At 39.4% G+C, this 57,671-nt stretch carries 46 protein-coding genes (1 of these 46 running past the window's edge); 14 read left to right on the top strand and 32 right to left on the bottom strand.

Annotation, left to right across the window (positions count from 1 at the left end):
• The 3 genes from JCM15074_RS13800 to JCM15074_RS13790 form a co-directional block, all read left to right on the top strand.
• Positions 1 to 3, top strand: partial view of a DUF3010 family protein gene (locus JCM15074_RS13800; protein WP_025821728.1) — the 3' end only. The gene continues 435 nt to the left of window position 1, outside the view; 3 of the gene's 438 nt are visible here — the last part of the coding sequence; the start codon falls outside the window, past its left edge; its stop codon occupies positions 1 to 3.
• A 74-nt stretch (positions 4 to 77) separates the two neighbouring features.
• The gene (locus JCM15074_RS13795) at positions 78 to 581 is read left to right on the top strand and encodes a M48 metallopeptidase family protein (RefSeq protein WP_025821727.1); all 504 of its coding nucleotides are present in this window, start codon (positions 78 to 80) and stop codon (positions 579 to 581) included.
• 114 nt (positions 582 to 695) lie between these two features.
• Positions 696 to 1,157: a hypothetical protein gene (locus tag JCM15074_RS13790; protein ID WP_025821726.1), complete on the top strand. Its 462-nt coding sequence runs from the start codon at positions 696 to 698 to the stop codon at positions 1,155 to 1,157.
• Positions 1,158 to 1,207: 50 nt separating this feature from the next.
• On the opposite strand, the gene mepM is transcribed toward JCM15074_RS13790, so the two are convergent.
• The 22 genes from mepM to JCM15074_RS13675 form a co-directional block, all read right to left on the bottom strand.
• Positions 1,208 to 2,500, bottom strand: coding sequence for a murein DD-endopeptidase MepM (mepM, locus tag JCM15074_RS13785; protein ID WP_025821725.1), 1,293 nt, complete (start codon positions 2,498 to 2,500; stop codon positions 1,208 to 1,210).
• Between the two features lie 402 nt (positions 2,501 to 2,902).
• Positions 2,903 to 6,595 (bottom strand): AAA family ATPase, encoded by a 3,693-nt coding sequence (locus JCM15074_RS13780; protein WP_025821724.1) that lies wholly within the window; start codon positions 6,593 to 6,595, stop codon positions 2,903 to 2,905.
• The gene (gene sbcD, locus JCM15074_RS13775) at positions 6,592 to 7,818 is read right to left on the bottom strand and encodes an exonuclease subunit SbcD (protein WP_025821723.1); all 1,227 of its coding nucleotides are present in this window, start codon (positions 7,816 to 7,818) and stop codon (positions 6,592 to 6,594) included. Before sbcD ends, JCM15074_RS13780 begins: the two co-directional genes overlap by 4 nt.
• Positions 7,819 to 7,906: 88 nt before the next feature.
• A complete protein-coding gene (locus JCM15074_RS13770; protein ID WP_025821722.1) occupies positions 7,907 to 8,671 on the bottom strand; it encodes a TSUP family transporter in 765 nt (254 codons plus the stop codon).
• Between the two features lie 143 nt (positions 8,672 to 8,814).
• On the bottom strand, positions 8,815 to 10,188 hold the full coding sequence (locus JCM15074_RS13765) for an 8-oxoguanine deaminase (RefSeq protein ID WP_025821721.1): 1,374 nt from the start codon (positions 10,186 to 10,188) through the stop codon (positions 8,815 to 8,817).
• A gap of 434 nt (positions 10,189 to 10,622) precedes the next feature.
• On the bottom strand, positions 10,623 to 12,584 hold the full coding sequence (locus tag JCM15074_RS13755) for an NERD domain-containing protein kinase family protein (RefSeq protein WP_025821720.1): 1,962 nt from the start codon (positions 12,582 to 12,584) through the stop codon (positions 10,623 to 10,625).
• A 90-nt stretch (positions 12,585 to 12,674) separates the two neighbouring features.
• Positions 12,675 to 13,061 (bottom strand): ribonuclease E inhibitor RraB, encoded by a 387-nt coding sequence (locus tag JCM15074_RS13750; RefSeq protein ID WP_025821719.1) that lies wholly within the window; start codon positions 13,059 to 13,061, stop codon positions 12,675 to 12,677.
• A 15-nt stretch (positions 13,062 to 13,076) separates the two neighbouring features.
• Positions 13,077 to 13,307, bottom strand: a complete 231-nt coding sequence (locus JCM15074_RS13745; RefSeq protein ID WP_025821718.1) for an RNA-binding S4 domain-containing protein — start codon at positions 13,305 to 13,307, stop codon at positions 13,077 to 13,079.
• Positions 13,308 to 13,495: 188 nt separating this feature from the next.
• The gene (locus JCM15074_RS13740) at positions 13,496 to 14,035 is read right to left on the bottom strand and encodes a GNAT family N-acetyltransferase (RefSeq protein WP_025821717.1); all 540 of its coding nucleotides are present in this window, start codon (positions 14,033 to 14,035) and stop codon (positions 13,496 to 13,498) included.
• Between the two features lie 77 nt (positions 14,036 to 14,112).
• The gene (locus JCM15074_RS13735; RefSeq protein WP_025821716.1) at positions 14,113 to 14,391 is read right to left on the bottom strand and encodes a peptidylprolyl isomerase; all 279 of its coding nucleotides are present in this window, start codon (positions 14,389 to 14,391) and stop codon (positions 14,113 to 14,115) included.
• A 115-nt stretch (positions 14,392 to 14,506) separates the two neighbouring features.
• A complete protein-coding gene (locus JCM15074_RS13730) occupies positions 14,507 to 16,324 on the bottom strand; it encodes a DUF885 domain-containing protein (RefSeq protein WP_025821715.1) in 1,818 nt (605 codons plus the stop codon).
• A 134-nt stretch (positions 16,325 to 16,458) separates the two neighbouring features.
• A complete protein-coding gene (locus tag JCM15074_RS13725; protein WP_025821714.1) occupies positions 16,459 to 17,709 on the bottom strand; it encodes a tetratricopeptide repeat protein in 1,251 nt (416 codons plus the stop codon).
• A gap of 2 nt (positions 17,710 to 17,711) precedes the next feature.
• On the bottom strand, positions 17,712 to 18,332 hold the full coding sequence (locus JCM15074_RS13720) for an energy transducer TonB (protein ID WP_025821713.1): 621 nt from the start codon (positions 18,330 to 18,332) through the stop codon (positions 17,712 to 17,714).
• Between the two features lies 1 nt (position 18,333).
• On the bottom strand, positions 18,334 to 18,738 hold the full coding sequence (locus JCM15074_RS13715; protein ID WP_025821712.1) for an ExbD/TolR family protein: 405 nt from the start codon (positions 18,736 to 18,738) through the stop codon (positions 18,334 to 18,336).
• A 12-nt stretch (positions 18,739 to 18,750) separates the two neighbouring features.
• Positions 18,751 to 19,278 (bottom strand): MotA/TolQ/ExbB proton channel family protein, encoded by a 528-nt coding sequence (locus tag JCM15074_RS13710; RefSeq protein ID WP_084267015.1) that lies wholly within the window; start codon positions 19,276 to 19,278, stop codon positions 18,751 to 18,753.
• Positions 19,278 to 20,633, bottom strand: coding sequence for a MotA/TolQ/ExbB proton channel family protein (locus JCM15074_RS13705; RefSeq protein ID WP_025821710.1), 1,356 nt, complete (start codon positions 20,631 to 20,633; stop codon positions 19,278 to 19,280). Before JCM15074_RS13705 ends, JCM15074_RS13710 begins: the two co-directional genes overlap by 1 nt.
• A complete protein-coding gene (locus JCM15074_RS13700) occupies positions 20,633 to 21,415 on the bottom strand; it encodes a DUF3450 domain-containing protein (protein WP_025821709.1) in 783 nt (260 codons plus the stop codon). Before JCM15074_RS13700 ends, JCM15074_RS13705 begins: the two co-directional genes overlap by 1 nt.
• A 475-nt stretch (positions 21,416 to 21,890) precedes the next feature.
• Positions 21,891 to 24,671: a TonB-dependent receptor gene (locus tag JCM15074_RS13695; RefSeq protein WP_025821708.1), complete on the bottom strand. Its 2,781-nt coding sequence runs from the start codon at positions 24,669 to 24,671 to the stop codon at positions 21,891 to 21,893.
• A gap of 355 nt (positions 24,672 to 25,026) precedes the next feature.
• Entirely contained in the window at positions 25,027 to 26,220 is a 1,194-nt protein-coding gene (locus tag JCM15074_RS13690) for a porin (RefSeq protein ID WP_025821707.1), read from the bottom strand.
• 241 nt (positions 26,221 to 26,461) lie between these two features.
• Positions 26,462 to 27,625, bottom strand: coding sequence for a porin (locus tag JCM15074_RS13685; RefSeq protein WP_025821706.1), 1,164 nt, complete (start codon positions 27,623 to 27,625; stop codon positions 26,462 to 26,464).
• A 102-nt stretch (positions 27,626 to 27,727) separates the two neighbouring features.
• Positions 27,728 to 30,097, bottom strand: coding sequence for a DNA polymerase II (locus tag JCM15074_RS13680; RefSeq protein WP_025821705.1), 2,370 nt, complete (start codon positions 30,095 to 30,097; stop codon positions 27,728 to 27,730).
• A gap of 22 nt (positions 30,098 to 30,119) precedes the next feature.
• On the bottom strand, positions 30,120 to 30,731 hold the full coding sequence (locus JCM15074_RS13675) for a MarC family protein (protein WP_025821704.1): 612 nt from the start codon (positions 30,729 to 30,731) through the stop codon (positions 30,120 to 30,122).
• A gap of 150 nt (positions 30,732 to 30,881) precedes the next feature.
• Here JCM15074_RS13675 and dinG point away from each other — a divergent pair, with 150 nt between their 5' ends.
• The 4 genes from dinG to JCM15074_RS13655 are packed head-to-tail and all read left to right on the top strand — an operon-like array spanning position 30,882 to position 35,100.
• Entirely contained in the window at positions 30,882 to 32,957 is a 2,076-nt protein-coding gene (gene dinG / locus JCM15074_RS13670) for an ATP-dependent DNA helicase DinG (protein WP_025821703.1), read from the top strand.
• 8 nt (positions 32,958 to 32,965) lie between these two features.
• Positions 32,966 to 33,736 carry a sulfite exporter TauE/SafE family protein gene (locus JCM15074_RS13665; protein ID WP_025821702.1) on the top strand — a complete coding sequence of 257 codons (771 nt, stop codon included), beginning with the start codon at positions 32,966 to 32,968 and terminating at the stop codon, positions 33,734 to 33,736.
• A complete protein-coding gene (locus JCM15074_RS13660; RefSeq protein ID WP_025821701.1) occupies positions 33,733 to 34,395 on the top strand; it encodes a primosomal replication protein in 663 nt (220 codons plus the stop codon). The genes JCM15074_RS13665 and JCM15074_RS13660 overlap by 4 nt, the downstream gene beginning before the upstream one ends.
• Before the next feature lie 9 nt (positions 34,396 to 34,404).
• Positions 34,405 to 35,100 (top strand): DUF2057 domain-containing protein, encoded by a 696-nt coding sequence (locus JCM15074_RS13655; protein ID WP_025821700.1) that lies wholly within the window; start codon positions 34,405 to 34,407, stop codon positions 35,098 to 35,100.
• 65 nt (positions 35,101 to 35,165) lie between these two features.
• On the opposite strand, the gene JCM15074_RS13650 is transcribed toward JCM15074_RS13655, so the two are convergent.
• On the bottom strand, positions 35,166 to 36,773 hold the full coding sequence (locus tag JCM15074_RS13650) for a BCCT family transporter (RefSeq protein WP_025821699.1): 1,608 nt from the start codon (positions 36,771 to 36,773) through the stop codon (positions 35,166 to 35,168).
• 415 nt (positions 36,774 to 37,188) lie between these two features.
• Positions 37,189 to 38,448, bottom strand: a complete 1,260-nt coding sequence (gene gbca, locus JCM15074_RS13645) for a glycine betaine monooxygenase oxygenase subunit (RefSeq protein ID WP_025821698.1) — start codon at positions 38,446 to 38,448, stop codon at positions 37,189 to 37,191.
• A gap of 323 nt (positions 38,449 to 38,771) precedes the next feature.
• Here gbca and gbcB point away from each other — a divergent pair, with 323 nt between their 5' ends.
• From gbcB to JCM15074_RS13620, 5 genes are read left to right on the top strand one after another with little or no spacing between them, the layout of a single operon-like run.
• Positions 38,772 to 39,866 (top strand): glycine betaine monooxygenase reductase subunit, encoded by a 1,095-nt coding sequence (gbcB, locus tag JCM15074_RS13640; RefSeq protein ID WP_025821697.1) that lies wholly within the window; start codon positions 38,772 to 38,774, stop codon positions 39,864 to 39,866.
• A 48-nt stretch (positions 39,867 to 39,914) separates the two neighbouring features.
• On the top strand, positions 39,915 to 41,165 hold the full coding sequence (locus JCM15074_RS13635; RefSeq protein WP_025821696.1) for a sarcosine oxidase subunit beta family protein: 1,251 nt from the start codon (positions 39,915 to 39,917) through the stop codon (positions 41,163 to 41,165).
• Between the two features lie 24 nt (positions 41,166 to 41,189).
• Complete coding sequence (locus JCM15074_RS13630; RefSeq protein WP_025821695.1) at positions 41,190 to 41,507, top strand: sarcosine oxidase subunit delta; 318 nt, start codon at positions 41,190 to 41,192, stop codon at positions 41,505 to 41,507.
• The gene (locus JCM15074_RS13625; protein WP_025821694.1) at positions 41,497 to 44,505 is read left to right on the top strand and encodes a sarcosine oxidase subunit alpha; all 3,009 of its coding nucleotides are present in this window, start codon (positions 41,497 to 41,499) and stop codon (positions 44,503 to 44,505) included. Before JCM15074_RS13630 ends, JCM15074_RS13625 begins: the two co-directional genes overlap by 11 nt.
• Complete coding sequence (locus JCM15074_RS13620) at positions 44,495 to 45,124, top strand: sarcosine oxidase subunit gamma (protein WP_025821693.1); 630 nt, start codon at positions 44,495 to 44,497, stop codon at positions 45,122 to 45,124. The genes JCM15074_RS13625 and JCM15074_RS13620 overlap by 11 nt, the downstream gene beginning before the upstream one ends.
• On the opposite strand, the gene JCM15074_RS13615 is transcribed toward JCM15074_RS13620, so the two are convergent.
• From JCM15074_RS13615 to gbdR, 8 genes are all read right to left on the bottom strand, one after another.
• Positions 45,116 to 45,913: an adenine nucleotide alpha hydrolase family protein gene (locus JCM15074_RS13615; protein WP_234400237.1), complete on the bottom strand. Its 798-nt coding sequence runs from the start codon at positions 45,911 to 45,913 to the stop codon at positions 45,116 to 45,118. The two genes, JCM15074_RS13620 and JCM15074_RS13615, sit on opposite strands and share 9 nt — an antisense overlap.
• The gene (locus JCM15074_RS13610) at positions 45,900 to 47,129 is read right to left on the bottom strand and encodes an electron transfer flavoprotein subunit alpha/FixB family protein (protein ID WP_025821691.1); all 1,230 of its coding nucleotides are present in this window, start codon (positions 47,127 to 47,129) and stop codon (positions 45,900 to 45,902) included. Before JCM15074_RS13610 ends, JCM15074_RS13615 begins: the two co-directional genes overlap by 14 nt.
• Positions 47,126 to 49,042 carry a (Fe-S)-binding protein gene (locus JCM15074_RS13605; protein ID WP_025821690.1) on the bottom strand — a complete coding sequence of 639 codons (1,917 nt, stop codon included), beginning with the start codon at positions 49,040 to 49,042 and terminating at the stop codon, positions 47,126 to 47,128. The genes JCM15074_RS13610 and JCM15074_RS13605 overlap by 4 nt, the downstream gene beginning before the upstream one ends.
• 63 nt (positions 49,043 to 49,105) lie before the next feature.
• Positions 49,106 to 51,166: an NADH:flavin oxidoreductase gene (locus JCM15074_RS13600; protein ID WP_025821689.1), complete on the bottom strand. Its 2,061-nt coding sequence runs from the start codon at positions 51,164 to 51,166 to the stop codon at positions 49,106 to 49,108.
• A gap of 65 nt (positions 51,167 to 51,231) precedes the next feature.
• Positions 51,232 to 51,372 (bottom strand): hypothetical protein, encoded by a 141-nt coding sequence (locus tag JCM15074_RS25655; protein WP_234400236.1) that lies wholly within the window; start codon positions 51,370 to 51,372, stop codon positions 51,232 to 51,234.
• Between the two features lie 53 nt (positions 51,373 to 51,425).
• A complete protein-coding gene (locus tag JCM15074_RS25650) occupies positions 51,426 to 51,770 on the bottom strand; it encodes a DUF5943 domain-containing protein (protein ID WP_234400235.1) in 345 nt (114 codons plus the stop codon).
• Between the two features lie 2 nt (positions 51,771 to 51,772).
• Positions 51,773 to 52,783 carry a dipeptidase gene (locus JCM15074_RS13590; protein WP_051536901.1) on the bottom strand — a complete coding sequence of 337 codons (1,011 nt, stop codon included), beginning with the start codon at positions 52,781 to 52,783 and terminating at the stop codon, positions 51,773 to 51,775.
• Between the two features lie 332 nt (positions 52,784 to 53,115).
• Entirely contained in the window at positions 53,116 to 54,135 is a 1,020-nt protein-coding gene (gene gbdR, locus JCM15074_RS22220) for a choline metabolism transcriptional regulator GbdR (protein WP_084267014.1), read from the bottom strand.
• A gap of 514 nt (positions 54,136 to 54,649) precedes the next feature.
• On the opposite strand from gbdR, the gene JCM15074_RS13580 reads away from it, so the two are divergent.
• Together JCM15074_RS13580 and JCM15074_RS13575 are read left to right on the top strand one after the other, a co-directional pair.
• A complete protein-coding gene (locus JCM15074_RS13580; protein ID WP_025821687.1) occupies positions 54,650 to 56,425 on the top strand; it encodes a GSCFA domain-containing protein in 1,776 nt (591 codons plus the stop codon).
• A 599-nt stretch (positions 56,426 to 57,024) separates the two neighbouring features.
• On the top strand, positions 57,025 to 57,273 hold the full coding sequence (locus JCM15074_RS13575; protein ID WP_025821686.1) for a type II toxin-antitoxin system Phd/YefM family antitoxin: 249 nt from the start codon (positions 57,025 to 57,027) through the stop codon (positions 57,271 to 57,273).
• Positions 57,274 to 57,671: the final 398 nt, after the last annotated feature.

The following is a 57,671-nucleotide window of genomic DNA, read 5'->3' as shown; positions in this document are numbered from 1 at the left end:
TAATATCAATTACATAATTATTAGACTTAATGAGATAAAGCCAGAACTAAACTGTTCTGGCTTTTTTACAGGCCAATATGACACAGTTAACTTATTTAAATCACTACCCTGACTCAATCAAACAACAAGTTTTACAACTTATTGAGCAAAATAAACTTGGAGCGACACTAAAACGCCGTTATCCGCAAATTCATCAACTTGGTACTGACAAAGCCCTGTATCAATATACCCAAGCGATAAAACAACAATATCTCAAGCAAGCGGCCCCACTTTCAAAAGTTATTTTTGATGACAAGATTTCATTAACGCACCAAGCACTTGGGTTGCACTCATATCGCCCTCAGGTACAGGGAGCTAAAACCAAAACCAAGAATGAAATTCGGATATCCGCTCGATTAAAACGCGTGCCAGAACCACTTCTGCGTATGGTTGTTGTGCATGAGATTGCCCATTTAAAAGAGAAAGATCACAATAAGTCTTTCTATAAACTGTGTTGTCATATGGAGCCGGATTACCATCAACTTGAATTTGATCTTAGACTGTTACTCACTGCCATCAGCATTAACGATAATCCTTATTGAGCTGAGTTAAACGGATTAAGTAAATTGTGAGCCACCACAAATTACACAGAAATATCATTGACTGATAATTATTTTCATTTACAATCTCGTTAAAGCCTTCTTAGTGAGCTAGTGATGACGATGGCAACCCTAACAGAATTATCAATCAAGCAGTCAAAATACCAATATAAGCTGGAAAAGTATCAGCACAAACTTAGCCTATTACCTACCAAATATGATAATCCTTTAAAGATCTTAAAAAAGACCTTTAAATATCGATATAAAATTCAAAAACAGCTAACTAAACTCGCACTTTTGAAACGGCAAATGGTCGAACATAACTCGGCATTGATAACAGCCAAGAACATAGTTCAGCAGCCAGTAACGGCAGTATTATCAGAACCACAGCAGCATAAATTTTACCACCTTGATGCCATTGATATTAAGGTGGCTCAAACCGAGATCGAAGCAGAAAGTTGTCAGCAAGGACAATGCAATATCAATCGACCATGTCGAGCTAAACCTTGCAAAAATTGCCCTGCTCTACAAGGATTAGCCTGTCGCTGCGCCATTAAGAGAGCACAACGAATGCAATAAAAAACCGCCAAGCGGCGGTTTTTATGGTTAACACTCGTATGAGTTAATCATTAACTCAGTGTCATCATCAATTTTCGAGACTTAACCAATTGCGCAAATTGAGTTCGCTCTGCATGGTTTAAACCATTTTCCATTGGGATTTTAGCAGTCATAGGGTTAACTGGATGACCATTAATCAAAAACTCATAATGCAGATGTGGACCAGTTGTTCGGCCGGTATTACCTGAAAGCGCAATCACTTGACCACGGCTAACATGTTGCCCTTTCTTAACTAATATCTTTGATAAATGTAAGAAACGAGTTCGATACTTGCCACCGTTATTAATCACCACATAAGTACCGGCATATTTATGATGCGGTACCACTAAAGAAACAATACCATCACCAGTAGCCAATACTTGAGTCCCAATTGGCACAGCAAAATCAACCCCATTATGAGGAGCAATTTTGCCGGTCACAGGATGTAATCGATGTGGGTTAAACTTAGAGCTAATACGGTACATATGAGCCAATGGTAAACGTTGGAAAGCCCGAGTTAGGCTGTGTCCATGTTCATCATAAAAATTACCATCAGTAAATCGATAGGCACTATATACTTGCTTACCAGAAGCAATTTCAATGCCTAAAATATGACTTTCACCGGTTGCTTCACCTTCAACATATTGCTTTGAAAGCACCACAGAGAATTTATCACCCGCACGTAAGTCGCGACTAAAATTAATCTTCTCTTTTAATAATGATTCAATATGTTGTATTTGCGCAGCTGACAACCCCGCCTTTTCAGCTGACAGGTAAAATGAGCCATGAATATCTCCAGTGACAACATGTTGTTGCCAGATACCTTTGATTTCTTGAATTTTAACGTCGTAACTACCATCACTTGCTCGAGTGAAAATAGCCTGTTTAGCGGCGCTAAAACGTAATTTAAGTTTATTAAGCTGACCTTGATCGTTAACCCAAAATTCAATGCGATTACCCGGCATAAGGGTATCTAGCACTAACACATTTAAATCAGCTTCTAAGACCTTATACATCGTCTGTTGATCAACACCAGCTTCAGCAAATAACTTACTTAATGTGTCGCCATTCTCAACGATTTGATCAAAACTGGGGCCAGCATTCATGGTTAACGATTGCGGTAAGGGATCCGCTGCGGGAGCAGTAAGATGAGATAAGTCAATCGCAACAGGAATACGCTTATCTAATTCAAAATCTTGACGAGGCCACAATAGCGCGATGCCAACAACACACCCACCAATCATTAGCAGCTTTTTTTGTTTGGCGGTTAGCTCTTGATAACGCAACTGCGACATTTTTAACCACTTGGTTTTACCAAATTGCAATTTTTTATTCACCCTTTAACACAATTAATGATAAATACAACTTTATGAATGAAAAAATTCAGAACAATATGCTGCAGACGTCACGTTATACCAAAAAATTAAAGGATGAAAAAGCACTAATATTATGATTTAACAAATAACTCGTGCTCTATTGATCTATGTAGGTGTATATCCCTAAACGACTTAAGTTGAATAACTCAGTGGTAATTTAACCTGCTCTTGACAAGGTATTGATTACAGTTAATGGTTTAAAATCAATAACCAGTATAAAACAGGTTAACCTGCATCAAAGAATGCCTTCAGCAAGCCCATTTCTTTGTTATATCTATTTAAAGGGAATGCGATTCCTGAATAGATGCGCTTAGAATTGAACTTGCTTGAGTGCGTCTAAAAATAGTCATTTCAGCTTGTTTGAGTATAAACAAATTGATTATCTAACTTACTCATACCAAGACCATTCATCTTAGTCACTTTAATTTGATTAGGAATACGTTCCTTCATCGCCTCAATGTGGCTAATCACACCAATGGTTTTACCTGTAGCATGTAAATTGTCTAAGGCATCTAATGCCATATCTAATGTTTCACTATCTAAAGTGCCAAAACCTTCGTCTAAAAATAGCGAATCAATGCTGGTTTTATGACTCACCAAATCAGACAGCGCTAACGCTAACGCCAAGCTCACCAAGAAGCTCTCCCCACCGGATAACGTTTTAGTATCGCGCACCGCATCAGCTTGCCAAAGATCCAATACCTCTAACGCTAAATTATCAGAGTCCTTACGTGCCAACTGGTAACGGCCATGTAATCTTGCCAACTGATTATTGGCTAAGAAGACTAAATGCTCCAAGGTCAATCCTTGAGCAAATTTACGGAACTTATCGCCACTTTTAGCACCAATTAAGCTATTAAGATAACTGGTATCATCATAGTGTTGTTGGGCTTGCTCAATTTGAGTCAATAACGTTAACTGCTGTTGCCTATATTGTAGATCCAACTTAAAACGCTCCTCCAATTGAGTACGCTTAACCGTTAAATCTGTTGCAATCGTTTCAAGCTGCTGCAATTGAGCCATCACTTGAGTCAATGAAGACTGCTGGTATAGCTCGCTGTGTTTATCAGCGCGTAATTGTGTTAATTCATTATCAACCATCGCAAGCTTAGTCTCTAACGCTTGTTGCTGCTGTTGTAATGATTGTTTTAACGCTAATAGCTGATGTTTTACTGCTTCATCTAATAAGGCAGCTTTAAAAGCTTGTTCATCACTAAATGGGCTATCTTCTATCGCTTGCAGCCATGTTGTTAGTAACCGCTCAATTAACTGACCTTGTTCGGCTATTGAACTATTAATATGATTCAATGCACCTTGTAACTGTGCCAATTCGGCAGTGATTTGATTAACACGACGCTCTATTTCTATCTGTTGCTGGCGACGTGCAATCAATCTCTGTTGACTGGCCTCTAGTTCAGTATCAACTACTTTATCGGCAAATAGAGCATGTCTCTCATCTTGAGCTTGCTGTTGCAAAGTCTGTAATTCGAGGACTTGCTGTTGATGTTCAACAAAAAACTGCTGCAACTCATCAAGTCGTAGCTCACAATGTTTCTGATCGGCTTGTAACTGGGTCAATTGCGGCTCGGTTGTGGCTAATAATTGTTTTGCCTGCTGCCATGCCAGTAATTTGGTTTCTAATTGCGCTAACCACGGCAATAACTTATCCACATTAGGTAAGGTTAAACCGTGGCTTTGCATTATCGTTTGATAATGCAGTAATTGTTGTTGTTGTTGGTCACAAATCCTCTCAATAACAGAGCTGCACTCACTCAATTGCTGCACTAATTGCAGCAAGTTAGCTTCGATGGTACTTGCCTTATATTTTATCTGTTGGATCTGCTCGGTTTGCTGATATTGTTGGCGCTCTACGACTAATAATTGCTGCGTAATTTCATTCACAGAATCAAGCTGCTGCACTAATGATTGCTTAATTTGATTATTTTGGTCCAAATATTGTTGTAAAGCGGCATTATCATCAATATCCAGCTTAACCGCTAATGTTTGGCAAGTTTGCTGCCAATGCAATATCAGCTCCTGACATTGCTTATCAACAGCATCAATTCGAGAGACTAAATCATCGATATAAGTCTGTTCATTTTCACATTGTAATTTAGCAGCTTTACCTTGATCGGTAATTTGAGCAACTTGCATCTCCAAGTCAGCTAACTCAAGTTGTGCTACAGATTGGTCTAAATCTGAGTATTGTGTCACCAATGGATGCGAGGTTGAGCCACATAATGGACAAGCTTGATCCGCTTGCAGTTGCGCACGCAGCAGGGCCAAGTCCATAATTTGGCTTTGTTGTTCAACAATAATCTTCTGCTTGTCGAGCAATGGTTTTATCGATTTGTATTGCGTCAGCAATTGTTGTCGTTGCTCACCAAATTGCGCTAACGTTTGCTGATGTTGATTCAAGCTTTGGTTAAGCTGACTTAGTTGTTGTTGGAATTCAGCATAATATTTATGTTGCTGGCTTAACTCATAACGCTGTTGTTCGCTATGCTGTATTTGCTGCAATTGTTGCTGTAGTTGCCCCTGTGTATGCTCACCCAATAGCTGCTGCTGTTGTTGCTGTAATTGCTCAAACTTATCTCGTTCAATAACAAAAATATGTTCCGCATTGCTCACTTGCTGCAATATCTGTGTCTGTTCAGCTTGTAGATTTTGTTGAGTCACTAACAGTTGCTGGTTTTTTGTTTGCTCTTGGATTAACTGTTGTTGCTCTGACTGCATAAAAACAAATGCTTGCTTCCAGCCACTTAATTCAGCCGTAAGTACCTCACCTAATGCAAAATCAGTCACGGTTAACTCTGCTGATTGTCGCTTAGTACTTAATTCAACTAATTGCTGCTGTAATGACTGGTGCTCTGCTTGCGCCGCTAACTGTGATTTTTTAAGTTTATTACCCGTTAACGTTAATGTTTCACCTTGCTGGAGATATTGCTTAATTTGAGTATCTAATGGTGCGACTTTTTTAGCCGTTACCTTTAAATTGGCATCATCGAGCTCTGCTTGTTCAACATCAACTTGTGCTTGTTGTAAAGCTGATGTTTGCTGACTTAATTGCTCATTATGAGCATTTATTGTCGTTTGTTGTTGCTGTAACTGCTGCTGCAACTTGGTCGCTTGTGCCTGCTCTTCTTGTAAACGCTCATATGCTGATCGTAATTGTTCTGCAGGCTCACTTAATGCAATCTGGTCTAACTCAGCCTGATGAACATGTTGGCGTTCAGTTAATTGTTGTTGTTCAACTTCAATTTGCGCTTTGGACGTTTGCCATTTTTGAAATTGCTGCCACCAATGTTGCTGTAATTCGAGTTGTTGCTTTTGCTGTTTATGCTCAGAAAGTTGTTGATTAATCTCAACAGTTTGCGTTTCTATCTGTTGCAACTGCTCATCGGTTAACAGATCAAAGCCAGCATTTTGCTGCTGCAGTCGCTGCAATTGCTCTTGCGCTTCTTTATTTACTTCAAACACACGGGTTGAAATTAAGCCATAAATTTCAGTCCCAGTCAGTTGCTCTAGCAATTCAGCACGTTCACTGGCGTCAGCATTTAAAAATGCAGCAAACTGCCCTTGTGATAGCATCATCGACTTGGTGAACCTATCGAAGTCTAAACCTGTTATTTGCTCAATTAACTGCGCTTTGCTTTTAACTTGTGATGCTAATATTTCACCATCATTTACTTTGGCAAGTTCAACCTGTGCATCTTGTAAATTACCATCGCTCTTACCGCGAGAACGTCGCTGACTCCAATAGGCACGATAAGCCACGCCTTTGACTTCAAATTCAACCTCTGCAACACAATCTGCTTGGCCACGAGTCATTAACTCGTTACTGGTTTTAGAGATATTGCTTAATCGTGGTGTACGATGATAAAGCGCCAAACAGATAGCATCTAAAATACTGGTTTTACCAGCACCGGTTGGGCCAGTAATTGCGAATAAGCCATTTTGTTCAAATTGACCAGTGGTAAAATCAATCTTCCACTCACCTTGCAAAGAGTTAATATTCTTTAAACGAACCGATAAAATTTTCATTCTGCCTCCTTGCTTTGTACATCATTGACGACTTGACTGAATAGTTGTTGCAACCGCCCTAAACGTTGCTGCTCTGGCTCTCCTTCAAAATGCTCACTGGCGAGACGTCGATCAAATACCTGCTGCACATCAAGTTCCGCAAGCGTTTCTTTATGTTGTTGTTCAATCGCTTTAGTTTGCGAGTTACGTTGCCGCGTCAACTGCAACACTTCAATGGGCCTATCATCAATTAACTGTATAATTCGTTGCTGCAAGTCAGTGAGATAATCTTGGGCTTGCACTTGTACACTCAGCCAGATGGTTTGCTCACCGCTTATGTCGATATTATCAAGTTCAGTCTTAATAGAGGCTAAATCGCCTTTGATATAATACAGAGGTTGAAAAGTTGGGATTTCGATTTCACTAATTACGGTTTGAGCTGCATCAAACTCAACCAACATCAGTTGCTTCTGCTGCTTTAATTCATCAAAACTCAACGGAATAGGTGAACCGCTATAACGGATATGTTCTGTTTTAGCGACTTTTTGCATCCGATGGATATGACCTAGCGCGATATAATCTGCTGCAGGAAAATGATGAGCATTAAACGCATCTAAGCTACCAATATAGATATCACGCACTGAGTCTGATGTTGATGCGCCCACTGTCGTTAAATGGCCTGTCATGATAATAGGCAAGGCTGGAGAATATTGAGCTGCTAACGTTTGTGCCTGTTCAAACAAGGTTTGATAATGAGTCGCGATGGCATCACCTAAACGCTGCTGCTTTTGTTGCTCGCTCTGCCCAGCTTCACTTAGCACCATATCTCTTGGTCGTAAAAAAGGCACCGCGCAAATTACCGCCCCCGCCTTACCCGTGCGATCATCAACGCAAAATACTTGTTTATCAAGGTTATCCGATGCTGCTGCAACTACATGAGTATTTAGACACGCGAGCAATGACTCTGATTCATTTAGTGTTGCAACTGAGTCGTGATTACCTGCAACAATAACTAACCGACAATTAACGTGCTGTAATGCCACAATGAATTGGTTATACAAGGTGCGAGCATAGCTAGGAGGTGTACCTGTATCAAAAATATCACCAGCCACAATCAGTAAATCGATTTGTTGCTTAGCAATAATCTCAATTAACCAATCTAAAAAAGCTTGATGCTCGGCTCTTCGGCTCTTACCAAAGAATGATTGACCCAGATGCCAATCTGAAGTGTGTAAAATGCGCATTAACAGCAAGTTCTCGTCTTAAGTCTTCGCCATAGTATGAAGCAAACAACTATAAAACAAAATCTTGCAGCTAATGCATGAAGACTATTTAACCAAAATAATCAAATAATAACTTGGCGCTCATCATAATCGACATAGTCACAACCAAAGGCTTAATCACCTTAGTCCCCTTACTCACCACCACTTTTGAGCCTAAAGTTGCGCCAATCGCTTGCCCAACTAGCATCAAGCCCCCTAACACCCAAACGACTTTACCGCCTAGAGCAAAGAAAATTAGTGATGAGATATTGGTGGAAAAATTCAGTACTTTGGCATGCGCAGTGGCTTTCGCTAAACCAAAACCCGCTAATGAGACAAATGCTAAAGCGAAAAAACTGCCTGTGCCCGGTCCAAAGAAACCATCATACACGCCAACACCTAATGCAGCGGTAAAAGCAAACACAGTTGGCGTTAATAGTTGCTGACGATCATCATCTGACATATTTTTTGAAAATAAAAAGTAGCCACCAATAACCAACATCAGTATCGGCAAGATACCACGCAAAATTTCAGCATTAATCTGCTGCACTGCAATCGTGCCTAACGCAGAGCCAACAAAGGCACACGCAATTGCTAATTTAAGATCCTTTAATTTCACCAGGCCTTTACGAATAAAATAAAAACTTGCAAAAAAACTACCACCACAAGCCTGTAATTTATTGGTTGCAAGCGCTGTTGCAGGGGACAAACCTGCCCACATCAAAGCAGGAATCGTTAATAAACCACCACCACCAGCAATAGCATCAATAAAGCCCGCTAACATAGCGACTGCAAATAAAAGTGCGGCTAATTCAAAAGTTAGTTCAAACGTCATATTATTTTATAGGGAACAAATGGAGTTAGATGATGTGAGCGAGTATACCTCACTTTAGACTGGCATTAATCAAGCAAATGATATTTATAAAAGCACTAACAAAGGGTTATTGCCCTTTGTTAGTATTTAATTACCTTGTCTAGCTAGAGTGATTGCGCTAGACGCATTGCACATTGGCTATGTCTAAACTGTAACTCAACCAAGTCCATTACCGGATTAACAATTTCAGCATTTTTTACACGCCATTGACCTGCAACCATCACCGCATCCGCTTTATAGGCTCCACATAATATTAATGCTGCTAACGCATCATGCGCGCCGGAGAAGCGACACTCATCTAACTTGAACATCGCAATATCGGCTTGCATGCCCACGGCTAGAGACCCAATATCATTGCGTCCCAATACTGCGGCAGATCCCGCAGTTGCCCACCTTAATGCATCAATATGCCCCATTTCATTAGCTGGATAATGTAATCGGTTCAACAATAATGCTTGGCGTACTTCTTGAATCATATTTGAACCATCATTTGAAGCTGATCCATCAACAGCCAAACCAACTTTAGCTCCTGCACGTTCTAATGCTAATGTTTGGCATAAGCCTGAAGATAAAATCATGTTCGAAGATGGACAATGAGCAATACCCACTTTGGCTTGGCCTAAGCGGTTAATTTCTTGCTCAGTAAAATGAATACCATGGGCTAACCATACTTTATCGTGCAACCACCCCACAGACTCAAGATAATCCAAAGGTCTTAAACCAAACCGTTGCAAACAGAATTCATTTTCATCATGGGTTTCAGCCAAATGGGTGTGTAACATCACATCATGTTGTTTAGCCATTTTAGCCGCAGCAACCATCAGCTCTGATGTAACTGAAAAGGGTGAACATGGTGCTAAAGCAACTTGAATCATCGCGCCATGGTCACGTTGATGATATTGCTTAATGACCCGCTCACAGTCATCTAAGATTTGTTGATCAGTTTGTACTGCTTGCTGGGGCGGTAAACCACCGTCTTTTTCACCAAGACTCATGGAACCACGAGTTAACATCACCCTTGCTCCCATTTTATTGGCGGCATCAACCTGAATATCCATCGCTTCAGTTAGCGCTTGCGGATACAGATAATGATGATCTGCCACAGTCGTACAACCTGATAATAATAACTCAGATAAACCAAGTGTCGTGGCCGCATGCAGCATATCAGGCTGAAGCCGTGCCCAAACAGGGTACAATGCTTGTAACCATGGAAATAACGGTTTGTTTAATGCCGCCGGAAATGCGCGAGTTAATGTTTGATAAAGATGATGGTGAGTATTAATAAGGCCGGGAGTGACAACCAGCGACGATGCATCAAAAGTGTTATCTACTGCGTGTTGAGGCTTAGCGCCATTCGCAACCAGTTCAACAATTTGACCATTTTCAACGACGATACCACCACGGGCGTCAAGACCATTGGCAGTAAAGATAGCAAGAGGATTTTTTATCCATAAACGTTGCGATAATAATTGAGACATAAAAGCTCCTGTAAGTCATCCATTGATTCACAGGTACACGAGCCAGCACACCTATTAGCCACTCATGCACCGCTATGACTGCAAAACAGTCGTCGAGCATAGCAGTGACCTAAGGTGTTAATCTGCTTGTTTGATTATAAAAACATCTTGAAAAAAAAATGTGTCAATGGACACATTTTCTGCACTAAAAATAATCAGCTGATAAAAGAGCGTAAATCGCGTAGCAAAAATAAATGCTCCCGAATAAAGCCCCCTAACTATCAAATAATTGTAAAACCATCAGTTAGCTCAGGTTGTACAAATTTGAAAAACAAAACTGCAAGGGTTAATACAGATAGCATTGCAAATGTTGGCATACTCTTCTTTGTATACCCAAACGACCTAAGCTTGATATTTAAGGTCGTTTGGCTATATCACCTACACACATAATGTCATTAATCATCAAACCCAAATAGTGCCAAATATTGGCTGTTCGGCGCTAACATATATTCAAATTTTAGTACTTTTTTACATAGTTGATAAACCGTCTCACCCAATAGTTCTCTATCAAGTAATTCAAGTCGCACGAGTAAACTTGATGTATGCAATTGCTCAGCCGTTTGATGCTCACTTAGTACATCAACAAAACTCGCTACTAACCCATAGAGATCTTTTTCAGCATCACCTTCAATTTCCCAATAGATAGGATCAGCATATTGCTGTGCATAATGTAATGAGGCAATATCCATCCCTAAACCAAAGTTAACTAAAATCGAAACCTCACTATTGCATATTATATTTTTAGGGCAAATAGCACCGTGGTAGATATCCATTTGATGAATATATTGTAACGCCGTCAATAACTGCTTAAACCACAACTTGGGTTGACCAAGTTCAATAGTCGTTAACTCATCTAAAGAAAGCCCCTTAATCCAATTTCGTACAATAAAAAGATCTTGAGTTTGAGGTAACTGACCAAATGCCAATACGCGTTCAATATGTGGGTGATAAATATGAGACAGACTGCGATATAAGTTACTGAGTTTAGGCCAATGCTCAACCACATTTTTGTAGAGTCCAATGCCGCATTGATATTGACCTTGAATATGTTTAGCTAACCATAGTTCACTATCATCAGAGCAAATGATCTGTTGCTCTAATAAATAATGGTGATCAACAACTGCCCCCGTTTTAATCTCGATAGCAGTGGGTTCAACGTCACATACACCGGATTCAAGTAGCGCAGATAAATCACACCTTAAGGCATCTAAATCAATAGTACTGCCCTTTTCTGCTAACCGATACCATTGATAAATCCGAGGCTGTTGAGTTTGTTCAGCCAAATGTTTGAAGCGATAGGCATACTTAGCAATATCATTATCGATACTAATATTATTTTTAATATCAATATATTCAACATCGCCATTAGTTGACACAAAAATACAATTACTCGACCAACCACCAATACTATAACCACGTCGATGTATTTGCTGTAATCCCGTTACCGAGCGGCGCAATATTTCAAGGATCTGATATGTCGTTAGCGTTTCAGACTCAAGTGCATTTAGTGGCATGCCTCTTGGCATTCTAATCGGCAATACCAACTGCTCCCCATCCTGAATCAACGGCGCACAATATGGTACAGTGCAGCAACCAGATAATTCCTGTAAAATTTTAAACTCATTGCGTAGTGCTTGTTCATGGTGTTGTAACTGTTCAGGATCATCAAATTGCATTGGGATCAGAATTTTGAGCAGCCAAGGAGCAGTCCATTCACCCGGACTATACTCTGCTTGCCACACCTCTAAACCATGATGCATAAACAAACATTTGAGTTTAATAAAATCTTGAATGCGGTTATTGCGTTGCTCAACTAACGCCACTTGGCCAATGGTATCTAGTACTAATTCTTTTTGTTGATGCGTAACCTGATGCGCAATTGGCGCGGTCAGTCCCCACTCATTAGTTAATGCATTAATAATTTGTTTTGGAGTATAGATACTTAATGAACCGTCATCTTTTTCTAGTTCAATTTGTTCACCTTTACGGCCAGTCACGAATACCATTCCCTGACACCAAGGCGCATAAACACCAACAGGAATTTGATGCTTAACCTTACCAGCCAGCACTCGTGCCACATAATTCGCTTTTGATAAACTGTTATCAACATCGCGGCCATCTAATGACCAAGCATGTAAACCTGCATTTAAGTGGCCAATGTAGCCTTTAACATCCACTACATAAACGCCCCACTCACCCACAACCAAGGCATCTACTTCCATTGCTTGGCCTGATTTGGTCGGAATTTCAATATTGGTCAATAAAAAATAATCTTCGGGCAGCTCGTCAGCAAGCACACCAAATGCCCATCGTTCGGCTTCATTAACAGGGGTACCAAAACTAATATGTTTAGCCATACATCTCTCCTTGTGTATAACTCGATGGTAATCTGAGCGGCACAAAAAAACCACCCGTAGGTGGTTTTATATCGCTAATTTGCAATTAGCTTAGTGGTGGCAGTGATCGCCACACTCGTGGTCATGATCTTCACCAAGGTCATCGCCTTCTTGGTGCTGCATCACGCCCCAACCATCACTCATTCCGCCAAACTCTTCAGCGAATAGGTGTAATTCAGTTTCTTGCTCAACAACAGCGGCATATTCTGGGATCATCTTTAATGTAACAATCATTTCCCACTTGCCTAAATCATCATTCAGATTCAGTTCAGCTTCACAGTCTAGCTCTGATGCTAAAATTTCTGCTAATGCCGACTCAGCGTCACGTTGGTCATCAAAAACAATAAAGAAATCAATATCTAATTCTTTTGATAAATCAATGCCTGACTCAGCCATTGCCGCTAGCATTTTACCGTTATCATCATCTGGAAATTGCATAATATTACCCTAAGATTATTCTTGAACGACTTTAACCAACTCGCCATTAAACTCAACTAGATCACCCGCTACGATCTTATTACGTTTACGAGTTTCTACTTGACCATTTACCTTAACCATACCTTCACTAATGACATGCTTGGCTTCACCACCTGCACTCATTAAGCCTTGGACTTTAAGTAATTTGTATAACTCAATATATTCTTCGCCACTGCGAAGAACTAATAATTCTGCTTGTGCGCTCACAGCATTGCACCTTATCAACATAAAAACCGCGTCATTATATACCCAAACCAACTGAAGTTGCTATTTTCAGAAACACTTAATCAAGTGTAGTACTCGATATATTAATGCACAGTTGGCATTCTCAGTTGACTCAATACAAGGATAAAGTGAGGCTGATTAAGGCTTTCTTTGATGATGACAAATCAGATTTATTGAGTTTGATACTCATGCTCAAGCAAGCCCCAAAAATAATCATCATGCCATTGTTGGTCTATCTGGTTATTGTCACGCAATAAGCCTTCTTTTATAAAACCTGTCTTAATTAAAACATTGGCAGAAGCAAGATTATTGATATCTGTTAATGCTGTCACTTTATGCAATTTTAATATCTTAAAACAATAATCCAATACAAATCTGAGGCTTTCTGTCGCATAGCCTTTACCTTGCATTTGTGGACTTAACAGATAACCCACTTCGGCCTGAGCTAACTCATCTGATATGGCTCTTAAACCTGTAATCCCGACGGGCAAACCTGAATCTATCTCTTCAATAAGCAAGGCTAACCATTCTCCTGACTCAAATTGCCATGGCAAACAGCATCGATTAAATTTATTCGCTATCTGCTCTGCTGTTTCAGGCGTACGTACATAGCGATTAACTTCTACACTAGAATGCAGATCAAAAAAGAACGACCAATCTTGTTTAACCAAATAACGTAATTTTAAACGTTTCGTTAATCCATAATGCATAAGGAAACATGCCCTAACCTTGAAAATAGTCGAAAAAAATGGCAGCTATAGCTGCCATTCAACATAATCGAAATAGATTAGCCGCGGCTAGTCACTTCAAGTAGGTGGTAACCGAACTGAGTTTGAACAGGACCTTGTACGACATTTAATGGCGCGCTAAACACTACATCATCAAACTCTTTTACCATCATGCCAGGGCCAAATGAGCCAAGCTCACCACCTTGTGCGCCAGATGGACACTTAGAGTGTGCTTTTGCCACTTCAGCAAAATCAGCACCTTGATCTATTTGATCTTTAAGTGCTAAACATTCTTGCTCAGTACCGACTAGAAGATGACGCGCTGTTGCTTGAACCATATTGAACTCCTATGTTGAGTCATTAAAAACTCAATCTAAATGTAATATCTAATCAACTTAATCATTTAAGTAACTGAATGATAGATTACGATATCAAACAAAAAAGTAAACAGCTTTAAGCTGCATTTTGCTCAATCCATAAATTTATTTTAGCTTCCATCACCGCCATTGGTAATGAACCTGTTGTTAATATTTGATCATGAAATGCTTTAATATCAAATTTATCGCCTAATGCTTTTTCAGCCTTATCTCGCAACGCCAAAATTTGTAATTGGCCTACTTTGTACGATAAGGCTTGCCCCGGCAATGCCATATAACGTTCAACCTCTGCTATAACATCAGATTCAGCCATTGGCGAGTTGTCCTGCATATATTGAATCGCTTGTTCTCGACTCCAACCATGATGATGTAAGCCAGTATCTACAACTAGACGCATAGCCCGCAGCATTTCATCTGATAATTTACCAAAGTATTGGTATGGATCATTAAACAACCCCATCTCTATACCAAGGTATTCAGCATATAACCCCCAGCCCTCTTCAAATGCGGTATACCCGCCAAAACGTTGAAATTGCGGGATCCCCTGTAGCTCTTGCTTAATCGCGATTTGAAAGTGATGTCCAGGAGCAGCCTCATGCAGCGATAACGTGGTCATGCCCCACTTAGGCTGTGCTTTTAAGTTATAGGTATTAACATAAAAGATACCGGGTCTTGAACCATCCACAGCGGGAGCTTGATATGATGCCCCTGCAGCAGAACGCTCTCTAAATTGCTCTACTGCTCGAACTTCATAATCCGCTTTAGGTTGAACATTAAAATATTCTGGTAATTTTTGATTAATTGTTGTCTTTATCGAACTATATCCATCAATCAAATCTTGTTTATCTTTAAAGAAATAATTAGGATTTGAGCTTAACTCTGTAAAAAATGCCTGCAAATCCCCCTCAAAACCAACTTGCTGCCTAACGTTATCCATTTCAGATAAAATTCGGGCAACTTCCTCTAATCCTAATTGATGGATCTGCTCTACTGGCATTTGTGTCGTAGTATGAGAATTTGCAAGATGCTGATACCAAAGTTTACCATTTGGTAAGCCCCACCAACCATCGGTAGCACGTGCCTTAGGTAAATAATCTTGTTCAATAAATTGGCTTAATTGTGACAATGCAGGTAAAAGTCGCTGACTTATCATCTGTTTGTATTGTTCAGTCAACTGCACTTTATCTTGTTCACTAAAATCATTAGGAAACAGATTGATTGGCTGATAAAAAGTACTATTTTCAATATTCTCGACCTGTTGCGCGTCAATTTGACTCAAGAGTTTTTCAACTAACACTCTTGGCAACACCACTTTACTCTCAATGCCTTCATTCATACGTGCTTTGGCTCGATCTAACCAACGAATAAAGCCATCAACACGACCAATCCAATTATGATAATCTTGAACAGTATAAAATGGCTGCGCACTTGAACCCGTGCCTAACTGAACCATGGTTATAATCGGATTATAAAACTGATTCATCGGAATAAAACGCATCGGAAAGGTTTCTGCAACTAACGCCAGCTCTCTGTCGTAAATAAACATCTGATGGCTTAATTGCAGCTCTTTTGGCAATTTTATAGTATCAATTTTTTTTGCCAGTACTAGATACTGACTATTAAGCTGATGCTGTTTATGCAGGTACTGTTCAGATAAAGACTCACCGTATTGATCATTATATTGATTGACACCTACATAAGTAGCATGGATAGGTTCAAGGGCTAATTGTTCTTGAAAGAACTGATCTGCCAACGTTAAATATTGCTCTTCCGCAGTAGTGACAGATTCAGCATTTTGTTGATGTGTATTCTCACTATTAGATTCAAGGACTTTTGAACATCCCGTAACCCCCAAAATGCAATACAGTGATAACACCAATAATTTTATTTTCATCGAATTCCCTGTCTCTTTATTAATAGTTATCAATCTGTTACAAACTGAATATAAAAACTAACACAAAACTCTTGTTCAACACGATTTTGTTATAAAAAAAGCCCCATATAGGGGCTTTAATACAGTCATAAAATCTATAAAGCTACATTATGAACTCGAGCCTTCTCTTTAATATAAGAGATATAGCTCTTAGCGCTTCTGGCCGTTTTCTTATCATTAGCTGCCAACTTAGCTCTTGAGTATGCAGATTTATACTGCTTCAAGGTTAAATATGCTAGAGCCAACTCAAACTGTGCTTCACCTGGATTTTTTAAACCAGCATCAAGTGCTTTTTTAAATACAGGAATTGACGTTTTCGTTTTCTCATCTAATGCTAAAATTCGACCTTGTTTTAGGTATAACTCGCCATCGTTATCCATTTCTGCTGCCATACCATAGTATTTTGCAGCTTCTGGTAACTCTTTTGCGTTATGGTAAAAACCCGCTAAGATCTTATAATTTTTAGCATTTTTCTCAATTAAACCTGAATTCATGTGTTTAATAAAGATTTTAGATGCCTGATAAGGTGCATTGTTTTGCGCCATTAACTGAGTCAAACGGGTAATGTTTGCCGCAGTTGTTAAAAAACCACCTTTATAAGCGATATCATAAGTCACTAACGCTTTTTTGTAGTTTTCTGTAATCAGGTAAAACTGTGCTAACTGTACCCAAAGCGTACCATCTGATGGCCATAACGGCACCATAGTCTCAAGTACTCCTACAGCATTTTTATATTGCTTCTTATTAAAATAAGCAGTCAATTTCATTTGGTATAAACCCTTATCAGGCTTATCAACCATTTTTAATGCTGTATTTGCAACTTCAAGTACTTTGTCCCATTGCTTAGTTTCAGTATAAGCAACACCAATACGCTTATACACTGTTGCATCTTGCTTACAAGTAAACTTCATCCAGTCATAATAATATGGGATTGCTTGTTTAAACTGTTTTTCTTGCAATAACAAATCGGCATATAAGCGCATGGTTCCAGCGTGATCATTACCACCAAGGATATCTGCTTTAACCGCAGCACCAAGATACTTCACCGCTGTTTTCATTTTACCTTGCTCAGCATAAAAATTACCGAGCATACGATCGACATAAGCTTTATCAAAATCGTTTTTAGGGTTAGCTTCAAGAAGCACATTAATCGCTTCATTAAGATTACCTTCTTGGTAAGCCTTAAATGAACGCTGTACTTTTTTAGCCACACTTTGACCCACAGCTTTAGATTGACGCTTTTCAATCGGACACTTTTCAGCTGCAACAGCTACTGGCACATAAGCCAATGAGCCACCACACAAAGAAAGCATCAAAGCAATTGCAAGTTTATTCGACTTACGCATCTCTATTTGCCTCCTTGGTTAAGTTTAAAGTCCAACTGTACAGTCAAACCAGGCTGTTTAATGGCTTTACCATCAACAATCTTAGGCTTGTACTTCCACTTTTTAAGCGCTCTTACCGCTTCACGGTTAAATACACGCTTAGGTTCAGCTTTGATAACTTTTACATCTTCAACACCGCCTAACTCGTTAATTGTAAAGCTAAGTTGTACCCAACCTTCTTTACCATCTCGAGCGGCAGCAATTGGATATTGTGGTTCAATACGCACGATCGGTGTTGCATCACCATCACGTGTCATCATATTACCAAGTTTAAAGCCCGTGTCTGGTCCACCAGCTTCAACACCACTCATATTAAACGCCATATTAGTGTCAATATCAGAAGAGCTATCAGGCGGAGTAACATCCGGCTTAGGTGGCTGCTCTGGTGGCGGTGGTGGTGGTGGCTTTACTCGTTTTTTGTCCTGGACTTTTGAGTCTTGCCTATCCATAGTCAGTTCAATGACTGGCGATTCTTCAGAGGTGTCGGCACGTTTAGCACCGCCCCCCACAAGAAATGCCATGAAAACAAACAAGGCAAAAGTCACAGCACCACCAACTAACAGTGATACTAGTGCTCTAAGCATATTATTCGTTCCCCGCTGATACTGAAATTTTAGAAATACCAGCTGCTTTTACATTATCCAATACTTTAACAACTAGACCATGTTGTGCATCTTTGTCTGCTTGAATAAGTACAGCTGCTTCTGGAGCCTCAGCCAACATACGTTCAACGTTTGCAGTTACACGTTCGATATCAACTTGACGGTTTTCCATCATGATAACGCCGGTTTTGCTCACGCCAATGAATATATTTGCAGATGGCTTCTTCGTTGATTGTGACGCCTCTGGTTTGTTGTAATCTAAGCCTGAAGGCTTAACAAACGAAGTGGTCACGATAAAGAAGATAAGCATAATGAACACGATGTCGAGCATCGGTGTCATATCAATTTGCGCTTCTTCATCTACGCTAGAGTGCTTTCTACGTGCCATGTTAATCTCTCTCTAATGGTGCGACATGCTGTCTTTAAGACGTTGTAGACTGATTTTCATTTTGCTATCTAATCGGGTACTAAAGAATACGCCCGATAGTGCCGCGACCATTCCTGCCATTGTTGGCATGGTCGCCATTGAAATACCAGCTGCCATCATACGAGCATTACTCGTGCCATGAACTGCCATCACATCGAATACTGAAATCATACCCGTTACGGTACCTAGCAAACCAATCATAGGACAGATGGCTACTAGTGTTTTAATAATCAGCATACGTGCAGTTAAATCTTGCTTTGCTTGGGATACCCAAGCTTCACGAATGCGGTGTGCATACCAAGAAGTTGTATCTTCTCTTGCATCCCATGCGGCAATGATATCTTTATGCTGTTTTGGTGATATCCAAGTTAGATACCAAAAACGCTCAAGCATCAATACCCACATAAGAAACAATACTGCCGCAACCAACCAGAGTACGTCACCTCCGGAGGCCATGAAGCCCCTGACGGAATCCCAGATGTCCATCAGGTATAGCATCATTATGCGTTCCTCTTCTCAGCATGTGCCGCAACAAGACCTGCACTTTGTTCTTCAAGAACTTGTACGATCGACTTACTACGTGCCACAACAATTGCATGTAACAACATTAATGGTAACGCAGCAACAAGACCCTGTACCGTTGTCATCAATGCCATAGAGATACCACCAGCCATTAGCTTAGGATCACCTGTACCGAATAATTGAATACTTTGGAAGGTTGCAATCATACCGGTTACCGTACCTAATAGACCCATCATTGGTGCAATCGCAGCGAGTACTTTAATAATTGAAATACGAGCTTCTAATGCTGGAGTCTCTTTTAGAATAGCTTCGTCAAGTTTTAACTCTAATGTTTCAACATCAACATCTTTATTATCTTGATATACCTTTAAGATACGGCCCAGTGGGTTGTTACCTGGATTATCAATATTCTTACGCTGGCTATTCACTTTAGCACCAACGATATAAAGCGTAATTAAGCGCTCTAATGCAATTAATGCACCTAATGCTAGCAACGCCATAATGATGTAACCGATAGTACCACCAGCCTCAATACGCTCTTCAAAAGTTGCTTTTTGAGTGAAGATATTTAGTAACACACCTCGAACAGGGTCAATAAATAACTCAGCAGTACCACTTGTTGCAGCTTGGAAAGGTGCAACTGTGCTTACCACATAACCATCAGGTTGTTGTGATAATTGCTGAATTAAGCCAAGCTCAGGGCTATACACAACATATTTGCCATCAGTTAGTAAGTTAAAGTTACCAACTCGAGTCACTTTAGTTTGGTTAACGTTACCGTCAATATCAGTTACATTGGCATCAAACGTGACAACTTTGCCAGACTGAACCATCTCAAATAACTGAGTTTCCCAAAATTTTTCTAATTCATCGATTTTTGGTAATTGCTTACGCGCACCTAAATCAGCAATAAATGCATCACGATCAGGGTATTGAGCCGAAATGTTAGAACCAACCAGTTTACCAGCAAAATCACCAGCTTCACCTTTCACTACACCAAACATCTCACCGATATCGGCAGTAGCATCTTTAAGTGCTGTTTCTAACTCAGCAATTTTGCGTTCATTATCTAAAAAAGCTTGGTTCAAATCTTTACCACGTTGAACTTCAGCAGCTAAAGATGCTTTTTCACGTTTTAATAATGCCGCTTTATCACCACGCTCATTTTTAAACTCAGCTTCACGGGCTTTGTTCTGACGAGCTTGTTGTGAACGATCGTTTTGTACTTTTTGTAATAATTGATCAATAGATTGCGGAGCATCTGCTGCACTAACCATTCCTGATGTTAGTGTTAAGCTCGCAGCAACGATTGCGGTTGTAAGTAACTTCTTCATTATTGTGCAGCCTCCGCAGCAGGTACTGGTAATGCGAATAGATCCGGTGCACCCTGTTTACGTGCAATTCGGATACCCTTTGTTAACTCACGTAAATGGCTATCTTCTAGCTTATCCCACGCTTTAGTTTCAGGGTTAAACATCCAACCAGACTTTTGATCTAAACTTTGTGCGTATAAGCCAACACGGCCCAAATTGAAGATATCAACTAAAATATCTTTACCACCGATATTTACAGTACCTTCTTTCACTGCAACAAAGTTACCGTATTCACGCTCAATACTGTACGCGTCTAAAATTAGACGATACTTTTCAGCCAAAGAAACATTTGATGAATACAATAACTCTTTTAAATCTTGTACACGCTTAGCACGTACTTCAGAGTTGAAAGGTAAATCAAGTTGTACAAACTGTTCTAGTGCTTCAACCATCTTAAACATTAATGGCACAACACCTTGACGAAGAGAATCAACGCCATCAATATCAGCTTGAATTAAGTTCATTGTTGCTTCTTGATCAGCAACAAGCGTTGCTACGTAATCATTGTACGCTTTAAGTGATTCACGCTCGTCAACCACAGAGCCATATTCAAATAGCATATCTTGAGCTTGGTCAAAATATTTATCGACTTTCTTCTGTGATGCAGCAGCTTCAGTTTGAATCTTACCGTCTGCGTTCTGCACTTGGGTAAGTGGATCTGCAATAACTAGGTTACTACCCACTAATGCCAGTGCGCCAACCAATGCAGTAGCGATTTTTGTTCTATTGCTTACCTTGGACATAGTTCCCAACCAATTTGAAGTTAAGTAAAAGTTCTAACTTAACAGTCTAAGTCCGAATGTTAATCTGTTGTTACAGCATCGTACTAGCAATTAAGTCTGTCTTTCTATTATGTTTGTTTATTTTTATGTGTCATATCTATACCGCTATTGATATAGACCCATCAGAATCATTTCACAATCCGTTGACTTCTGTCAACATATCAGACCGCGCATTCTTTACATTTTCACAGCTTTATATACATATTTAGTTTTGAAGGGCTTTTTTTACACATTTCACAAACAATAATAATGGAGTAATTCTCAATTGCATTTAAGGTAAGCGATTCAAGATAGGCAAAACAAGTGCCAAGTGTGGAGGATATGAGGAAAGTCTCATAAATAAATTATGTCTAATCCTTTTATTTAGCGATTTATAAACAAAAACACCAAGCTCGCACTTGGTGTTTTAAACAACTATTAATAATTTTTCTATAAGTTAAAATTTATAATCAGCTTGGATATAATAAGTTCTACCGTACGAATCAGTATAACGAGGATCATAACCAACTTGGTGACCAGAACCACCACCTCTTAACGATAATGCTGGAGCCTTATCAAATAAATTATTTACACCAGCCATAACAGATAAATTATCATTTACAAAATAACGACCTTGATAATTAAATGTTGTATAAGATGGTACACGTAATTGAATATCAACACAGTCACCTAATACACCATTTGTGTATGTTACTACTGCACAACCACCTTTAGATTGGAATTGATCTTGATATCCTGAACGGTATTTAGCTATTAAAGTATTTTGGAAGTCGCCAGTAGTCAAAGTGGCACCAATCTGACTAATAACACGGAAAGTTACCGAATTATTTTCACCAAACTTACCCATGCTAGATACAAATACATCATCAGTACCTGGTAAGGTATATTCACTTTCCATCATATAAGTACCAACAAAGTAAGTACTTAAATCACCCCAACCTAGTTCATAATTATTACGAACATCCCAATCTATACCACTATTTTTAGATTTACCAATATTCACATCAGCTTGAATAATTGCAAGCTCATCTTCATTAGTAGCTAAATTTCTCTTAGTTGTAAATAAATCTCTATAAAGGGCTGGATTACCAAAAATTTGTGCTTCACTTAGAGATGAAACTTGGTCTTCCATCTCAACATTCCAGTAGTCAATTGTTATGCTAAAGTTAGAATCAGGAGCATATACAAAACCTACTGAATATTGCTCTGATGTTTCAGGTTTTAAATTAGCATAGCCTTGCGTAAATACAGAATACTGGCTTCGTCCTGATAAACAATACTGAGCTAAAGGATCTCCTGACGGGAATGGACAAGCATAACTATCGCTAGTCACACCAGACTCTTGACGAGGCTGAGCAATACCCAACATAGATGGAGCTTTAAAGCCAGTACCGTAAGACGCTCTCAAAAGTAACTCGTCTGTTACCTGGTAACGGGCACTCAACTTGTATGTGAAATCATCAAGAGTATCATTAACAGTAAAGCCGTTAATTTTATCATCGACACCACCAATAGCATCGTAGCGACCTGAGGCTGTGATTTCTAAATCTTCAATCACAGGTACAACTAATTCAACAAAACCACCGTAACTATCTCTTTCTAAGTCATATACGTCACCTGTCGATAAGAAAAGCAACTCAGCATTTTTATTTGCTTCTGATATATCTCGTTTATAAGATGTCATTCTATAATCGCCACCAAAGCCTAAATAGGCTTCCCCTGCTGGCATTTCAAATACAGGTAATGACCCTTTAAAATCTAAACCAGAAACCTCAACTTTTGTCGTATTCCAATTTCCATGATAAATTGCAGGAGCAAGAGCTTCAGCACTAGCAGCATCCAATTCACTTCCTGGAACAAATACGTTCACAGCACCAGAACTAACAACATCAACAAATTTATCTCTAATTAACCAACCAGTAGGGTAATCTTGATCTCTATCATTTGATGAATAAAATAGTCCAAAATCATAATCAAATTCACCGAAGTTACCTTCAAGCCCTGTAACTAAATGAACTGCTGTTGTATCATATTCTGTAGTACGGTTACCCGCAGGAAGAGCACGCCATCTAGCATTGACATCTAAGTTACCTGCATCATATGCAGCTTTTTCAGCATCAGTTAAATGTGGCACAATATATGTTGATACTAGATCTGATGATGCTGGTAGTGGGAAGTAACCAGTCGGATATGGAGCAATCCTAGTTGTCATGCTATTTTTAGCATAAATTGCCTCAGCATAAAGTTTCATCTCATCATTGATTTCAAACTGAGCATTTAAAAAAACGGTATCTCTTGAACTTTCAGGTACAATCTCAATCGTACTTGTATAGTCGAAGAAACAATTTGCACCTACTTGAGAATTATTTTCAGCACATGAACCATTAGTAGCCAGATATGGATTAAATGCTCTCCAGTCCCCCCCAGCCTCTCTTACGCGTGCATTTGCTGGAATAGCATTTCCAGAACCATTAAAGAAAAAATAGTCTTGTCCATTATTTTGGAATGGAATCATACCCGTTTTCGCAAAATCACGATCCTTAGACGCTAATTGCTCTTGCTCATCGTGAGTATACGATAACATGACATTGTAGCCATCAGTGTCAACATCACCAAAACCGAAAGTCATGCTCCCATTCCAACTTTCACCACCAGTTTCCTGTGGCTTGTCATATCTTGCGCTTAATTCAGCCCCTTGAAAGTTATCTTTTAATATAAAATTAACAACACCAGCAATTGCATCTGAACCATACAAGGCAGAAGCACCATCCGTAAGAACTTCCACTCTTTCAATGGCTGCTAGAGGAATACTACCTAGATCAATTGTACTACCAGAAGTTGATGGGGCAATACGCCGACCATTAACTAATACAAGTGTATATGATGCACCTAAATCATGTATAGAAGCGGTTTGTAAACTACCACCTCCTCCGCCAACAGAATCGGCGGCAACAGCAAAACCCTGCATTGATGGCAATTGTTGAATTAATTCGGCAGTATCGATGGCGCCTGAACGAGTAATGTCTTCAGAAGTAATTACTGTTACAGGTAATGCTCCTTCCATATCTGTACGTTTGATACTTGAACCCGTAACTTCAATGCGTTCAATTTCATCACCTTCTGCAGCATATACAGCTGGTGTAGTAAATGCCGCAGCTGCAGCACCTGTCATTAGGGCGTAGCGTACAGAACGTGTCAGTAAACTATTGTTATACATCTTTCGTCTCCCAGGAGTCTTTGCTCATTATTATATTTGCTTCAATTTGTACTGATTTATTTAATTACAAACTAGCAACAAATGAATCAGTTAGCATCAATAAAACACAAAGAAAACAAAGTTGCAACACCTGTATCAACAGTTAATCATATTTAGGTGCAACTAATATTGAACTTTTAAAGGAGTGATTTGTCTTGGGGTTTAGAATGATAATCTTTTAATGTGTAGTATTTTACACATTAAAAATAACCATTTTGATGTATCTTACAAGGTAAGTAGTTGAGAATTATTAGCGAATGCTTAATTTTATAAAGCAAAACCGAGGATTAACCTCGGTTTTGATATTTAGTCTATATTAGAATACGTACTGTAAACCTACAGCTACAGCATTTTCATCAGCTTGTTTCATTTGTTCTTTATTACCAACTGCATTGTCATAATTACTTAAGTCAAAACGTGCTTCTGAATAAAGTGTAATTGAAGAATCCCAAGCGTATTGTAAACCAGCAATCAATAATCGACGATTAAATTTCTCACCGTATTGATCCTGATAATGATGACTTGCATCAACTTGCTCATATGAAACAATTGGGCGAATGCCATTTTCAAATGTATATGAGGTAAATGCTGACACATCAGTGGCTTGAGGAATCAAACGGCCTATATTATCAACTTCATGGTTTTGGTTTTTATTCACACTTAATGAAGCAAATAGGCCTTTACTGAATGTACCGTATGTTGCATTCACACCATAGATATAATCAGTACCAGACATTGACTTAGTACCATTAATTTCAGTTGCGGTAATATCTGCACGGTTATAGCCCGCAGCGACAGTAACGTTATCCGTTACTTGATATTTAGCAGACAAACCAAATGAGTTATTGATTTCAACACGTACTTTCGGATCCGTTACTTTAGCAGTTTTAGGATTAACCATCTCTTGTAAAGATAAGTTAGTATCAACACTATCCTGCTTTAACTGGCCTTGTAAACCAATACTCAAATTTCCAAAAGTGTTACGATATTGAATTGCTTTATCAGCACGACCGGTACCATCAATACCACCGTCACCACCAAAAGTATAAGCGCCAGTTGCGCCGCCGCCCCAGTATTCAGTATTGTCAGTATTACCTACTACGTCATACCAAACACCCCACTGTTTACCTAACGTGATAGTACCGTATTTGTCATGAGATAAACCGACAAAACCTAAACGATTTGATAAAAACTCACTATCTTCAGTAGCCGTAATATTATTTTGACCACCATTTAAAGAGATATCTTGTTGGCCTGTAATATTAACGCCCCACTCTAATGTAGTAAACGCTTTCCAGCCATTAGTTAATTTATGTTGCGCATCGATGGTAATACGAGATGCGTTGTTTGCAATTGTTGATGTACCTGCGCCATTAACGCTTTGAGCCACTACGTTAGCTTGACCACCAATATTGATAGAATTGATATCGTCATGATAAACAGGAAGTGCGAATGCACTAGGCGCAACAAATAATGCTGCAATAGTAGATACTAATAATTTTTGTTTCATGTATCAAAAACCTCTTTCGGCAAACATAATCACACTTCCTGTGGAAATTGTCCTTGCTGCAAGATTATCAACACCGAAAGATACAAAATGATACACAGGTAACACTTTTAGCTCTGATTCATTAATTCTAATTCATACATTCGTTTATAAAAACAACACCCTTGCAGGTATTAACCTGCAAGGGTGAATTATTCAAATAATATGAAAGCATCTAAATGTCACTAACAGTTATTGTTTCCCTCTAAAAGTCGTATTCGATACCAAGTGCGATTGCATCAGCGTCAACAGCTTTTGATGCGGTTTCTTGCGAGCCGTCGAAATCACTATAATCTAAACGCCCCTCAATAAATAACAAGGTTGATTCATCCCATACATAATGTAATCCCACTATTGCTAGCTTTTTAACGAAGTCATCACCGTTATATAAAGCACTATAGCTATCATCTGCATCGACTACATCATAAGAAAAAATCGGACGTAACCCATTGTCAAATTGGTAATAAAACAGGGTTGAAAGTGCTTTTGATTCTGGAATAAGTCGACCAACATTATCTAACTCATGATATTGATTTTTATTAATGCTCGCGGCGGCATACCAACCATCATTGCCCCACTGCCCATAGGCAACGCCTATACCATAAATATAGTCTGTATCAGAAAAGTAGGTAACGCTACCAGTAGCAGCCTCAAACTCGGCATGATTAAAACCTGCAGTGACAGATAAGTTTTGATTAAATGCATAAGCGATAGACGCACCATATGAATCATTGAAATTGACTTCTGTTGCCGCGACGGGTTGATCATCAAATATATTTGTTTCGGTTTGAAATGAATCTTGCTTTAGCTGTGCCTGTAAGCCTATGCTTATTTGCCCAAATTGATTACGATAAACAATTGCTTTATCAGCCCGGCCGGTTCCATCTACACCACCATCACCATCATAGGTATAGGCACCTGTAGCTTCACCGCCCCAGACTTCTTCATTATCTGTTGGGCCAACAACGTCATACCAAACGCCCCATTGCTTACCTAATGTGAGCGAACCGTATGTATCATGACTAACCTGAATATAACCTTGTCGATTAGTTAAATAATCACTGTCTTCATCTGCTGCAATAATGCCATCAGCAATCGCGAGATTTGCTTTACCGACCACATTTATTGCCCATTCAAAAAATGCAGCTACTTGCCAGTCATCAGGAAGCTTATGAGTAAAGCCAAAATTTATTTTTGAAGTATTATCTTCAATGGTTGTCGTTCCTTGATGATCAACATTTTGTAAAATAACACTAACATCACCACCGATTGATACTGTGTTTTTGTCAGATTTATAAACCTCAATAGCATTAGCATTAAAGGCGCAAGCAAGCCCTATTGTTGATAATGCATAAATCATTTTTTTCATAACAAATTCCTTGATAACGAAACCTCATCAACACACCATAATTAGCATTAACTAAACATAGTCTTTGATATCAGAGTTCGCTAGCAAGAATGATAAAATCTATTAAAGAAGGAGTAATTGCGAATTACCATTAATTGAATGTTGTTGCTCTAACAATTTCAAAATAGGTTCATATATAGGTTTTAATTGTTTATCAATATAATGCTGATAATCAATAGTACTAGTTTGAACCGCTAATGCTTGGACTCCTGCAAGTGTGTATACATACTTAATATGGGTACCCGAACGTAAATATTCTCGATTACCCGTTTGTTCATAAAGTTGCCAAGCAGCTTTTACATGTGGTGTCGCTTTCACCTTATAATGTTCAATAGGACGTCTTAACCTCTTACTGAACACTAATTGTGAATCGAGCTCTTTAGCCCATAACTGGGCTAACACCTGTTCAATGACATCAACTACCGATTGTTGCTTAAATAAGGCCTCAAATAATTGATACTGTAAATTTCGAGCAAGGGGCGTCCAATCACTACGTACCTGCTCCATACCTTTAAACACTAAATTAAGTTGACCATTTTCATTTGAATAAGCCCCAACGTATCTTTTTTTAGAACCTTGTGAAGAGCCTCTTAAAGTAGGCATATAAAACTGAGAATAGTGACGCTCATATTCTAATTCTAGAAAACTCTCCAAGTTATATTCTGTTTTAATATGCTGCTGCCAACACAAATTAATATGCTCAACGATAGAATTCGCTAATTGATCAATGTCGATATCTTGTATTTGTTCGAGCCAAACAAATGTTGAATCAGTATCGCCATAGATAACTTTATAGCCTAACTGTTCAATCCAATAACGAGTCATTTTCATAATTTCGTGACCACGCATCGTAATTGAACTGGCTAACCTTGCATCATGAAAGACACAGCCAGATGAACCGAGTACTCCATATAATGAGTTCATTATAATCTTTATTGCTTGAGATAACGGGCCATTATCTCCGCTCTTTGCTTGTTCACGCTTAAGGGCCAGTTTCGTGACTAAATCTGGAAGTATAGGCTGATTACGGTCAAACCTTGCACCAAGAAAGCCAGTAACAATTTGTTCATCAATCAAACAATCTCCGGTAATCAACCCTTTCGGATCAATTAAAAAAGTACGAATGATTGAGGGATAAAGACTCTTAAAATCCAACACTAAAATATTGTTATATAAACCAGGGATTGAATCCATAACATAGCCACCGGGGCTTTCATGTATAAAATTCTTCGTTAGATTGGGGGCTATAAATCCAGCTCGATGTAAATGCGGTAGATAAAGTCGGTTAAATGCTTCAACAGATGCGCCTACGCGACCTAATTCTAGTCCAGTTAATTGAGCTCTTACTTGGGCAAAGGCCAATAAATCCGTTTGTTTAAAAATATCCCAAACCAATCGACAATCCGTGAGATTATAAAAAGCTAATTGGGCTTTATCATTTAAATATAAATCAACTATTTCTTGCTGCCGATTAGCCACATTTTCAATCGCTTTACCTTCATTTAATAATTGCTTAGCGACAAAATCTAACGAAAAATACTCAAATTGATAAAATGCAGCCTTGAGCCAATCAATGCCATCTAAAACTACTCGTCCGGCTAAGTCCAAGGTTTCAGGTCTAAATTTATTTTCAACTTTCCACTTCAGTAAACGACCGTTGCGCCCTAAAGCAAGTGGAAAACGGTATTGTTCAGCTCGTTTATATAGCAGTGCCAAATCAAAATTGACCACAGCCCAACCAATAATGACATCGGGATCATATTGTTCAAACCAAGCAACTAACCCTTTTAACAAGGCTAATTCATCATTAAACCAAATAATATCGGTATCACAAGCAGGTTCAGGCTCCCCTACCATGAGTACAGTTTGTTGCGACTCGCTATATAAACCAATAGAGTACAAAGACTGATCACGACTACATTCTATATCTAATGACACAACGGAGAGTTCAATATTGAGTTCTGCTGCTTTGGCTTTTTGCGCGACAAATATTTGAGTATGATTAATCGTGCACCAATTCCCCAAAAATGTGGCATCTAATGCAATAAATCGCTCCGTTAAATAACGTTGCTGCGGTTTAACTTCAGTTTCAAATAACTCAATATCAGCTTCGGCAGCACGTTTAATGAGTTGCCGAAAGGTACTGGTATGGCTGCAATATATCGCAACGACGCTATGTAGATTAAATGATTTAAGCCCAACATCACGAATTAAAATATTAAGATACCAGCTTCTTACCATGGCTAAATCCGTAACATGGCAAAAACAGATATGTTGCTGTTGCGGTATTTCGACAAGAGCATTGCCATGAGTGGTCGCCACATAATATTGAAACACTAAACCATCACGCTCTTGTCGATAATGTCTTGATAAAATTCGGCCAGAAATTTGCTCAAGCTGTTTTAAATCAGATATTTTCTGGTTACCACTCATACTACAAACTCAAATTTTTCCGTTAATGAAACACAGTTGTTGCACCATCTATGACCATCTGGCAGCCAATAACAGCAAGAATTAACCCCATCAATCGAGTCACAATATTTAAGCCATTATCACCAATAATCCTGATAATATTCGGGCCAAAAATAAAACAAAACCAAGTGATGATACATAAACAAGCAAACATAGCGACAGTAATAATCGGCATATACCAGCCACTTTCAGCCGCAAAATTCATTGATGTCGCAATGGTTCCCGGACCAGCCAAAAGCGGAACGGCAAGGGGAGAAATAGCAATATCACCAGAGTTTGCATCGTCGTCAGCCTCATGCATTTTAGAACTTTCGCCATGCAACATTTGATAACCAATCATAAATACTAAAATACCGCCTGCAATCCGCAGTGCAGGTAAAGTAATACCAAACAAATGAAAAATCATATTCCCCAGCAATGCAAACACCAATACGATCATAAACGAGGTAAACAGTGCCTTGTATGCAGTTTGTCGACGGCGCAGATCAGGCATGTTAGCCGTTAAGCCAACGAAAACTGCAGTATTTGCTACTGGATTCATAATGGCAAAATAGCCTAAAAATACCGTAATCGCATGTTGAAGAATTTCAGTCATATCGTTACCTTCCTTTGTTTGTTAATTTAGGCGTCGCCGTCCTACTCAATACCAGAAAAATCATAAGCGAATATTTATGATCAACTTCAGTTCCGTCAGACTAACATACCTGTTATTATGTACAGCAGTTTTTTATTACTTTTTCTATGCATGCTGACAGATAACGTTAAAACTCAAATTCGTACTATTTATAAGAATATTGCTGCGGCATTACCTAACTTTCGTTCACGTCGTGAGCAAAATTATATGGTCGCAGAGATATCTAAAACTTTAGCCGGCGAATATGATAAGCATAGACGTATTATTGTCGTCGAAGCAGGCACTGGTATTGGTAAATCACTCTCCTATATTTTAGGTGCAATTCCACTTGCCTTAGCATCGAAAAAGAAAGTCATTATCGCAACTGCAACCGTTGCCCTGCAGGAACAGTTATTACATCAAGATCTGCCCTTTTTTCTGCAACATTCAGCATTAGACTTCAAATTTGGCCTAGTTAAAGGGCGCCAGCGTTATGTGTGCCTTTCAAAACTTGAAATTTTAATTGGCAGCCAACAAGATTCAAGCCAAATGGCGATGTGGCAAACTAAGCCAGATAATACCCAAATTGAACTATTAAAAACCCTATACGATGATTTTCATCATGGTCGTTGGAATGGTGAATTAGACACACTAAAAGAACCTATTCCTGATTTTTTATGGCAACAGATATGTTGTGATAAACACTCGTGCCATAAACAGCTCGCTAATCATCGTCATTGCCCCTTTCATCACGCCCGTGATGAGCTGGATACATGGGATGTATTAATTGTTAACCACAGCCTATTATTTGCAGATTTAGAGCTCGGTGGCGGTATTATTTTACCAGAACCTGAAGATTCATTTTATGTCATTGACGAAGCTCATCACCTACCGATAGTCGCCAGAGACTTTTCCAGTGCGCAAGCAACATTACGCGGTGCTATAGGTTGGTTAGAAGCGATGGTTAAAACCTGTAATAAATTACAGCAGCAGATAAAATCAACCATGGTGGTAGGCCCAGTACAAGCCATGATAGATCACATTGGTGATGTAACGGGTCAACTTGAACAGGTCGCTCACTTTTGTGATACCCAACCCAAACTGTTTGCAAATCCAGAAAACCGTTGTCGATTTGAGCATGGAAAACTGCCCGATGTGCTTAGGCTACCAGCTCAAAACTTAGCGACAGCAACTAATGCGGCAGTCAAACAGTTTAATAAAGTCTCAGCCATTTTAGCTGAAGCAATAAAAGATGGTGATATCCCTAAACACCAAGCTGAACTATTAATGTCAGAAACAGGCTTTATGCTACAACGCTTAGAAAATCTACAAAAATTGTGGAAAATGATGGCCAAGGAAGATAACGCTAAAGGCGCGCCAACCGCAAGATGGATTGAGATGATAACGGGCAAACAGGTTGATTACCTATTCAGTGCCTCGCCAATTGAAGTTGGCTTTATGCTAGAAAAAATGCTGTGGGAAAAAGCCGCCGGAGTCGTATTATGCAGTGCCACTTTACGAGCATTAAATAAATTCGATCACTTTACCCATCAAGTGGGACTATCACTCAACGATGGTAGCCGTTACCTTGCGCTACAATCACCATTTGATTACGCAAATAATGCGACATTATTTTTGCCTAAAATGAGCACAGAGCCGACTGATGATGAATACACGGCCGAGCTCGCTAAAAAAATAATTGAACTGATCGAAGGTGAAACAGCTACATTGGTATTATTTGCATCATATTGGCAAATGGAAAAAGTAGCCGATTTAGTTGAAGGCAAATTAGCGGTCAAACCACTCATTCAGGGGACAGCCTCAAGACAGCAAATTCTTGAAGAACACAAAAAGCGCTGTGATGCGCACCAAGACAGTATTATTTTCGGTACAGGGAGTTTCTCTGAAGGTCTCGATTTACCAGGAGACTACTTAACCAACTTAATCGTCACTAAACTGCCCTTTGCTGTACCAACGTCACCCGTTGAGCAAGCCCATGCAGAGTATATAAAAATTAAAGGCGGCAATCCTTTTTTACAACTTACCATCCCAGATGCTTCACGTAAGTTAATCCAAAGTTGTGGCCGTTTGCTGCGAAAAGAGCAAGATTATGGCAGAGTAACCATTTTGGATCGACGCTTAGTCAGTAAACGATATGGTAAGTCATTGCTTGATGCATTACCGCCATTTCGCCGTGTTATTGAATAGAGGCCAAATTGGAATTTTTGCTTGAACCAAATCACTGGCTATTATTAGCCTCTATCGGTTTTATTGCAGGCTTTATTGATGCGATTGTCGGCGGTGGCGGCTTGCTATCAATTCCGACATTGTTGACATTGGGATTACCACCTCATATAGCTTTAGGCACCAATAAATTAGCCGCTTGCTTTGGATCATTTATATCAACGCTAACCTATTATAGGCAGCGACTATTTTTACCGAAATTTTGGTTTCAAACTCTATTTGCATCAATTATTGGTGGCATGCTCGGCAGTTCCTTAGTTTATCTTATTGATAATCGCTGGCTAGATAAAATTCTGCCAATTATTATTATTGCGATTGCTATTTACACCTTATGCGCACCAACGGCAATTGCAGATCATAAGCAGCCACCAAACACAGCACCATCAATAAAAAAACAGTGGTTACAAGGTTTACCACTTGGCTTTTATGATGGTTTTGCAGGGCCAGGAATTGGCGCATTTTGGACATTAACCAGCAGTAAATTACATAAGTTACCTTTACTGCATAGCTGCGCTCATGCTCGAGCAATGACCTTAGCCAGCAATATTAGTGCATTAACTGTATTTTTAGTACTTGGACAAGTCGATATAAGTATTGGTCTTGCCATGGGATTTTGTATGATGCTAGGTTCATATTTAGGAGCACGTTCCGCAATCAAGTTTGGATCACCTTTTATTAAACCAATATTTATTACTATTGTTATCTGTATTGCACTTAATTTAGCTTGGGGAGCGTGGTTTTGAATACCAATCAGTTATTACTGAAATTAAAAAATCAACTTGCTCAGCTTGAACAAGAAGTTCTATTACATGATAAGAACTTAGATAATCGACAACAAAAATTGATCCAAGATATCCATCGTTTCAATCAAGAGCTTTTTGTACAAACAGGCGCAAAGTTATGGCCATGTATTGAACAATTACAAAAAGATATTCAACAATTAGAGATGGTAATGGGTAAATCCCAATCGCAAATGACCATCATAACCCGTTGTCAACGGATTCAAGATCGCTTCTTAGCCATCAAACGAGCACTCAATACCACCAACATTAATTTGAAAAGTGCCGAACAACAAAAATTCAGTAATCGGATCCGGGCGATTAAACGTCAACAACAAAGTCACTCTGAAAGTGGCTTTGGTTGGATAGCCCAAAGCGTAATGCAAAATAGCCATCAATTATATGAAGAGTTGAATAAACATCTGAGTTGGGCAACAAAATTTGAGCAAAAAATAGAAGAATTACAATTAAAACTCGATAGCTGTCATACTGATGACAAAATTAAACTGCAACATGATATTCTTGCCATGCATCGTCGGCTTGGTAAATGTAGACAAGCCATCAGTTATATTGAAGAACGAATCTCGACCTTTGAAAGGCCGCATTATAGTTATAAACGCTAAGGAGCAACAATGAAACGCTTTCTTCCAGCCACCGCGCTATTTGCCTTAATGGCTTCAGGTTCTGCTATGGCGGCCGAATTAACCATTCCAATGTCATTTGAATATTTAGCCGTTGACGGTAAGCCAATTGCAACCAATAGCTTCAAACATCTTAGCGATATTGATTTAAATAACGGCACCCATAAAATTGCAATTCGTTATAGCGATATGATTGAAGATGATTTTAGTGATAGCCAAACATTTGTAAAATCAAAACCATTTATTATTACCTTAGCGGTTGATGGTGATTATCAATACAAATTAGAGCCAGCTACAGGTTCAATCAAACAACCGAAACAATTTGCCAAAGCACCACAAGTAAAAATTACTCGTTCAGATAATGGCCAAGTTAACTACAAAATAATGCAAACCAATATTGAAGAACAAGGCTTTATGTCAAAGCTATTCGGTACTGATAATGCTCAAACTGCATCAACAATTACAGCTTCAACCTCTGCTGGCGTAAGTGCAGCAGCCGTAGTGGCCAAAGCAGAACAGAAAGACATTGACCCGATTACGGCGGCAACAAGTGAGCCGGTATATCAAGCCCAACAAGCTCCGGTACAAAGCGCGGAACATGCCCAACAAATGCTGCAATATTGGTGGTTACAAGCTGATGAACAAACTCGTAAAGAATTTATGAGCTGGGCGATCAAACAGCTATAACCTCCTTACAAATGAAAACGCCACATAACGTGGCGTTTTTATGTAATTAAATCAACAACTCATCATTAATTACCATGCTCAGTTTCACCCGTAAGTCCTTTGCGATGAACTGTCGGAATAACCCCCTCTTGTCTTAATGACCTAACTAAGCCCCACATCATAAAGATCATAATCACAGAGAATGGTAATGCCGCGGTAATTGAAGCCATCTGCAATGCTTTTAAACCACCAACCATTAACAGAATTGCAGCTAAAGCACCTTCACTTAAGCCCCAAAATACACGGTGCGCCGTTGGTGGGTTTTCATGTCCCATTGATAAAATGGTCGTCACCACCAAAGTACCCGAATCCGATGAAGTGATAAAGTATGTCGCAATCAACAATGTGACTAAAAATGATGCTATGGTGCCAAATAAACCTGCATCTAATTTATCAAGAGTTGTATATAACGCCATCGTCACATCAGATTTAACCGCGTCGACGATACCCGCTTGCCCCACTGCGGCAACCATCTCTCCAGCTTGATTGGTCACATGATGGAATAATTCAATATAAATTGCTGTACTACCAAATAGCGTTAACCAAATAAAGCCTAGCAATGTTGGTACAACAAGTACGCCCAACACAAACTCTCTAATGGTACGGCCTCTTGAAATACGCGCAATAAACATACCTACAAATGGTGCCCATGCAATCCACCAGCCCCAATAAAAGGCTGTCCACCATGTTTGCCATTTTGTATTATCATTCGCATCTGTCCAAGTACTTAATGACAATACATGCCCTAAATAGTCACCTGTATTTTGTAGTAAACTACCTAACAAATAACGCGTTGGACCAAATACCAATAAAAATGCCAAAATAGCTAACGTCAACCACATGTTGACTTCAGATAAAATCCTTACCCCTTTACCCACGCCAGAAACCACCGAAATAGTCGCAATTGAAGAGATAAATAAGATCAATAGCATTTGATTGGTTACCGAAACTTCCATACCAAATAGTACATTTAATCCGGTATTCATCTGGGTAACCCCCAGACCAAGCGATGTTGCAACACCAAACACAGTACCAAATACGGCCAAAATATCGACAGAATGACCTATCGGACCATAAATTTTATCGCCAATAATAGGATAAAGAGATGAACGAATAGTTAAAGGCAGTTTTTTACGATAACTAAAGTAAGCTAATGATAAGCCCACAATCACATAAATTGCCCAGGGATGTAATCCCCAATGGAAAAAAGTAAGTCGCATTGCGACTTGGGCAGCCTCAGGTGTTAAACCTTCGGTGACAAATGGATTGCTTTGAAAATGAAAAATAGGCTCCGCAATTGACCAAAAGACTAAGCCAATTCCCATACCCGCACTAAATAACATGGCAAACCATGAAAAATAGCTAAATTCAGGACGGGAGTCATCATCTCCTAGCCGCAAATTACCATAGCGACTACTTGCAAGCCATATACAGAAAAATAAAAATACGGCAACAATGCCAATGTAATACCATTTTAAATATTCTAAAATCCAACCTGAAATTGCATTAAAAACATCTGCAGTGCCTTCGGCAAAAAATACTCCAGCTAATACAAATAATATAATTATTGCTTTAGAAACCACAGTGGTTGTAGGGTGCATCCCCTTCAGCCACCCCTCTTTTGATGTATGCATAAACCCGCCTTTTCATCATTTTATTAAAATGGCAGTTCAAGACTCATCAATTAAATACTACTAGTAAATATGCACTATTTACTTACTACAAATAACCAACTCATTTTTGTATGACATAATATGCCATTATATTATAAGAGTTCCCGTGTCCCACTTTATCGAGAAAAACTCACACTTGAACAGTCCCAATTTCTTGTTTTACTTATTCAAAATCGATAAGTAATTTATTATTAATACTCAGATATATGTAACAAAACTATCTCTAGACGACACTAAGCTAACTTGAGCCGACTGTTAATTTTAATATATAAATCTTCGCTCAACTATTAAACCTACACTATGCGACTAACTTTTGAAATAACAACTAATTATAATTTTTATTATCGCAATATCATCTCGGCTTATTTTCACGGAACTATTTTTTATCAAGCGCAATATTTTGCTGCATTGTCGCATTAAACCAATCAACAAAATTGATCACACCATACTCATACGTTGCCGAATATGGGCCGGGTGTATACGCCATAGAATTAATACCTTTTTGATTATCTTCAGACAACTTTCTATCTTGATTATTGGTCGCATTCCAGACCTTAGTTAAATTATCAACATCATAGTCAACGCCCTCTACAGCATCTTTATCAACTAACCATAATGTTGTAAGTAATGTTTGTTGTGGACTGATGGGTAAAACAAAAAAACAAATAATATGATCGCTCATGGCATGATTCCATGAATTAGGTAAATGTAAAAACCGCAAAGAACCTAAATCAGCAAGCTTAGATTTTCCCATTAACTTGGTGGATGCCGCCTTGCCATCCATCGTCATCGATGTTGTCCCCTCGACTAATGGAACTCGAGACAGTCGGTTTCTCGCCCCTACACCATAAGTTTTCAATTGATGAGGTAAGCCCTCGCTATCCCATAGAGCCTGCTTTTGCGCAACTTGTTGAGCAAAAGCCTCATCTGCTCGAGGGTCTCTAGTATCATCCCACTCTAAAATAGTGCGTACTAACTCAGGATGTGAACCTGCACAGTGGTAGCACTCACGATTATTCTCCATCACCAACTTCCAATTTGCTTGCTCAATAATCTGACTTTGAGCAGCCACTTTTGCATGGTGGATGCCGCATGGTGCTAAATAGGTTTCTAAATCAACAAAAAAATCATCGATATCTGCCGGTGTTTCACTTAAAGATATAAAAATAAAGCCACCGACATCACGACAATGAATCGAATGTAAACCATGATGCCCTTTATTAAAGTTTTCTCCCATCTCTGAGCCAGCATAAAGTAACTCACCAGACAACTCATAAGTCCACTGATGATATGGGCACACCAACTTAGCAACTTTACCTGATTTAGCTAAACAAATTTTTGAACCACGATGACGACAAGTATTATGAAATGCGACTATTTTATTATGCTGATTACGAATTATAGTAATGGGGTTATCACCAATATCTAATGTGAAAAAATTTCCTTTTTCTGGCAGCTGACAACTTACACCGACTAAAATCCACTCTTTACAAAAAATCTGTTCTACCTCTATATCAAAGTACCTTTTATCTTTATAAAAAGGCTGAGGTAAAGAGTAGCCTGAAGGATGATTTTTTAATATTTCAGCTATATTTTTTGCAAGTACATCAGCTTTGTTAGTCACATTACAGGTCATTACTCACTCCTTCATATAGCCTTAATATAAAAGATTAAGGTTATTGAATTTATTAAATTTATAAGCAGTAAATATAACGCCAATTTGCATAAGGTTATTGTGCTTGTGATTCTGAGTTGAATTCAATAAATTGAATTACCTATATACGACAGAGCGAGGATTATTTCCGACAAGTAAACATCAAAAATAAACAAATCCCATTATTCGATATAAAACTCAGATTACTGGCTTAAACCAATAATAAAATGTCGTTTTTAGTTAATCTCAACTTATTAATCTATTTGATATTTGAACTATTATCATTGGTATTGAGATAGCATTTAATGAGCACTTATTTGCAAGCGAATAACACCCAGATATGGGCAAATGGACGCCACCTTGTTGAATGCGTCAAAGTCATTGCAGAAACTCATGACGTAACTACGTTTTGCTTTTCTTCTACGACACCCGTTATGCACTTTTTTAAGCCGGGTCAGTTTGTCACCTTTGAGCTCGAAATTGATCAACAACCTGTGATGCGCAGTTATACCATCTCTTCATCCCCGTCAGTACCTTATAGTTTTTCAGTCACCATCAAACGAGTTCCGGGCGGTCAAGTCTCAAATTGGTTACATGACAATTTAAAACAGGGGGACGAATTAGCCGTTCATGGGCCTACTGGACTATTTAATTGTATTGATATTACCGCCGATAAGGTACTACTACTCGCTGGCGGGGTGGGAATCACACCATTGATGTCGATGACTCGTTGGTGGTTTGACACCAACGCTGATGTAGACATTAATTTTATCCACTGTACACGAACCCCAAAAGACATCATCTTTGATCGAGAGTTATCCTTTATGGATTCTCGTATTAGTAACTTTAATCTCAGTATTATTTGTGAACGCTATGACATCGGTGATTCTTGGTCTGGATTTACCGGGTTTGTCGATCAAAATAAGCTCGCCATCATTGCCCCTGATTTTATGGAACGCACCATTTTTTGTTGTGGACCAACACCTTTTATGAATGCCATTAAAAACCTACTCACCCGATTAGGTTTTGATATGAATAATTACCATGAAGAGAGCTTTGGCGCACCACCCGAATCTGCACAACAAGATGCTATCCAGCAAGCTGAAACCGCAGCAGAAGAAGTGATTGATGAATCATCGCTATTCCAAGTGGAATTTAGTGAGTCTGACAAAAAAGTCAAAATTAAACCTGATGAAACCCTACATACCGCTGCCTCAAAAGTGGGATTACGTATCCCTAAGGGGTGTGGTATTGGAATTTGTGGTACTTGCAAGGTTCGAGTAACCGAGGGGGATGTCACTATGTCTCATAATGGCGGTATCACGGATGAAGATGTTGCAGATGGTTATGTATTAAGTTGCTGCTGTGTTCCTAAAAGTAATGTAAAAATAGAATATTAATTGTACAGTGACAAGCCATTCCAATAACAACTAAAAAGGGTCAATTCTATGCAACAATATTCTGGCTTTGGCCTATTTAAACATTCACTCAGTCACCATGAAAACTGGCAGCGAGTCTGGCGTAATCCCATCCCAAAATCACATTATGATGTGGTCATTGTCGGCGGTGGCGGTCATGGTTTAGCAACGGCATATTATTTAGCAAAAAATCACGGCATCACTAATATTGCGGTTGTTGAAAAAGGTTACTTAGGTGGCGGTAATACTGCACGCAATACCACCATTGTTCGCTCAAATTATTTATGGGATGAAGCTGCACAACTCTATGAACATGCGCTAAAACTTTGGGAAGGATTAGCACAAGAGCTCAATTATAATTTAATGTTCAGTCAGCGCGGCGTACTCAATCTGGGACATACACTGCAAGATATGCGAGATATTGAACGCAGAGTTAATGCTAATCGTTTAAATGGTATTGATTCTGAGGTACTCAATACTGAGCAAGTACAGCAATTAGTCCCTATTCTAGATTGCTCAAAAAATACCAGATACCCTATTTTAGGCGCCTCATGGCAGCCACGAGGCGGAACCGCAAGACACGATGCAGTTGCATGGGGATATGCCCGTGCAGCCAATGCATTAGGTGTCGATCTATTACAACAAACAGAAGTAATAGGTATGCGTACTCAAGATGGTGTTATCTCCGGTGTTGAAACTAACAGAGGCTTTATTTCTGCTAATAAGGTCGCTTGTGTTACCGCGGGTAACTCTAGTGTGCTTGCCAATATGGTGGGCTTGCAACTTCCATTAGAATCTCATCCTCTTCAAGCTATGGTTTCTGAGCCATTAAAACCCATTCTAGATACCGTTGTAATGTCTAATCATGTTCATGGTTATATTAGCCAGTCAGACAAAGGCGATCTCGTGATTGGCGCAGGAATTGATAGTTATTTAGGCTATGGTCAGCGTGGTTCGCTAAATGTACTCGAACATACTGCTGCTGCCATCATAGAAATGTTCCCTATCTTTAGCCGTGTTCGAATTAATCGAACGTGGGGAGGTATTGTTGATACCTGCCCAGATGCTTGCCCTATTATCTCAAAAACACCAATCAAAGGCCTTTATTTTAACTGTGGCTGGGGTACTGGTGGCTTTAAAGCAACTCCGGGCTCAGGTCATGTTTTTGCTCATACTATCGCTCACGATAACCCGCATCCCCTTGCTAAGCCTTTTAGTTTAGATCGATTCATTTCTGGCCAACTTATTGACGAACACGGCGCAGCCGGTGTTGCTCATTAATACTTATTATTTGGGGAGACAACTATGCTGCAAATTCATTGTCCTTATTGCCAAGAGTATCGAGAGGAAGAGGAGTTTAGTTATGCCGGCCAAGCTCATATTGAACGCCCTAGTGAACCAGAAAGTCTGACCGACCAAGAGTGGGCTCAATACCTATTTTTTAGAAAAAATCCAAGAGGTTTACACCATGAAATGTGGTATCACATTCATGGTTGCAAACAGTTTTTTAATGTTTGTCGTCATACAGTGACCTACCAAATTATTAGCAGTTATAAAATAGGTGACAGGCCAGAGCTTGAGCAATCAAAGGCTGTAGACAAGGAGTCAATCAATGCAAATTAATCGGCTTAACCATGGTGGTAATATTGATCGCAATCAGGTTCTATCATTTCAATTTAATGGTATGACTTATCAAGGTTATCAAGGTGATACCCTTGCTTCAGCACTACTTGCTAATGGTGTCAATGTTGTTGGCCGCAGTTTTAAATATAGCCGCCCACGTGGCATTATGACGGCCGATGCGCAAGAGCCCAATGCCATTTTTCAAATTGGCACCAATGCCAGTACCATACCAAATCCTAGGGCCACTCAAACGCCGTTATATGACAATTTAGTTGCAAGCTCCACCAACGGTTGGCCTAATGTCGAGTTTGATATGATGGCGGGTATAGGTAAATTAGGTGGTGCAATGATGCCACCGGGTTTCTACTATAAAACCTTTATGTATCCTCAGTCGATGTGGATGAATTATGAAAAACTCATTCGCAAAGGAGCAGGATTAGGCCGTAGTCCAATGACTGCAGATCCTGATCGATATGACACTATGCATCACCATTGTGATGTCATGATCATTGGCGGCGGAGTTGCTGGCATCATGGCTGCCCTCAATGCAGCCCAAACTGGGGCTAATGTCATTATATGTGATGAACAAGAACAACTCGGAGGACAAACCCTGAGCAGTACAGAAACTGTTAATGATATTACTGCTACACAATGGTTAAGCCAGCAAATAGAACAACTTAGAAAGCAAGAAAATATTTTAGTATTATCCCGCAGTACCACCTTTGGCTATTACGATCATAATTTGATCGGCATAAATCAGCGCTGTACCGATCACCTTGGTGAACATGTCCCCCATAGCACCAGACAAAGAGTACATAAAGTTAGAGCGAAACAGATCGTGTTAGCAACGGGTGCACACGAGCGACCACTGGTTTATGGCAACAATGATATTCCAGGCTGCATGTTAGCCAATGCCATTAGTACTTATATCCAGTGTTATGCCGTGATCCCCGGCAATAAATTGGTACTAATGACAACTAATGATAGCGCATACCAAGCCGCAATAGATTGGCATGATGCAGGTAGACAGGTCATGGCCATTATAGATACTCGACCAAAAACTGATAGCGCTATAATTCAACAGGCACAAAATAAAGGGATTAATATTATATTCTCCCATGCTGTGATTGAGGTTCAGGGAAGTAAACGTGTTAATTCCGTCAATATCGCACCAATTAATAACACTGGCGATAATGTAATAGGCCCTGCAATCAATATTGTTTGTGACACCGTAGCCAGCTCCGGCGGTTGGAGTCCAGTACTGCACTTATCTTCTCACCTTGGTCAAAAGCCATTATGGCGAGATGATATTATTGGCTTTGTTCCAGGCCAAAACGATTTATTAAATTGTGGTGCAGTAAGTGGTAAATATGCCTTACTGAGTGTCATTGAAGATGGCATTGCAACTGGAGGCAAAGCCGCAGAGCTGTCAGGATTTGAACGTCTAACGGACCTCCCTATTCCTGATATCATCCCCCAAATAACAGCAGCCCCCATGGCACTATTCCATGTGCCTCATATACAAACAACTAGTCGTGCTCCAAAACAATTTGTTGACTATCAAAATGATGTAACTGCAGCGGCCATTGAACTTGCTAATAGAGAAGGCTTTGAATCCATTGAACATGTAAAACGATACACAGCACTCGGATTTGGTACAGATCAAGGCAAGCTTGGCAATATCAATGGTATCGCCATTACCGCAAAATCTTTAGCTAAAACGATCCCAGAAACCGGTACAACCATATTTAGACCCATGTATACACCTACCACCATGGGGGCACTCGCAGGGGCACATGTTAAACAGTTATTTGCACCTGCACGTTTTACTGCAATGCATCAATGGCATCTGCAGCATGGCGCAGAATTTGAGGATGTCGGTCAATGGAAACGCCCTTGGTACTTCCCTAAAAATGGCGAATCAATGCAACAAGCACTATTGCGTGAGTGCCTTGCTACACGTAATAGTGTCGGTATTTTAGATGCCTCTACATTGGGCAAAATAGATATCCAAGGCAAAGATGCTAGAGAGTTTTTAAATCGCATCTATACCAATGCTTGGAGCAAACTAGGAATTGGAAAATGCCGTTACGGGGTCATGTGTAAAGAAGACGGCATGATATTTGATGACGGAGTGACTTCATGCATTAATGATCATCACTTCATTATGACGACCACAACTGGTGGTGCTGCTGGAGTACTACAATGGTTAGAACTTTGGCATCAAACTGAATGGCCGGAATTAGAAGTCTATTTCACATCCGTCACAGATCATTGGACAACAATGACAATTTCAGGTCCTAATAGCCGTAAAGTATTACAAAAAGTCTGTCAGGATGATGTCAGTAAACAAGCTTTACCTTTTATGAGTTGGATTGACGCCACCGTTGCCGGTGTTAAAGCACGTATCTTTAGGATCTCATTTACGGGAGAGTTATCATTTGAAATAAATGTTCCAGCTAACTTAGGTTTGTCAGTTTGGCAACATATTATGGATGCTGGTGCAGAGTTTGAGATTACCCCTTACGGCACAGAAACCATGCATATTTTAAGGGCTGAGAAAGGCTTCATCATTGTTGGTCAAGATACCGATGGCTCAGTTACCCCACAAGATCTCGATATGAATTGGGTCATCAGCCCCAACAAAAGTTTTAGCTGTATTGGCAAACGCTCATGGGATCGTATAGATACTAAGCGTAATGATCGCAAGCAGATGGTAGGCTTGAAAGCTAAAGATACAAATCAGGTGCTACCTGAAGGTGCCCAGATCGTACTCGACCCACAACAAAAGCTCCCCATGACCATGGTCGGACATGTCACCTCTAGCTATTTTAGCGCATGTTTAGGCTACAGTTTTGCATTAGCATTAGTTAAATCAGGGACGAGTCGTTACGGTGAAACCGTATACTTACCTCAGGCCAATGGCCAAATTTATGAAGCTGAAATTTGCAGTCCTATTTTTTATGATCCTAAAGGGGAGCGTCAACATGTCGAATAATTATATCAATAGCCCTGCATCACCTTTAGCACATACCAATCTTGCACAACTTGCTAAGCAGCACAGTAATGTAACTGCTGGCATAAATTTTCGCGAATTAATGCTACTCGGTCACCTTATTTTGAGAGGCAATGCAAATGATCCTGCATTTTTGAATGGTGCACAGCAATCATTACAATTAGCGTTGCCGATAACGCCATGTTCTAGCAGTAAAAATAGTGATTATCTCGTGTTCTGGCTTTCTCCCAATGAATGGTTAATTATTTGCCAGCAAGAGACATTCGCTCAGTTAACTGCTCAGCTTACAGACAATTTAGTGGGTCATTATGCATTGGTTGATGTGAGTAGCGCTCAAACCATTATTGAATTAAGCGGTGATGAGGTAATTAATCTACTTAAAAAATCAACCAGTTATAATACTAACCCTGATCATTTTACTATCGGTAAAGTAGTCACAACGACGTTTGCACAAACTTCAGCCACTATTTATAAAGCCGAATCGCAACGGTTTTTACTAGTGACTCGTCGCAGTTTTACTGACTATATTTGGATATGGATCCAGCAAGCTAGCCAAGAATATGGGCTTAAGATTTTGCCCCCCGCAAAAGCGCTAGAGTAGTTTTTCTTGCTTAAGTAAATCGTATATCGCTTGTGCACCTTGTTGTGGATCATATACAAGCTTACCGCCGCTGTTGGTTGCTTTGGCTGTTGCCGCTTTAAAACGTTCAGCTGCCGTTTTAGCTTTAATTAACTTTAACCTTTTAGGACGTACTGTCGCAGTTAGCATTGGCTTTACTGCAACAGGATCTAGTCCAGTTAAATTAACAGATACAGGCGTTATTTTACCAGAAAGCGCCTTGCCTACCGCACTTTGCCTAGGTGCCTTAGCGGCCATATCAATACAAATAATCATAGGTAAAGACCCTGTTATTTGCCGTCTTTGGCCCCTAGGTAATGCCTGTAATAAGGTTATATGCTGGCGTGTGTTATCAATATCAATAATTTCAGTAATGCCTCTAACAACAGGGATAGATAATGCTTGTGCTAATAAATATGGCAACATAGCAGATGAATCACCTTGTTCAGTCTGCTGTCCCATTATCACTAAATTACTTTTTATTGACCGCACATAATCAGTCAATGCAGACGTAATATCTAATTGTGGAGGTATTGATAATACTTTGAGCTCATCTAGACCCATACCTAAATAACTTGATAGAGCAAATTCAGCCTCCGAAGTAAGCTCACCAGCATGAACAACGGATAATTGATGCTGTGAACTTTCTGCCAAATTTAATCCTAGCTCTACCGCCCTTGCATCCTGCTCAGCTCTTCTTGCTCGTCTTGATAACGGATGCATTCCAATCGAAACTAAACAAGTCACATTGAGTTTATTAGGCAACATCATCCACCACCTTTTTAGTCTGCAAACAGAGTTGATTTAATTCAGCTAAAATGGCTTGGCTATCGCCAATAACACTTAGATCCGCTCGTTTTATCATGTCACAACTGTCATCGATATTAATGGCAATCACTTTTTCACAGCGACTAATTCCCTGTAAATGTTGAATTGCACCAGAAATTCCCACTGCAATATAGACCTGTGCAGAAACCCAGGTTCCCGTAGCCCCTACTTGCCTATCTCTTGCCATAAAACCATCATCTACAGCAACACGACTCGCCCCTTTCGTTGCGCCCAATAGTTCAGCAGTACGATGAAATAAAGGCCAATCCGTAATGCCATTACCACCAGCAATAATAAAACCTGCCTCAGCTAATGGGATTTGGCTGGGATCGACCTCAACTAAGCCATCATCTTGTAAACTTGATTTATACATTGCGATTTTAGGAATATCGAGTAATAGCGTCTCATATCGATATTCAGATGTCGGCTCATATGCTTGCTCAAGCAGCAAAATAACGTCAGTGAGAGGCGATTTTATATCACTTAATCCTTGGCTCGCTCTGCACGTCAACTCATCTTCAACGAGCTTCCACGCAGATGTTGCAACCGATAACGCCAATTTAGCAGCAATCCTACGGCCTAAATCTGCGCCAGCAAATATGCTATCGGGGAATATAATATGCTTAGGATTAAACTGAGCGATAATCTGTGATAAATACTCACAACATAATTCTGGTTGATAACCTTGCACGGCATCATCAGTAATATGTAACAACCTATCAATGCCAAATAACGTGAGATCAGTGTCTTTACTCTCGCCAAATATGACCGCGAGTACTGCACCAGCTTGACCTTTGCGGTTGGCTAACATCTGCGCGAATCCCAAACAATCTTTATCATGTTCAGTCAATCGACCAGCAACACAATCTAATACCACTAAAATATAAAATTCAGGCTGCTTGACTTGATGCAATGGTAAGTTTACTAACGCCTCAAGGGGTTGCGACATGCTAAAAGATGGCGCATGCCCTCCTAACCGATTAATTCGCCTGCGGCCATTCGCGGCAATAGTGCCCACTCTGTGTGGAAATTTACGTAATAATCCCGAAGGACCAAATTGCTTAATCGTACTAGAATCAACATATTGGCCATGCAATGGGTGCAATCGATTACGGATAATCTTTAGCACTCGAGGATCTCGTCTACGATGTTGACTCATACGGACTCCTCAATTAAGACCATTTGCATTAACTCAGCAATATCCTTGACCTCAGGCCTTGGTTCAACCACGCCTTCAAGCATTAAATTACATTGCGGGCAAGCAACAGCGACAATTTTGGCTGCTACATCTTGAGCATCTTGCATACGCATATCGGCAATCCGTTGTTCACCAGCAATATCCGTAATCGGAGCGCCACCACCACCACCGCAACAACGTGAACGCGATTGACTACGCTCCATCTCTTTTATGTGTAATCCCATTTCAGCTAACAGGTAACGAGGGGCATCATACTCACCGTTATAACGTCCTAAATAGCATGGATCATGATAGGTGATATCAAGTTTTGTGTGAGTCCCCAATCGCAACCTTTTCTGCTTAACTAATTGGGCTAAAAATGTACTGTGATGCACAACTGGAGTACTCAAACCGAAAGCACCATATTCATTACTAAAACAATGAAATACATGAGGATCTGCAGTTACAATCGTCTTAAATTGATATTTCGTCATTGTGTTAATATTAGCAACAGCTAGGCGCTGAAATGTTACTTCATCACCTAAGCGGCGAGCCACATCACCACAATCACATTCAGCATCACCCAATACTGCAAAATCAACTTTGGCAGCTCTTAGTAATTGAATCAATGCAACTAAAGTTCTTTGATTACGCATATCAAAAGCGGCATCACCAATCCACAGCAACACATCAGCTTGCATGGTCTGATTTGGTTGATTGCCAAATAACATTAAATTTTGATCCGCAGCCCAGTGCATTCTAGATTGAGGAGCATGACCATTTGGATTATCGGTAAAAATTAAGTTTTCAAGTATTTCAGCACCTTTACCAGGCGTATTACCATTTTGAAGTGTTTCAAAACGGCGCATATCAACAATGGCGTCGACATGTTCAATCATCATAGGGCACTCTTCAACACAAGCCCTGCAAGTTGTACATGCCCAAATCGTATCTGCTGGAATTAAGCCATCAACAATAATGCTGTTTATTGAACCTGAACGAACTTCATTATCAGAACTGGGGTAACGACTGCCACTGTATTTAGCATCACTTCCCCCCACCATTCCCACCACCATATCTTGCACTAATTTTTTTGGATTGAGTGGTTGCCCAGCAGCAAATGCAGGGCATACCTTTTCACACCGACCACACTCAACACAGGCATCAAAGCTCAGTAATTGGTTCCATTTAAAATCACTTGGCTTCGCAACCCCTAAATTATTTGTATCCACTTTAATCGGAATAAGCCCAGTACTGTTACCACCGTTAAAACGAGTTGGACGTCGATGAAATGCCAAATGCAAAGCGCCTGCAAATGCATGTTTCATTGGTCCGCCCCAAGTCATGCCAAAGACCATTTCAGCAAGCCCCCAAACAATCGCAAACAGCAAAAGTACTAACATCAAATAACGTGAGTCAATATTTATCATGCCGACTAATATTAACGTCAACATGCTAAAGCTTAAGCTAAAAATAAGTAAGCTTTTAGGAAGCCTTTGCCACTTACCTTTAGATAAGTTTGGCGGAGGAGTAAAGCGACGAACCCATACAAATAAAGCCCCTATCGTCATAATCAATAACGACAAAGATAATAAGCCAATGGTTATATTAAACTGGAGTTCGAATAGATAAATAATCAAGATCAAAAAAATAGAAACAACAAACCCTCCACCCGTTGCCACATGGGTATTTGCCATATATTTATCACGAGCCACAACATGGTGTAAATCAACCAAATAACGCTTTGGCATTGACAACAAGCCAGACCAATAAATTGCAGAAGCCTGACCTTGACGCCAAATCATAACCCTTTTTAGCCCTCCTAATAATGCAAGTAAAAAGGCAATGACTAACAATAGTGGTATAACTTGATTAATTAATTCGTTTGATGACATAAATCACCTTACCAATACTCAAGCGCTAACATGGCACGTAGCACAACAAGATTAGAATTTGGGTTAAAAATCCTTACATAAACGTAATGCGTCATATATTGCAGCATGAATATTACGTGGAGCACTGCAGTCACCTAATCGATATAAAAGATAACCAGACCCCGTTTCAGATAAGATAGGTTGTGGTAAACCTTGATATAATGCATCAATATCAATCTGACCATGATTACGAGAATCTTGTTTTAATTGCCAATACAATGTTTCAGCAGGTCTGACGCCGTTCTCAACCACAACTTGATCAACCACCCGTTCCTCTTTAACACCCGTATATTCATTCTCAAGTACGGCAATTAATTGCTCACCTTCACGGTAAACTTGCTCTAACAAAAAGTCAGACGTCATCACCACTTCTTTGTCGTATAAACTACGATAGTAAGTCGGGAAAGTCGTACCGCCAATGCCTGTACCTGGTTTTATATCATCAGTGACAATTTCCACCAACGAGCCGGACTGCGCTAAGAAATCAGCTACAGATAAACCACTAAACTCACAAATTGTGTCATAAACTAAGACATTAGCTTCAGGCTTCACTTTACCACTGAGCACATCCCAACTACTGACAACAAGACCTTCATCTGCGCCCCATTTAGGATTTTGTTGTAAAAAAGGCTCTCCACCAACAGCCAGAATTATCACATCAGCCGCCATTTCGCGTAGCATAGATTCATTGGCTTCTGTATTGAGTTTAATATCAACCCCTAAACGTGCTAACTCCAAATTAAACCAGCGTGTAATGCCCGCGATTTGATCCCGCTGAGGTGCTTTTGCTGCAATGGTTATTTGTCCGCCAATTTCAGCCCCTTTCTCAATAAGAGTGACTTTATGGCCTCGCTCAGCACAAACACGAGCCGCTTCCATACCGGCAGGGCCCGCACCAACGATAATGATCTGCCGGATAACACCAGTGGTTGGTGAAATCTGATGTGGCATGCTCACTTCTCTTGACGTCGCCGCATTTTGCAAACATAAAACATCCAAACCTTGATATTGACGATCAATACAATAATTAGCGCCAACACACTGTCTAATTTGATCAATCTGATTGAGTTTGATTTTTGTAATCAGGTGAGGGTCTGCAATATGAGCACGGGTCATACCAACAAAATCAACATAACCACTTTCTAAAATCCGCTGTGCTTGATTAGGATCTTTAATGTTTTGCGCATGCATAACTGGCACATTAACCACCTCTTTAATACCAGCAGCTAGATGTAAAAAAGGTTCAGGCGGATAACTCATATTCGGGATCACATTAGCGAGAGAGTTATGGGTATCGCAACCCGAACCGACCACACTAAAAAAATCAACTAATCCAGTATCATTGTAATAAGTAGCTATTTGTTTCATATCTTCATGGCTTAAGCCATCAGGATGAAACTCATCCCCGCAAATACGCATACCCACCACAAAATCGTCGCCGACTTCCGCACGAACCGCTTTTAACACCTCTAAACCAAAACGCATTCGATTTTCAAAACTGCCGCCCCATTGATCATCCCGCTTATTCACCCTTGGGCTCCAAAACTGATCGATTAAATGTTGGTGAACCGCAGATAACTCAACCCCATCTAACCCGCCAGCTTTAGCCCTTGCAGCCGCTTTAGCAAAATCATTAATGATCCGCTCAATCTCTTCTATCTCAATGGTTTTACAGGTCGCACGGTGTACAGGTTCACGAATACCACTGGGACTAAGTAAAGTACTCCAATTACCGCCATCCCAACGTGAACGCCTACCCATATGGGTTATTTGAATCATAATTTTGGCACCATGCTTATGCATGGCATCTGCCAAATTCTGGAAGTGAGGAATAATATTATCCGTGGTTAAATTAACTGACTTCCACCATCCTTGCGGGCTATCAATAGAAACCACACTCGAACCACCACAAATGGCGAGCCCGATACCGCCTTTTGCTTTCTCTTCATAATATTTAATATAACGCTCAGTCGTCATACCATCATCAGTGGCATAAACTTCAGCATGGGCAGTACTGACAATACGATTCCGAATCGTTAATTTATTGATATTCAGAGGCTGAAATAGTGCATCAAACTGAGCCATAATTGCTCCCTAATATAATGGGTATAAATTATCAGTCAGCTACAACTCAATGACTGGAGTATTAACTAAATAGGAGACACCTGAAATAAACCAAACTCAACACCATCCTCTGCAGCAGATTGAACTTGCTGAGCTTCAGTTTGAATTTGATAGCCAAGACTTTGACCAATTTGATCCATCGCGCCAGCAAACCAACCGGTAAACATATAATCTACCTTACGATTAACTTTGCCATATTGATAAACAAAGGCTGAATGATCTAAACGTACTGTTGCAGTACCTTTACTGATATCAAGTTGCTCAATTTTAAAGATCCCCACCCTCGCTGAGACAGCCTTTGCATATAATGTTCAAATACTGCAGCACCGGCTATCGCATGCTGTAACGCCTCTTGCTCACACCAATAAAATGCAGATTTATAGCCCGCTTGATAAAGAATTTCAGCATACTTTTCAGCACCAAGTTCAGCCTCAATTGCCATATGATTATTGATAAAAAAATGACGAGGAACATATAACATGGGTAATCCATCAGTGCGCCAAATTCCAGTATCATTTTCCACAGCAATAGGGACTTCAGGAGCATGAGTTGTTAATAAATCCATCACTATTCTCCCCAAACATCTTTTAAGACTCGAAGCCAATTATCTCCCATCACTTTTTTAACTCGCTTCTCAGACCAGCCAAGCGCTAACATGGTATGTGTTAAGTTAGGAAACTCGCCAATTGTGCGTATCCCTTTAGGATTGATAATCTTGCCAAATCGAGTGAGTCGTCGAGCATAGCCTTTATCATGAGTGAGCATTTCGAAAAAGTCTTGATTATGGCCTTGGGTAAAATCAGTACCAATACCAACATTATCTTCGCCAGCAATATTAATAATATAATCAATGGCTTCTAAATAATCATAGATAGTAGAATCAACCCCTTTCTTTAAAAAAGGGGTAAACATCGTGACCCCAATAAAACCACCGTGATCAGCAATAAACCTCAGCTCTTCATCACTTTTATTACGTGGATGATCTTTAAGCCCCAATGGCAAACAGTGGGAGTAACACACAGGTTTATTAGAAGCGACTATCACTTCGGTTGATGTTTGTGGGCCAACATGAGACAAATCACACATAATTCCAACCCGATTCATCTCGGCGACAATCTCTAACCCAAAACCAGATAAGCCACCATCACGTTCATAACAGCCAGTACCCACAAGATTTTGAGTGTTATAGGCCATTTGGACAATTCCTACACCGAGCTTCTTGAATATTTCGACATAACCGATTTGATCCTCAAAAGCATTAGCATTTTGGAACCCCAAAATAATGCCGGTTTTTGCTTGAGATTTTGCTGCCAAAATATCAGCCGTTGTTTTCACCGGCATAATAAGATCAGCGTTATTATTGAAAAACTGATTAAACTCAACAATATTATTGATGGTTGCTTGAAAACCTTCCCACACAGATACAGTGCAGTTTGCTGCGGTTAAACCACCTTTGGCCATATCTTCAAATAACTCACGATTCCATTTCGCAATTACTAGCCCATCAAAAATAATCGACTCAGTATGCAATAGTTGAGCTTTATTCATAGCAACATCTGAAGAGTTTTTAACATCCATTAACTTGACCCCACCACTCCTAAAAAAGGAGGATTTATATTAAGTTAACGCCAGTCTAGCACTGCATTCTGATGTTAATTTGGCTAATACGACACCTACAATGCCAAAAACGCCGCAACCTTTATGAGGTAAATAATCACAGAAAAAACAGATCTAAATAAGATGTAAAAGAGGTAGGAAATAGCGGAGGAGTTAATATAACTAACGCTCAACGAAAATTTGTATTCTGTTATACAGGTAAGATAACCTGAACCACAAACAACATAGTAATCATGCTATTTATCAGGATATTACCGGATCTATTATTGGCTAATTATGCTCGTAAATATTGGTCATACCGAAACTGGTTTCACCCGCAGCAGGCATAGCCGCATTATGCTGAAAATTACGCTCATCACGGGGGGGATTTTAAACGAATTACGATAACATTTACTAAAATGAGGGGTAGACACAAAACCACAAGCAATCGCGACTTCAATAATCGACATATTGGTCTGTTTCAATAATTGTCGTGCTCTTAATAGCCGTAGCTGTAAATAATAACGATATGGTGAACAATGTAAATATTTCTGAAAAAGTCGTTCTAATTGTCTTCTTGATAAATGTACATAGTCAGCTAATTCATCCAATCCAAGCACTTCTTCTAAATTAGCTTCCATCAAGCTCACCACATCTTGCAACTTAGACTGAGTCGCACCAACAATGTGCTGCAGCGGGATCCGCTGTAACGAAGAATCATCACGAATATGTTCATGGGTAAACATATCAGAAATCGCAGCCATTAACTCTTTACCATGAGATTTACCTATGACTTGTAACATCATGTCAATAGGTGCAGTACCCCCTGAACAAGTTAAGCGATCACGATCCAACATATAAAGTTGATTTGAACTATTTATAAATGGAAACTCTTCCTGCCAACTTGCGAGCAACTCCCAATGAATAGTACAGTTATAGCCATCAAGTAAGCCTGCTTTAGCCAACAAATAACTCCCCGTACAAATACTACCTAACATCACTTTAGTTCGCGCTAAATGAGTCAACCAATTCAAACTCGTTTTGGTTACGGTATGTTTAATGCCAACACCACCACATACAATCAAAATATCAAACTGTGGCACATCGGCTATCGAACAATCTACACTAATATTTAAGCCATCACTTGCCGTTACAGAACCGCCATTCTCACTAACAGTTGTCCATTCATATAATACTTGTCCTGATAATTGATTAGCCATTCGCAATGGTTCAATAGCAGAAGACAATGCCAGCATAGTAAAATTTGGTTGCAACAAAAAACCGATTTTACGCATTTTTCCAATTTGATTTTCTTGTTTGCGTTCTAAGCTCATAGAGATTGCCTCAAAATAAAATAGCCAAGACGATTATCTTTTTGCAAAGATAATTATCCGTCCTAGGCAAGTAAAATCATCATATATATTAAATAAGATTTATATATTTATTATTATTCTTCCCTGTCACTTTAGTAGATAAGTCACAGTTTAAATCACAACATATAGGCTAGTTGACAACACAATCATATCAATAACGACATTTTACAGTCTAAAAGCGGCCATTAATGTGTAGTCAATCATTGAGCTATTTGCAAATTAAATATATCAAAATAAGAATCTATCAACATACATAACTAGCAATTATATATTTACTATCAATTAATGAATGACTTAGAAAATTAATCGACCCAATAAAAATAATTTAATCGCATACCTCATATGAATCGTTCTAAATAAATATTTTTCGTTTTGTGCAAACGAATCTCAGCTATGGGCATACAAATTGCTTGATTAATTATTAATCATATAAAGTGACATACAAATGGCGTCACTTGTTTACAGGAGTAATACCATGAAGGGAGTCGAAACCACACCATATAGCAGCCAGCCACACTATGCTTTCTGGCGTACAGGCGTTGCCAATATCAAGCTTGGTCGACAGATGTTTAATCAACTGGTCCAAATGGAATTATCAACCCCATCACCAAGAATTTCGTCAATTGGCTCGTGTTTTGCCCAACATGTTGGAAAGTGGCTGAATAATGGCGGTTATAAATTTAACCAAAGTAACCTCGAAACGAGTCAGATCGCCAGCTTTGCATTTGGCAATATTTATACACCTCGGACTCTCCTGCAATGGTTTGATATGACAGCTGAAAACAATCCATTTGATATTAATTCGGCTATCTATTTCGACAACAATAAATATTACGATCTATTAAGGCCCACTTTTAACCTGCAAGGTTATGCCACACAAGCTGACTTAGTATCAGCAAGAGTAGCGGCCTCGAATGAAATGCGTAAAACCCTATTAAAGACAGACCTACTCATATTCACATTAGGGTTAACCGAAGTATGGAAAGATAAGCATAACGTATACTACCCTTGCTGTCCGGGTGTCATCGCAGGGAAATTTGATAATACGGTCTATACATTCCACAACTTTAGTTATCAAGAAATTTACAGTGATCTAGAGCAAATATACACACGACTCAAATCAATCAACTCGAAAATTCAATTACTCTTAACTGTCTCTCCAGTCCCTCTTACTGCAACGATGACAGATAAACATATAATGGTCGCAAATCAATATTCAAAATCGCTACTACGTACTGTTGCGGGCTCTTTAAGTGATAAGTATCGGGGTATCGAATACTTCCCCTCCTATGAGTTGATTACGGTGTCTGATCGTCAGGATTTCAGATTTGAAACTAATCTCAGAACCGTCACCCCCCAAGCTGTTGATTATGTCATGCAACATTTTCAATCTGTCATCAACAACACAACGGATGCCAAACTCAATATCTCCAGCCATCATCAATCCATAGAACAAAATAAAAGCAATGATAATGATGTAGTGTGTGAAGACGAATTGCTTGAAGCAGCAAACAAATTAACAAAGAACCAAATACCCCAAGTAAAACTCAATATTAGCTTGTTTGGTGATAGCCATATGGGTAAATTATCGAGCGCATTGAGTAATATAGAAATCAAACATTGTGGCGGCATGATCATGAATGGTGCTGGGTTTGCGCAACATAAATTTGCCCTCTGTGATAGCGAATATTTTGTCCCTTTAGAGAGTGCAATATCGAGAAAACTATGGTCAAAGATAGTAACGAACCTAGATGCCCATAAACAAGATAATACTCAACAGCATTCAATTATTATTACCAATTTAGGGATGCAAACCCATCAAACCATCTATAAATTTGCTGAATGGTTAGCACGAATTTATCCTGACGGTATTGAAGAAATCAGTACTAAAGAATTTGTCGATTATTTCAATGATGAACTCATCGATCAACTCACTATTCTATTAAAGCTTCATAACCAAGGACACAAGCTTATCGTTGTTTCAGATCCTCCATTTTGTCAATATTTTCAAGAGTCAGAAGCATTAACAAAACTTATCTATTCATATTTCTTAGCAATGGAATATGTATGTAATCAATTAGGTTTTATCTTTTTTAATGCTGCAACAATATTTGATCAAGAGATATCGGATCCTGAAAGTTATCTATCAAAAGTTGAGTTCGCTGATGGCCATAAAGATTGGATGCATGGTAATGAAAAATATTATCACTGGCTCGCCAACAAACTAATGATGCTCATTCAAGATAAATAGCCTCTTTATATAAATCTATCTTGATAGCATCACGATACTTTTCCAACAGAATTACCACGATCTATTTCACGCATACAAAAAAGCCTCGTCATTTCTGACGAGGCCTCAATGTAAGTTGTGGGCGAATGTTGCAATCGCCACAAGCCTATGAGCGCGAAGCTTTAGCGTAGCTAAGGTGGACGGGAGTCGCCCCGTGTGCCTTCGGCACGCGTGTCAGGGTGAAATTAGGCTGTAACCCTCCCATAAAATCAGAATTTTTTGAATAGTTATCATTATTAGTAAAATGCAAGCAGTCACGATTTACTGGCACGACTATGTGATTTTAAATTCAAGATATTGATTTTGATATGGTTTTATTTTGATGAAAAAATTTTGATGCACATTTAGATGCACTAATTATTTTTGGGTGATGTAAACATAGAGAGTAAATCAATCACAGGTACCATCATAATAACGATTCTCAATCAAACGTCCTCCCCTACTTCTTGCTCCACTTACCAAGAAATTGCATGAGTTGCGAATAACTCATGAGCAACTTGTTATATCGCTCAGTAAAAGCTAAAACGAACGAATTAAAGAACACTTAAGAGAACGATTTTATGACTACTAAAATTTTAGCTGACGTTACAGCAAGCATTACTGAGTTAAAAACTAACCCGATGAAAGTAGCAACCAGCGCTTTCGGCGAACCAGTTGCGATACTAGACCGAAATGAAGCTGTATTTTACTGTGTACCTGCGGAGGAATATGAGATGATGATGGATAGACTTGAAGATCTTGAACTGCTTGCTATTGCCAAAGAACGTGAATCTGAAGAGAGCATTTCGGTAAATATTGATGACCTCTAAAACCTAATCATTGCCACCATCTTAACTGTCGGAAAATGCGAACGTAACGATGTCTACCGTAAGACTATAAACCGGTTAGATGACTAATTTAGATATAGCGATGTTCAGGATAGACCTTTCGTTCAAGCATTTTCTTAGCTTTGTTAAACGAGTCATTAGTGATATTTGAAGTATTTAATGGCTCTGATACGGCTACAGCTGATGAGCTACATAAAAGTACAGCAAGTATGAACGTCTTTCTCTTGGTTATCCTTAACGGGGAAATGATGAACATATACAACCAAATACAGAACTATCAGTCAAATAATATCTCATCCATTAAACGTGTAAGATTTTCCACATTCAATAAGTACTATAAATAACAATATATCAACAGAAATTAACACATCTAACTATAT

The sequence above is a fragment of the Shewanella marina JCM 15074 genome, from assembly GCF_000614975.1.
GTDB lineage: Bacteria > Pseudomonadota > Gammaproteobacteria > Enterobacterales > Shewanellaceae > Shewanella > Shewanella marina.
This window is presented reverse-complemented; position numbering and strand designations above follow the sequence as displayed.

Coding starts and splice junctions, on each gene's coding strand:
- JCM15074_RS13795 (WP_025821727.1), top strand. CDS start 78: ATGACACAGTTAACTTATTTAAATCACTACCCTGACTCAATCAAACAA.
- JCM15074_RS13790 (WP_025821726.1), top strand. CDS start 696: ATGACGATGGCAACCCTAACAGAATTATCAATCAAGCAGTCAAAATAC.
- JCM15074_RS13780 (WP_025821724.1), bottom strand. CDS start 6,595: ATGAAAATTTTATCGGTTCGTTTAAAGAATATTAACTCTTTGCAAGGT.
- sbcD (WP_025821723.1), bottom strand. CDS start 7,818: ATGCGCATTTTACACACTTCAGATTGGCATCTGGGTCAATCATTCTTT.
- JCM15074_RS13770 (WP_025821722.1), bottom strand. CDS start 8,671: ATGACGTTTGAACTAACTTTTGAATTAGCCGCACTTTTATTTGCAGTC.
- JCM15074_RS13765 (WP_025821721.1), bottom strand. CDS start 10,188: ATGTCTCAATTATTATCGCAACGTTTATGGATAAAAAATCCTCTTGCT.
- JCM15074_RS13755 (WP_025821720.1), bottom strand. CDS start 12,584: ATGGCTAAACATATTAGTTTTGGTACCCCTGTTAATGAAGCCGAACGA.
- JCM15074_RS13750 (WP_025821719.1), bottom strand. CDS start 13,061: ATGCAATTTCCAGATGATGATAACGGTAAAATGCTAGCGGCAATGGCT.
- JCM15074_RS13740 (WP_025821717.1), bottom strand. CDS start 14,035: ATGCATTATGGATTAACGAAACGTTTAAAATTACGTTATTTGGTTAAA.
- JCM15074_RS13735 (WP_025821716.1), bottom strand. CDS start 14,391: ATGGTTCAAGCAACAGCGCGTCATCTTCTAGTCGGTACTGAGCAAGAA.
- JCM15074_RS13730 (WP_025821715.1), bottom strand. CDS start 16,324: ATGAAAATAAAATTATTGGTGTTATCACTGTATTGCATTTTGGGGGTT.
- JCM15074_RS13725 (WP_025821714.1), bottom strand. CDS start 17,709: ATGCGTAAGTCGAATAAACTTGCAATTGCTTTGATGCTTTCTTTGTGT.
- JCM15074_RS13720 (WP_025821713.1), bottom strand. CDS start 18,332: ATGCTTAGAGCACTAGTATCACTGTTAGTTGGTGGTGCTGTGACTTTT.
- JCM15074_RS13715 (WP_025821712.1), bottom strand. CDS start 18,738: ATGGCACGTAGAAAGCACTCTAGCGTAGATGAAGAAGCGCAAATTGAT.
- JCM15074_RS13710 (WP_084267015.1), bottom strand. CDS start 19,278: ATGATGCTATACCTGATGGACATCTGGGATTCCGTCAGGGGCTTCATG.
- JCM15074_RS13705 (WP_025821710.1), bottom strand. CDS start 20,633: ATGAAGAAGTTACTTACAACCGCAATCGTTGCTGCGAGCTTAACACTA.
- JCM15074_RS13700 (WP_025821709.1), bottom strand. CDS start 21,415: ATGTCCAAGGTAAGCAATAGAACAAAAATCGCTACTGCATTGGTTGGC.
- JCM15074_RS13695 (WP_025821708.1), bottom strand. CDS start 24,671: ATGTATAACAATAGTTTACTGACACGTTCTGTACGCTACGCCCTAATG.
- JCM15074_RS13690 (WP_025821707.1), bottom strand. CDS start 26,220: ATGAAACAAAAATTATTAGTATCTACTATTGCAGCATTATTTGTTGCG.
- JCM15074_RS13685 (WP_025821706.1), bottom strand. CDS start 27,625: ATGAAAAAAATGATTTATGCATTATCAACAATAGGGCTTGCTTGCGCC.
- JCM15074_RS13680 (WP_025821705.1), bottom strand. CDS start 30,097: ATGAGTGGTAACCAGAAAATATCTGATTTAAAACAGCTTGAGCAAATT.
- JCM15074_RS13675 (WP_025821704.1), bottom strand. CDS start 30,731: ATGACTGAAATTCTTCAACATGCGATTACGGTATTTTTAGGCTATTTT.
- dinG (WP_025821703.1), top strand. CDS start 30,882: ATGCTGACAGATAACGTTAAAACTCAAATTCGTACTATTTATAAGAAT.
- JCM15074_RS13655 (WP_025821700.1), top strand. CDS start 34,405: ATGAAACGCTTTCTTCCAGCCACCGCGCTATTTGCCTTAATGGCTTCA.
- JCM15074_RS13650 (WP_025821699.1), bottom strand. CDS start 36,773: ATGCATACATCAAAAGAGGGGTGGCTGAAGGGGATGCACCCTACAACC.
- gbca (WP_025821698.1), bottom strand. CDS start 38,448: ATGACCTGTAATGTGACTAACAAAGCTGATGTACTTGCAAAAAATATA.
- gbcB (WP_025821697.1), top strand. CDS start 38,772: ATGAGCACTTATTTGCAAGCGAATAACACCCAGATATGGGCAAATGGA.
- JCM15074_RS13635 (WP_025821696.1), top strand. CDS start 39,915: ATGCAACAATATTCTGGCTTTGGCCTATTTAAACATTCACTCAGTCAC.
- JCM15074_RS13630 (WP_025821695.1), top strand. CDS start 41,190: ATGCTGCAAATTCATTGTCCTTATTGCCAAGAGTATCGAGAGGAAGAG.
- JCM15074_RS13625 (WP_025821694.1), top strand. CDS start 41,497: ATGCAAATTAATCGGCTTAACCATGGTGGTAATATTGATCGCAATCAG.
- JCM15074_RS13620 (WP_025821693.1), top strand. CDS start 44,495: ATGTCGAATAATTATATCAATAGCCCTGCATCACCTTTAGCACATACC.
- JCM15074_RS13615 (WP_234400237.1), bottom strand. CDS start 45,913: ATGATGTTGCCTAATAAACTCAATGTGACTTGTTTAGTTTCGATTGGA.
- JCM15074_RS13610 (WP_025821691.1), bottom strand. CDS start 47,129: ATGAGTCAACATCGTAGACGAGATCCTCGAGTGCTAAAGATTATCCGT.
- JCM15074_RS13605 (WP_025821690.1), bottom strand. CDS start 49,042: ATGTCATCAAACGAATTAATTAATCAAGTTATACCACTATTGTTAGTC.
- JCM15074_RS13600 (WP_025821689.1), bottom strand. CDS start 51,166: ATGGCTCAGTTTGATGCACTATTTCAGCCTCTGAATATCAATAAATTA.
- JCM15074_RS25655 (WP_234400236.1), bottom strand. CDS start 51,372: ATGTTTACCGGTTGGTTTGCTGGCGCGATGGATCAAATTGGTCAAAGT.
- JCM15074_RS25650 (WP_234400235.1), bottom strand. CDS start 51,770: ATGGATTTATTAACAACTCATGCTCCTGAAGTCCCTATTGCTGTGGAA.
- JCM15074_RS13590 (WP_051536901.1), bottom strand. CDS start 52,783: ATGGATGTTAAAAACTCTTCAGATGTTGCTATGAATAAAGCTCAACTA.
- gbdR (WP_084267014.1), bottom strand. CDS start 54,135: ATGAGCTTAGAACGCAAACAAGAAAATCAAATTGGAAAAATGCGTAAA.
- JCM15074_RS13580 (WP_025821687.1), top strand. CDS start 54,650: ATGAAGGGAGTCGAAACCACACCATATAGCAGCCAGCCACACTATGCT.
- JCM15074_RS13575 (WP_025821686.1), top strand. CDS start 57,025: ATGACTACTAAAATTTTAGCTGACGTTACAGCAAGCATTACTGAGTTA.